The organism is Kitasatospora xanthocidica (genome assembly GCF_014656195.1).
GTDB lineage: Bacteria > Actinomycetota > Actinomycetes > Streptomycetales > Streptomycetaceae > Kitasatospora > Kitasatospora xanthocidica.
Genome location: NZ_BNBY01000039.1, coordinates 1 through 55015, shown reverse-complemented (window position 1 = coordinate 55015; position 55015 = coordinate 1). Strand labels below are relative to the sequence as shown.

At 75.6% G+C, this 55015-nt stretch carries 55 protein-coding genes and 1 pseudogene (1 of these 56 cut by a window edge); 27 read left to right on the top strand and 29 right to left on the bottom strand.

What is annotated here, in order from left to right; translation table 11 throughout:
- On the bottom strand, nt 1-633 hold the 5' portion of the coding sequence (locus tag IE332_RS36865) for a helix-turn-helix domain-containing protein (RefSeq protein ID WP_189925366.1). The gene continues 150 nt to the left of window position 1, outside the view; only the first 633 of its 783 coding nucleotides appear in the window; it begins with the start codon at nt 631-633; the stop codon falls past the left edge of the window.
- 243 nt (nt 634-876) lie between these two features.
- Between IE332_RS36865 and IE332_RS36860 the strand changes: the two genes are divergently transcribed.
- Together IE332_RS36860 and IE332_RS36855 are read left to right on the top strand one after the other, a co-directional pair.
- Nucleotides 877-1536, top strand: a complete 660-nt coding sequence (locus IE332_RS36860; protein ID WP_189925364.1) for a DUF4097 family beta strand repeat-containing protein — start codon at nt 877-879, stop codon at nt 1534-1536.
- Nucleotides 1537-1593: 57 nt separating this feature from the next.
- Nucleotides 1594-2403, top strand: a complete 810-nt coding sequence (locus tag IE332_RS36855) for an alpha/beta fold hydrolase (protein ID WP_189925362.1) — start codon at nt 1594-1596, stop codon at nt 2401-2403.
- A 21-nt stretch (nt 2404-2424) separates the two neighbouring features.
- On the opposite strand, the gene IE332_RS36850 is transcribed toward IE332_RS36855, so the two are convergent.
- Nucleotides 2425-3393 (bottom strand): hypothetical protein, encoded by a 969-nt coding sequence (locus IE332_RS36850; RefSeq protein WP_189925360.1) that lies wholly within the window; start codon nt 3391-3393, stop codon nt 2425-2427.
- Nucleotides 3394-3691: 298 nt separating this feature from the next.
- On the opposite strand from IE332_RS36850, the gene IE332_RS36845 reads away from it, so the two are divergent.
- Both IE332_RS36845 and IE332_RS36840 read left to right on the top strand, forming a co-directional pair.
- Nucleotides 3692-4945, top strand: a complete 1254-nt coding sequence (locus IE332_RS36845; protein ID WP_189925358.1) for an RNA-guided endonuclease InsQ/TnpB family protein — start codon at nt 3692-3694, stop codon at nt 4943-4945.
- A 207-nt stretch (nt 4946-5152) separates the two neighbouring features.
- A complete protein-coding gene (locus IE332_RS36840; RefSeq protein WP_189925356.1) occupies nt 5153-5464 on the top strand; it encodes a hypothetical protein in 312 nt (103 codons plus the stop codon).
- Nucleotides 5465-5647: 183 nt separating this feature from the next.
- On the opposite strand, the gene IE332_RS36835 is transcribed toward IE332_RS36840, so the two are convergent.
- The 4 genes from IE332_RS36835 to IE332_RS36820 all read right to left on the bottom strand — a co-directional run bounded on the left by IE332_RS36835 (nt 5648) and on the right by IE332_RS36820 (nt 9983).
- The gene (locus IE332_RS36835) at nt 5648-6805 is read right to left on the bottom strand and encodes an acyltransferase family protein (RefSeq protein ID WP_189925354.1); all 1158 of its coding nucleotides are present in this window, start codon (nt 6803-6805) and stop codon (nt 5648-5650) included.
- A gap of 84 nt (nt 6806-6889) precedes the next feature.
- Nucleotides 6890-7696, bottom strand: coding sequence for an HAD family hydrolase (locus tag IE332_RS36830; protein WP_189925352.1), 807 nt, complete (start codon nt 7694-7696; stop codon nt 6890-6892).
- A 211-nt stretch (nt 7697-7907) separates the two neighbouring features.
- Entirely contained in the window at nt 7908-9548 is a 1641-nt protein-coding gene (gene pgm / locus IE332_RS36825; RefSeq protein WP_189925351.1) for a phosphoglucomutase (alpha-D-glucose-1,6-bisphosphate-dependent), read from the bottom strand.
- A gap of 135 nt (nt 9549-9683) precedes the next feature.
- Nucleotides 9684-9983: a YciI family protein gene (locus tag IE332_RS36820; RefSeq protein ID WP_189925350.1), complete on the bottom strand. Its 300-nt coding sequence runs from the start codon at nt 9981-9983 to the stop codon at nt 9684-9686.
- A gap of 292 nt (nt 9984-10275) precedes the next feature.
- On the opposite strand from IE332_RS36820, the gene IE332_RS36815 reads away from it, so the two are divergent.
- The gene (locus IE332_RS36815) at nt 10276-10614 is read left to right on the top strand and encodes a hypothetical protein (protein ID WP_189925349.1); all 339 of its coding nucleotides are present in this window, start codon (nt 10276-10278) and stop codon (nt 10612-10614) included.
- Between the two features lie 133 nt (nt 10615-10747).
- Here IE332_RS36815 and IE332_RS36810 read toward each other — a convergent pair whose 3' ends face one another.
- Nucleotides 10748-12262 (bottom strand): multicopper oxidase family protein, encoded by a 1515-nt coding sequence (locus tag IE332_RS36810; RefSeq protein ID WP_189925348.1) that lies wholly within the window; start codon nt 12260-12262, stop codon nt 10748-10750.
- Nucleotides 12263-12597: 335 nt separating this feature from the next.
- Here IE332_RS36810 and IE332_RS36805 point away from each other — a divergent pair, with 335 nt between their 5' ends.
- From IE332_RS36805 to IE332_RS36785, 5 genes are all read left to right on the top strand, one after another.
- Nucleotides 12598-14115, top strand: coding sequence for a pyridoxal phosphate-dependent decarboxylase family protein (locus tag IE332_RS36805; protein ID WP_189925347.1), 1518 nt, complete (start codon nt 12598-12600; stop codon nt 14113-14115).
- Complete coding sequence (locus IE332_RS36800) at nt 14112-14786, top strand: hypothetical protein (protein WP_189925346.1); 675 nt, start codon at nt 14112-14114, stop codon at nt 14784-14786. The genes IE332_RS36805 and IE332_RS36800 overlap by 4 nt, the downstream gene beginning before the upstream one ends.
- Nucleotides 14783-15448, top strand: coding sequence for a DUF6875 domain-containing protein (locus tag IE332_RS36795; RefSeq protein WP_189925345.1), 666 nt, complete (start codon nt 14783-14785; stop codon nt 15446-15448). The genes IE332_RS36800 and IE332_RS36795 overlap by 4 nt, the downstream gene beginning before the upstream one ends.
- Before the next feature lie 82 nt (nt 15449-15530).
- Complete coding sequence (locus IE332_RS36790; protein ID WP_229929205.1) at nt 15531-15779, top strand: hypothetical protein; 249 nt, start codon at nt 15531-15533, stop codon at nt 15777-15779.
- Between the two features lie 98 nt (nt 15780-15877).
- Entirely contained in the window at nt 15878-16069 is a 192-nt protein-coding gene (locus IE332_RS36785; protein WP_189925344.1) for a hypothetical protein, read from the top strand.
- Between the two features lie 39 nt (nt 16070-16108).
- On the opposite strand, the gene IE332_RS36780 is transcribed toward IE332_RS36785, so the two are convergent.
- Nucleotides 16109-16600, bottom strand: coding sequence for a cupin domain-containing protein (locus IE332_RS36780; RefSeq protein ID WP_189925343.1), 492 nt, complete (start codon nt 16598-16600; stop codon nt 16109-16111).
- 132 nt (nt 16601-16732) lie between these two features.
- On the opposite strand from IE332_RS36780, the gene IE332_RS36775 reads away from it, so the two are divergent.
- Together IE332_RS36775 and IE332_RS36770 are read left to right on the top strand one after the other, a co-directional pair.
- A complete protein-coding gene (locus IE332_RS36775) occupies nt 16733-17365 on the top strand; it encodes a TetR/AcrR family transcriptional regulator (RefSeq protein ID WP_189925342.1) in 633 nt (210 codons plus the stop codon).
- 210 nt (nt 17366-17575) lie between these two features.
- On the top strand, nt 17576-18850 hold the full coding sequence (locus IE332_RS36770; protein WP_189925340.1) for an acyltransferase family protein: 1275 nt from the start codon (nt 17576-17578) through the stop codon (nt 18848-18850).
- Between the two features lie 95 nt (nt 18851-18945).
- Here IE332_RS36770 and IE332_RS36765 read toward each other — a convergent pair whose 3' ends face one another.
- Nucleotides 18946-19131 carry a hypothetical protein gene (locus IE332_RS36765; RefSeq protein WP_189925338.1) on the bottom strand — a complete coding sequence of 62 codons (186 nt, stop codon included), beginning with the start codon at nt 19129-19131 and terminating at the stop codon, nt 18946-18948.
- A 208-nt stretch (nt 19132-19339) separates the two neighbouring features.
- Here IE332_RS36765 and IE332_RS36760 point away from each other — a divergent pair, with 208 nt between their 5' ends.
- On the top strand, nt 19340-20059 hold the full coding sequence (locus IE332_RS36760; RefSeq protein ID WP_189925336.1) for a hypothetical protein: 720 nt from the start codon (nt 19340-19342) through the stop codon (nt 20057-20059).
- Between the two features lie 308 nt (nt 20060-20367).
- Here IE332_RS36760 and IE332_RS36755 read toward each other — a convergent pair whose 3' ends face one another.
- Nucleotides 20368-21306, bottom strand: a complete 939-nt coding sequence (locus IE332_RS36755) for a GlxA family transcriptional regulator (protein ID WP_189925333.1) — start codon at nt 21304-21306, stop codon at nt 20368-20370.
- On the opposite strand from IE332_RS36755, the pseudogene IE332_RS36750 reads away from it, so the two are divergent.
- Nucleotides 21292-21549: pseudogene (locus IE332_RS36750) on the top strand (cupin domain-containing protein); the annotation flags it as partial. The gene IE332_RS36755 and the pseudogene IE332_RS36750 sit on opposite strands and share 15 nt — an antisense overlap.
- Nucleotides 21550-21583: 34 nt before the next feature.
- Here the strand turns inward: IE332_RS36750 and IE332_RS36745 are convergent.
- Both IE332_RS36745 and IE332_RS36740 read right to left on the bottom strand, forming a co-directional pair.
- On the bottom strand, nt 21584-22378 hold the full coding sequence (locus tag IE332_RS36745; protein ID WP_189925331.1) for an MBL fold metallo-hydrolase: 795 nt from the start codon (nt 22376-22378) through the stop codon (nt 21584-21586).
- A gap of 130 nt (nt 22379-22508) precedes the next feature.
- Entirely contained in the window at nt 22509-23948 is a 1440-nt protein-coding gene (locus IE332_RS36740) for an amidase (RefSeq protein WP_189925329.1), read from the bottom strand.
- A 181-nt stretch (nt 23949-24129) separates the two neighbouring features.
- Here IE332_RS36740 and IE332_RS36735 point away from each other — a divergent pair, with 181 nt between their 5' ends.
- Nucleotides 24130-24900 (top strand): helix-turn-helix domain-containing protein, encoded by a 771-nt coding sequence (locus IE332_RS36735; protein WP_229929204.1) that lies wholly within the window; start codon nt 24130-24132, stop codon nt 24898-24900.
- Nucleotides 24901-24984: 84 nt separating this feature from the next.
- On the top strand, nt 24985-25725 hold the full coding sequence (locus tag IE332_RS36730; protein WP_189925325.1) for a class I SAM-dependent methyltransferase: 741 nt from the start codon (nt 24985-24987) through the stop codon (nt 25723-25725).
- Nucleotides 25726-25909: 184 nt separating this feature from the next.
- Here IE332_RS36730 and IE332_RS36725 read toward each other — a convergent pair whose 3' ends face one another.
- The 12 genes from IE332_RS36725 to IE332_RS36670 form a co-directional block, all read right to left on the bottom strand.
- Entirely contained in the window at nt 25910-26833 is a 924-nt protein-coding gene (locus IE332_RS36725; protein WP_189925323.1) for an alpha/beta fold hydrolase, read from the bottom strand.
- Entirely contained in the window at nt 26830-27540 is a 711-nt protein-coding gene (locus IE332_RS36720) for an indole-3-glycerol-phosphate synthase (protein WP_189925321.1), read from the bottom strand. Before IE332_RS36720 ends, IE332_RS36725 begins: the two co-directional genes overlap by 4 nt.
- Nucleotides 27537-28268 carry a phosphoribosylanthranilate isomerase gene (locus tag IE332_RS36715; RefSeq protein WP_189925318.1) on the bottom strand — a complete coding sequence of 244 codons (732 nt, stop codon included), beginning with the start codon at nt 28266-28268 and terminating at the stop codon, nt 27537-27539. Before IE332_RS36715 ends, IE332_RS36720 begins: the two co-directional genes overlap by 4 nt.
- A complete protein-coding gene (locus tag IE332_RS36710; protein ID WP_189925316.1) occupies nt 28265-29410 on the bottom strand; it encodes an acyl-CoA dehydrogenase family protein in 1146 nt (381 codons plus the stop codon). Before IE332_RS36710 ends, IE332_RS36715 begins: the two co-directional genes overlap by 4 nt.
- Before the next feature lie 116 nt (nt 29411-29526).
- Nucleotides 29527-29901: an ectoine synthase gene (locus IE332_RS36705; protein WP_189925314.1), complete on the bottom strand. Its 375-nt coding sequence runs from the start codon at nt 29899-29901 to the stop codon at nt 29527-29529.
- On the bottom strand, nt 29895-30833 hold the full coding sequence (trpA, locus tag IE332_RS36700) for a tryptophan synthase subunit alpha (protein WP_189925312.1): 939 nt from the start codon (nt 30831-30833) through the stop codon (nt 29895-29897). The genes IE332_RS36705 and trpA overlap by 7 nt, the downstream gene beginning before the upstream one ends.
- Nucleotides 30826-31857 (bottom strand): hypothetical protein, encoded by a 1032-nt coding sequence (locus tag IE332_RS36695; protein ID WP_189925310.1) that lies wholly within the window; start codon nt 31855-31857, stop codon nt 30826-30828. The genes trpA and IE332_RS36695 overlap by 8 nt, the downstream gene beginning before the upstream one ends.
- A gap of 4 nt (nt 31858-31861) precedes the next feature.
- Nucleotides 31862-32131: an acyl carrier protein gene (locus tag IE332_RS36690; protein WP_189925308.1), complete on the bottom strand. Its 270-nt coding sequence runs from the start codon at nt 32129-32131 to the stop codon at nt 31862-31864.
- A 51-nt stretch (nt 32132-32182) separates the two neighbouring features.
- Nucleotides 32183-33724 carry an AMP-binding protein gene (locus tag IE332_RS36685; RefSeq protein WP_189925306.1) on the bottom strand — a complete coding sequence of 514 codons (1542 nt, stop codon included), beginning with the start codon at nt 33722-33724 and terminating at the stop codon, nt 32183-32185.
- A gap of 5 nt (nt 33725-33729) precedes the next feature.
- On the bottom strand, nt 33730-34620 hold the full coding sequence (locus tag IE332_RS42105; protein WP_189925304.1) for a MaoC family dehydratase: 891 nt from the start codon (nt 34618-34620) through the stop codon (nt 33730-33732).
- Nucleotides 34617-35852, bottom strand: coding sequence for a beta-ketoacyl-[acyl-carrier-protein] synthase family protein (locus IE332_RS36675; RefSeq protein ID WP_189925301.1), 1236 nt, complete (start codon nt 35850-35852; stop codon nt 34617-34619). The genes IE332_RS42105 and IE332_RS36675 overlap by 4 nt, the downstream gene beginning before the upstream one ends.
- A gap of 35 nt (nt 35853-35887) precedes the next feature.
- On the bottom strand, nt 35888-37099 hold the full coding sequence (locus IE332_RS36670; RefSeq protein ID WP_229929203.1) for an aminotransferase class I/II-fold pyridoxal phosphate-dependent enzyme: 1212 nt from the start codon (nt 37097-37099) through the stop codon (nt 35888-35890).
- 605 nt (nt 37100-37704) lie between these two features.
- On the opposite strand from IE332_RS36670, the gene IE332_RS36665 reads away from it, so the two are divergent.
- Together IE332_RS36665 and IE332_RS36660 are read left to right on the top strand one after the other, a co-directional pair.
- A complete protein-coding gene (locus tag IE332_RS36665) occupies nt 37705-38577 on the top strand; it encodes an AfsR/SARP family transcriptional regulator (RefSeq protein WP_189925299.1) in 873 nt (290 codons plus the stop codon).
- 699 nt (nt 38578-39276) lie between these two features.
- Nucleotides 39277-39576, top strand: coding sequence for an ArsR/SmtB family transcription factor (locus IE332_RS36660; protein WP_373313941.1), 300 nt, complete (start codon nt 39277-39279; stop codon nt 39574-39576).
- A 7-nt stretch (nt 39577-39583) separates the two neighbouring features.
- Here the strand turns inward: IE332_RS36660 and IE332_RS36655 are convergent, their stop codons facing one another.
- Entirely contained in the window at nt 39584-40615 is a 1032-nt protein-coding gene (locus tag IE332_RS36655) for a zinc-dependent alcohol dehydrogenase family protein (RefSeq protein ID WP_189925297.1), read from the bottom strand.
- A gap of 354 nt (nt 40616-40969) precedes the next feature.
- Here IE332_RS36655 and IE332_RS36650 point away from each other — a divergent pair, with 354 nt between their 5' ends.
- Together IE332_RS36650 and IE332_RS36645 are read left to right on the top strand one after the other, a co-directional pair.
- The gene (locus tag IE332_RS36650) at nt 40970-41947 is read left to right on the top strand and encodes a phosphotransferase family protein (RefSeq protein WP_189925295.1); all 978 of its coding nucleotides are present in this window, start codon (nt 40970-40972) and stop codon (nt 41945-41947) included.
- A gap of 113 nt (nt 41948-42060) precedes the next feature.
- Nucleotides 42061-42612 (top strand): YciI family protein, encoded by a 552-nt coding sequence (locus IE332_RS36645; RefSeq protein WP_189925293.1) that lies wholly within the window; start codon nt 42061-42063, stop codon nt 42610-42612.
- A gap of 152 nt (nt 42613-42764) precedes the next feature.
- On the opposite strand, the gene IE332_RS36640 is transcribed toward IE332_RS36645, so the two are convergent.
- Complete coding sequence (locus IE332_RS36640; RefSeq protein WP_189925291.1) at nt 42765-43496, bottom strand: dienelactone hydrolase family protein; 732 nt, start codon at nt 43494-43496, stop codon at nt 42765-42767.
- A 324-nt stretch (nt 43497-43820) separates the two neighbouring features.
- Here IE332_RS36640 and IE332_RS36635 point away from each other — a divergent pair, with 324 nt between their 5' ends.
- The gene (locus IE332_RS36635; RefSeq protein ID WP_189925289.1) at nt 43821-44453 is read left to right on the top strand and encodes an AAA family ATPase; all 633 of its coding nucleotides are present in this window, start codon (nt 43821-43823) and stop codon (nt 44451-44453) included.
- Between the two features lie 61 nt (nt 44454-44514).
- On the opposite strand, the gene IE332_RS36630 is transcribed toward IE332_RS36635, so the two are convergent.
- Nucleotides 44515-45255 carry an MBL fold metallo-hydrolase gene (locus tag IE332_RS36630; RefSeq protein ID WP_189925287.1) on the bottom strand — a complete coding sequence of 247 codons (741 nt, stop codon included), beginning with the start codon at nt 45253-45255 and terminating at the stop codon, nt 44515-44517.
- A gap of 210 nt (nt 45256-45465) precedes the next feature.
- On the opposite strand from IE332_RS36630, the gene IE332_RS36625 reads away from it, so the two are divergent.
- Nucleotides 45466-46113: an RNA polymerase sigma factor gene (locus tag IE332_RS36625; RefSeq protein WP_229929202.1), complete on the top strand. Its 648-nt coding sequence runs from the start codon at nt 45466-45468 to the stop codon at nt 46111-46113.
- Between the two features lie 373 nt (nt 46114-46486).
- Here the strand turns inward: IE332_RS36625 and IE332_RS36620 are convergent, their stop codons facing one another.
- Complete coding sequence (locus IE332_RS36620) at nt 46487-47161, bottom strand: TetR family transcriptional regulator (RefSeq protein WP_189925283.1); 675 nt, start codon at nt 47159-47161, stop codon at nt 46487-46489.
- Between the two features lie 96 nt (nt 47162-47257).
- Here IE332_RS36620 and IE332_RS36615 point away from each other — a divergent pair, with 96 nt between their 5' ends.
- The 5 genes from IE332_RS36615 (at nt 47258) to IE332_RS36595 (ending at nt 52666) form a co-directional block, all read left to right on the top strand.
- Nucleotides 47258-48238, top strand: coding sequence for an oxidoreductase (locus IE332_RS36615; protein WP_189925378.1), 981 nt, complete (start codon nt 47258-47260; stop codon nt 48236-48238).
- A 647-nt stretch (nt 48239-48885) separates the two neighbouring features.
- Nucleotides 48886-49395, top strand: a complete 510-nt coding sequence (locus tag IE332_RS36610; RefSeq protein WP_189925281.1) for a GNAT family N-acetyltransferase — start codon at nt 48886-48888, stop codon at nt 49393-49395.
- 1237 nt (nt 49396-50632) lie between these two features.
- Nucleotides 50633-50884 carry a hypothetical protein gene (locus tag IE332_RS36605; RefSeq protein ID WP_189925279.1) on the top strand — a complete coding sequence of 84 codons (252 nt, stop codon included), beginning with the start codon at nt 50633-50635 and terminating at the stop codon, nt 50882-50884.
- A 139-nt stretch (nt 50885-51023) separates the two neighbouring features.
- Nucleotides 51024-51524, top strand: coding sequence for a thiol peroxidase (tpx, locus tag IE332_RS36600; protein ID WP_189925276.1), 501 nt, complete (start codon nt 51024-51026; stop codon nt 51522-51524).
- Between the two features lie 317 nt (nt 51525-51841).
- Entirely contained in the window at nt 51842-52666 is an 825-nt protein-coding gene (locus IE332_RS36595) for a hypothetical protein (RefSeq protein WP_189925274.1), read from the top strand.
- 1244 nt (nt 52667-53910) lie between these two features.
- Here the strand turns inward: IE332_RS36595 and IE332_RS36590 are convergent.
- Nucleotides 53911-54543 (bottom strand): hypothetical protein, encoded by a 633-nt coding sequence (locus tag IE332_RS36590; RefSeq protein ID WP_308437656.1) that lies wholly within the window; start codon nt 54541-54543, stop codon nt 53911-53913.
- Between the last annotated feature and the right edge of the window lie 472 nt (nt 54544-55015).

Sequence of the window (55015 nt, the reverse complement as noted above, 5' to 3'; positions counted from 1 at the left end):
GGCGACGTTCTCCAGACGGTGGGCGGCTGGGGTGTCGGCGCCGAGGACGGCGACGCCCTGGCGCGCGGTGGCGACGAGCTGGTCGTTGGCGCGGGCGCTGGCGATGGTCGCCTGGTAGAAGAGCTCGTCGTCGACGAAGTAGCGGTCGCGGCGGCGTTCGTCGCGTTCGCGGCGCACCAGGCTCTGGCTCTCCAGGAAGGCGATGGCCTTGGAGATGGAGGCCGGGCTGACGTCGAGGCGCTGGGCGAGCTGGGCGGCGGTGAGGCTGCCGGCGTCGGTGGTGAACAGGCAGGTCAGTACCCGGGCCGTCATCTTGGGCAGGCCCGAGCCCATCAGGACGGTGGTGAGGGTCTCCTCGTAGTCGGCCACGGCCTCGCTGTCGCGTCCGTGCGCCCGGGGGGCGGCCTGCGGGCCGTGGGGGGCGGCGGGCTTGCGCCGGTGGGCGCGGCGTTCGGTGGCGCGGTGGGCCAGGTCGGCGCGGTAGGAGGTGGGGCCGCCGTTGCGCATCACCTCGCGGGTGACGGTGGAGGTCGGGCGGTCCAGGCGCCGGGCGATCTCGGCGTAGGGGAGGCTGTCGGCCAGTCCCAGCGCGATCTGCTGGCGTTCCTGCTGGGTGAGTCGGCCTCCCGGCATCGGGTCTCCTCGGCGGTGCTCGTGACGGTCCTTGATCCCTGACGCGCCCACCATAGCGTTCACCTCCAAGCCATTGCAATGAGCAGACCCCCTGACGTTGCATTACCATCCAGGACCGTTGCAACAGTTTCCCGCATCTCACCTGCGAATATGGGAATCTGACGCAACGAGCATGTTGCCGCTCCCTTGAAAGCAACGTAGCGTTTCCGGTGTCAGAAACAACGTCGAGCACCGGAGAACACGATGCACACCTTCACCACCCCCGCCGCGGTCACCGCCGTCCTCGACATCCCCGCCGGACGCGTCCGGCTGATCGCCGGCGACCGCGCCGACACCACCGTCGAGGTCCGCCCCGCCGACCCCGCCAAGACCCGCGACGTGCGCAGCGCCGAGCAGATCACCGTCGACTACAGCGAGGGCCTGCTGCGGATCCGCACCACCGAGAGCGCCGGGATCTTCGGCCCCGGCTCGGTGGAGGTCACCGTCCAGCTGCCGGCCGGCTCCCGCGTCGAGGCCAAGGCCGAGGCCTGCGAACTGCGCGCCGTCGGCCGCCTCGGCGACCTCGCCTTCGACGGCGCCCACCGGCGGATCGAGATCGACGAGGCCGACGGCGTGCGCCTGACCGCCGTCGACGGCGACGTGGAGATCGGCCGGCTCAACGGCCCCGCCGAGATCGCCACCGCCCGCGGCGACATCCGCATCGCCCGGGCCCACGGCGGCGTCCTCACCCTCGCCACCCAGTCCGGGAACATCACCGTCGACGCCGCCCCCGGCGTCTCCGCCGCGCTGGACGCCGCCACCGGTCACGGCCGCATCGTCAACGCCCTGCGCAACGACGGCACCACCGCCCTCGACATCCGCGCCACCACCCCGCACGGCGACATCACCGCCCGCAGCCTCTGACCCTCGGCCCGCCCCGTCCATCCGTCCGTCCGTCCGTCCCGCAGGAGAGGCCCCGCCATGAGCATCAACGTCCAGCCGTCCCGGTGGAGCGGCCTGGTGCCGGTCGACGACACCGCCCTCGCCGTCACCGACACCGGCGGCCCCGGCACCCCCGTGGTGTACCTCAACGGCCAGTTCGCCACCCAGGGCTACTGGCGGCGCGTCATCGCCGAACTGGGCACCGGCTACCGGCACATCACCTACGACGAGCGCGCCCGCGGCCGCACCTCCCACCGCTCCGCCGACTACTCCTTCGAGGCCGCCGTCCGGGACGTCGACGCCGTCCTGTCCGCCCGGGGCGTCGAGCGGGCCCTGGCCGTCGGCTGGTCCTACGGGGCGTTCGTCGGCGCGCACTGGGCCCACCGCAACCCCCGGCGCGCCCTGGGCGCGGTCCTGGTCGACGGCGCCCAGCCCTACGACTGGCTCGACGAGGCCATGGAGCAGCGCATCCGCAAGCAGTTCCGCCTCTGGAGCCCGCTGCTGACGCTGCTGCGCCCCACCGGGCTGACGCCCCGGATGAACGCCGGGGAGCTGGCCGAGTGCAACATCGAGCTCGGCCGCGTCGCCCGCGAGCGCGACCTGGCGCCCGTCCTGGACGGCATCACCGTCCCGACCCGGTACGTGGTCGCCTCGGGGACCTCGCTGGGCAGCCGCGGCGACGAGCAGGAGCGGATCCGCGCGAGCCTGGGCGCGGTCGCGGCCCGCAACCCGCACATCGAGATCAGCGCGAAGGTCGCGAGCAACCACGGCGCCGTCCTGAAGAAGGACTTCCGCGCCGTCGCCGCGGCCGTGCGCGAGGTCACCCCGGCCGGCCGGTCGGACACCTGACGGACCGCCACCCGGTTGAGATTACTGGGGGTTGCCGTTGGCGGCCAGGCGGGCGCCCATCTGCTCGTGGGCCCGCCGGGAGTGGGCGTTGGCCGGGTCGTGGACGAGCCGCAGGTAGTCGTAGAGGACCTGCACGCACCGGTCCCGGGTGGGGTAGGAGGCGTCGGCGGCCAGGTCCAGGCGGTCGGTGACCTCCATCAGCCGGCCGTCGTCCGCGGCGTAGACCGGGTGCCAGCGGAGCTCGACCGCCGGGTCGAGGGCCATCACCACCCGCAGCTGCGGCACCTCCTGCGCGATGAGGACGCTGTCGGGGTCGTACGCCCGCAGGAAGATGTGCACGGGGCCGTGGGCGCGGCTGACGAAGGCCTTGGACAGGACGTTCCACATCGGTGTCTTGAGCAGCCAGTCCGTGGTCAGGGTCAGCCGGTCGACCACCCCGCCGAAGGCCGTGGCCTCCAGCGGGGTGTGGCCCTTGGCGCGGGCGTAGTCGCTGACCTCCCGGCCGCCCGACCACAGGGCCAGCGTCGGCGTGTCGATCTCCAGGTGGTCGCCGACGACCTTCACCAGCTCCTGGTACCAGGTGTTGGACGCGCGGTGGTCGCGCTGTTCCTGACGCCCGGTGAACGTCGCCATGGCCTCGTCGTTGAGCCGGCCCTGCTCGGCGATGCCGCCGAGGACGAGCTGCCAGGCGACGTCCGTGACGGCGTCGGGGAAGCCCGCCCGGGCCATCAGGTCACGGAAGTCGCCCCACTCGCCGTGTCCGGTGGGATCGGCGGCGTCGCGCCGCGCCCGCTCCCTGGCCCCGGGGTCCGCCAGGCGCTGCAGCCGGCGCGTCACCGCCGCGTTGCCCACCGTCCGCTGCAGGACGGCGAGTTCGCCCGGCCCCGGCGCCCTCCCCGCGGCCGTCCGCGGCCCGGTGGCCGGGGTGGTGTGCCGTCGCGGCACCGCCTCGGCGCCCGGTGCCACCGGGTGTGCCACGCTCCTGCGCACGCCTGCCCCTCCCCTGCCGCCGCCCGGGCTCCCCCGGCCCCCAGGCTAGGCCCCCGCCGCCGCTCCCGCGAGGCCCCACAGGGCAGCCCGAGGGCAGAACCCCGGTGCGGGCCCTGACGCGGGTGCGAAGCGGCCGCGCAGCGCAGGCGGCCGTCTGATATCACCTTTGATCTCCCAGGATGCCCCGGCCTTCAGGCCGGGGAGGAATGGGGGCTTGGCTTGGGGCCGCGTAGCGGCGGAGTGATCTCCGGGTGTTCTGGTGTGGGCCGTTGTCAGTGCCTGTCGTTAGGTTGATTTCGTGCACCTGAGGTACTCGTATCGCATCTATCCGACGGTGGGTCAGCGCGCTTCGCTGGCCCGGACGTTCGGTTGTGCACGGGTGGTGTACAACGACGCTCTCGCGGCACGGAAGGAAGCCCGCAAGGGTGGCTTTCCGTATCCCAAGTCCACGGATCTTCAGAAGCTGGTGATCACCGGGGCGAAGAAGACCGCGGAGCGGGCGTGGCTGGCCTCGGTCGGGGTGGATCCGTTGATCCAGTCCCTGCGGGATCTGGACACGGCGTACCGGAACTTCTTCGACTCGGTGTCCGGCAAACGCCAGGGGCGCCCGGTCGGTCTTCCCCGGTTCAAGTCCCGTAAGGACAGTCGGCAGTCGCTGCGGTTCACCCGCAACGGGTTCCGTGTCCGTCCCAACGGCAAGCTGTACCTGGCGAAGATCGGCGACGTGCGGGTGAAGTGGTCGCGGGCACTGCCCGCGGACCCGTCGTCCGTGACGATCGTGCTGGACCCGTCCGGCCGGTACCACGCGAGCTTCGTCGTCGATGTCGAGCCGGAGGTGCTGCCCGAGGTCGATGCCGAGGTCGGCATCGACCTCGGGCTGACCACCTACGCCGTTCTCTCGGACGGCAGCGTGATCGACAATCCGCGCTTCCTGCGCAAGGCGGAGAAGAAGCTCAAGGCCGCGCAGCGGGAGCTGTCCCGCAAGGCCAAGGGAAGCAAGAACCGGGCCAAGGCCCGGCGCAAGGTCGCCAGGGCGCACGCCAAGGTGGCCGACACCCGCATGGACTGGCTGCACAAACAGACCACCAAGATCATCCGCGAAACCCAAGCGGTGTACCTGGAGGACCTGAACGTGCGCGGCCTCGCCCGTGGCCGACTCGCCAAGCCCGTCCACGACGCCGGATGGTCCACCTTCCGGCGACTCCTCGAAGAGAAAGCGGCCCGGTACGGGCGCACGGTCGGGATCGTGTCCCGCGCGTTCCCGTCCTCCCAGCTCTGCTCGGCGTGCGGGCACCGTGACGGGCCCAAGCCCCTCGCGGTGCGCGAGTGGGCGTGCAACGAGTGCGGTGTGCGGCATGATCGTGACCTCAATGCTGCTCGGAACATCCTGGCCGCCGGGCAGGCGGACAGGCTAAACGCCCCTGGAGGGCCGGCAAGACCCGGCGTGGCGATCCCACGCCAGGCACGGCCCGTCGAACGGGGAACCCACCTCAGCGACCCGCCACGCACGGATGTCCGTGCCGCGGGCGCGGGAGGAATCCCCGTCCGCTAGGACGGGGAGGATGTCAACACCGTCTCCACCTGCCTGATCGACCACCTCCCGCAGGACGGCGACCACTTCGCCACCGCCGAGAACGCCCTGGCCGCCTGCGCCGGGCTGCCCGTCCCCCGGGAGGCGAGGCTGCTGGCCGTCGAGGTACCCGCCAGCCCGGCCGCCGCCCTGGCCTCCGAGATCCACCGGGCCAGCAGCTACGAACCGGTGCTCCTGCCCCGCCTGGAACACGTCGGCCCGGCGCCGCGCCTGCCCGGCGGAGCCCACCCGCTCGGGTGGGAGGTCCTCGGCTACGACCTGGGCGCGCTGTGCGACTGGCTGTGCCACGACCTGTACCGCGACGCGGTGCGCGAACTCGGCGTCGCCACCGACGGGCACGGCCTGCTCCCGGACGCCGCCACCGCCCACCGCGTCGCCGCGTGGGCCCAGGCCCGTGACGACACCGCCCCCGCCCTCTGGTTCCCGGCCCGCCTGACCGCCTGGGACCTCCCGCCCGCCGCCGGCCCCGTCGGCGGCTGAGCACACGCGCACGGCGGGCACCCGGCAGGGCCCGCCGGCCGGGCGCCCGCCGGCCGTTCCCGAGCGGGCTTGAAGGTGGCGATGCCCGTAGCCCGGCCCACCCGGGCCGCCGCCGGGCCGTCCTCCTTGACGGCCCCGCCGCGGGCCGGATCCGGCCCTGACCGCAGCCGGCCCGCCAGCGCGTCAGCCCGCGCCCGCCCGCTGCCCCGTACCGCGCCGGGTGCCCGGGCGGCCCAGCCGGCGCACCGCCGGGCGCTCCACCACCGTGTACGTCAGCGCCCCCGCCCCCAGGGTCACCGCGAAGGCCGCGAGGGTGAGCGCGACCGCGACCGGGGCGGGATAGGTGCGGTCGCCCAGGAGCAGGGGGCGGCCGTGGAAGAGCACGACGCCCTGGCAGAGGTAGAAGCCGAAGGAGACGGCGCCGAGCCACTGCCCCAACGGGTGTGCGGGGGCGGTGCGGTGCAGGTCGCGGTGGGCGGCGGCGCACACCAGCAGGGCGAGCGGCACCAGCATCGGCAGGGTGAAGTCGTAGGGCGACGGGACGGCGAGGGTGAGCGCGTAGGCGGGCGGGAGCAGCAGGACGGCCGGGAGGAGGCCGGGGCGCGGGGCGCGGCCGGAGGCGACGGCGCGGGCGAGGAGCATGCCGAGGGCGAACTCCGGCAGCCGGGCGGGCGGGAAGAGGTATCCGAACCACAACTGGTCCAGGGAAACCGGCAGTTGGGGGATCCGGGGCCGGTCGGGCAGCAGCGCGGCGTTGGCGGCGGCGACGGCCGCCGCGGCCAGCAGGGCGACGGCGGCGGCGGGCCCGACGCCCCGGTCGGGCAGGCGGCGCAGGGCGCGGTGCAGGAGCGGGAAGAGCAGGTAGAACAGCAGCTCGCAGCAGAGCGACCAACTGGGGATGTTCATCCCGGAGTTGACGTCGGGGTCGGGCGATTCGGCGTGCACGAGCAGGAGGTTGGGGAGCCAGACCCGTACGGGTGCGGCTTGGGCGAACAGCAGGAGGGCGGCCGTCCACACCACCAGGTGGGTGGGGTAGATCCGGGCCAGGCGCCGGCGCCAGAAGGTGCCCGGTGTCTCGCCGTCGCGTGCGGACCAGGTCAGGACGAAGCCGCTGAGGACGAAGAAGAAGGAGACTCCGGCGTACCCGGCCTTGGAGGTGGCGTGCGCGAGGGCGGTGGCGAGGGGCCGGTCGGCGAAGAAGGTGAGGGGGGTCCGCGGGTCCAGCGGGTCGACGGTGAGGAAGGCGTGGAAGAGGAAGACGGCGAGGGCGGCGGCGAAGCGCAGGGCGGTGAGGGTGGGCAGGGGGACCCCGGGCCTGCCGGTATGACATTGTGCACGCATGATCTGACTCTAAGTCACCGCGCATGCGGGGCCGGTGGCGTGGGAAGTCGGCCGGTCCGACTTCCCACTCCACGGCGTGGACGGTCAGCCCCCGACCGGCCCCGCGACCGCACCCCCGACCGGCCCCGCGACCGCGCTCGCGACCGGTGCGGCGACCGCGCTCGCGACCGGTGCGGCGCCCAGGGCCGCGGGCAGGTCGGCAAGGGAGTGCAGCACGCCGATCCGCTCCCCCACCGGCGTCCCGGTGGCGGCGCGGTCGAGCCAGAAGGCCCGCAGGCCGGCGTCGCGGGCGCCGAGCGCGTCCAGGTCGTACTTGTCACCCACGTAGGCGACCTCGTGCGGGGCCAGGCCCAGCCGCTCGCAGCCGGCCCGGAAGATGCCCGGGGCGGGCTTGGCCTCGCCGTGCTCGTCGGAGCAGACCAGCACCGCGTCGCCGAAGTACCCCAGCAGGCCGACGGCTTCGAGCTTGGCGCGCTGGTGGCCGGTGGAGGAGTTGGAGACGATCCCCAGCCGGTGGGTGGGCGCGAGCGCGGCCAGCACCGGCGCGGCGTCGGGGAACGCGGCCCGGACGCGGTCGCGGTGCGCCGCGTACCCGGCGAACCAGGCCCCCGCCTCCTCGTCCGACAGCAGCTCGGCGCCGCCCTCCCCCAGCCGCGCCAGGAAACGGCGGACCCGCTCCTCCTGCTGCCCCCGGAAGGTCAGCTCCCCGGCCAGGAACCGCGCGTAACTCCCCTCCATCACCTCCCGCCACACCGCCACCGCCGCCCCGGGCGACCCGAACCGCCCCAGCAGCCCCGACTCCCCCAGGTGGGCGAGGATCCCGGCCTCCTCCGACCCCGAGTAGTCGAACAACGTGTCGTCGACATCGAAGAGCACACCCCTGATGGACACGTCCCGCCCCTTTCCTCCACCGCCGCACCCCGGCCCGCCCGGGGCCGCACGAAGCCGCGTCAAGCCGTACGGACCCTACGCGAGCTCCGGGGCGGCCGGGGCGGCGGCCGCGGCGAGGAGGGCGTCGAGGAGGCCGGGGAAGCGGGTGTCGAGGTCGGCGCGGCGCAGGCGGACGAAGCGGTTGCGCCCGGCGACCCGGGCGGCGGCCGGTTCAGCTGCCGAGGACCTCGCCGACCAGGGCGCGGGCCTCGTCCTGGACCCGGGCGAGGTGCTCGGGGCCGTGGAAGGACTCGGCGTAGATCTTGTACACGTCCTCGGTGCCGGAGGGGCGGGCGGCGAACCAGGCGTTGTCGGTGCACACCTTGATGCCGCCGATGGCGGCGCCGTTGCCGGGGGCGTTGGCGAGGACGGCGGTGATCTTCTCCCCGGCGAGTTCGCCGGCGCCGACCCGCTCGGGGGACAGCCGGGCCAGGCGGGCCTTCTGCTCGCGGTCGGCGGGGGCGTCGACGCGGGCGTAGGCGGGGGCGCCGTGGCGCTTCGTCAGGTCGCGGTAGCGGGCGCTGGGGGTTTCGCCGGTGACCGCGGTGATCTCGGAGGCGAGCAGGGCCAGCAGGATGCCGTCCTTGTCGGTGGTCCACACCCCGCCGTCGCGGCGCAGGAAGGAGGCGCCGGCGCTCTCCTCGCCGCCGAAGCCGATCGAGCCCTCCAGCAGGCCGTCGACGAACCACTTGAAGCCGACCGGGACCTCGACCAGGGTGCGGCCCAGGTCGGCGGCGACCCGGTCGAGCATCGAGGAGGAGACCAGGGTCTTGCCGACGCCGGCGTCGGCGGGCCAGTCGGCGCGGTGGCGGTAGAGGTAGTCGACGGCCACCGCCAGGTAGTGGTTGGGGTTCATCAGCCCGCCGTCGGGGGTGACGATGCCGTGCCGGTCGGCGTCGGCGTCGTTGCCGGTGGCGATGGCGTACTCGTCCTTGCGGCCGATCAGGGAGGCCATCGCGGACGGCGAGGAGCAGTCCATGCGGATCTTCCCGTCCCAGTCCAGCGTCATGAACCGCCAGGTCGGGTCGGTGAGCGGGTTGACGACCGTCAGGTCCAGGCGGTGGGCCTCGGCGATGCGCCCCCAGTAGGCCACCGACGCCCCGCCCAGCGGGTCCGCGCCGATGCGCAGGCCCGCCGCCCGCACCGCGTCCAGGTCCAGGACGGAGGGCAGGTCCTCGACGTAGGCGCCCAGGAAGTCGTGGCGGGCGGTGGTCGCCGCGGCCACGGCCCTGGCGTACGGGACCTTCTTCACCCCGCGCAGGCCCTCACGGATCAGCTCGTTGGCGCGGTCCTGGATCCACCCGGTGGCCTCCGACCCGGCCGGGCCGCCGCTGGGCGGGTTGTACTTGAAGCCGCCGTCACGCGGCGGGTTGTGCGAGGGGGTGACCACGATGCCGTCGGCGAGCGCGCGGGGGCTGCGCCGGTTGTGCGCCAGGATCGCGTGCGAGACCGCCGGGGTGGGGGTGTAGCCGTCGGCGGCGTCGATCAGCACGTGCACGCCGTTGGCCGCCAGCACCTCCAGGGCCGTCACCCGGGCCGGCTCGGACAGGGCGTGGGTGTCCGCGCCCAGGAACAGCGGCCCGGCCACGCCCTGTTCGGCGCGGTACTCGCAGATCGCCTGCGTGGTCGCGGCGATGTGGTCCTCGTTGAACGCCGCGTCCAGCGAGGAGCCCCGGTGCCCCGAGGTCCCGAACGCCACCCGCTGGGCGGGCTCCTGCGGGTCCGGGTGCAGCGCGTAGTACGCCGTCACCAGCCGCGCCACGTCCACCAGGTCACCGGGCTGCGCCTGCTGCCCTGCCCGTGCGTGTGCCATCAGTCTTCTCCCGCCGCTTCCGACTCGTGTCCGGTTCCGCGTACCAACGCCTACTCACCGATCGTAGCCAGAACGCGACGGTGCCCCGAACCGCGACGGGCGGTCCGGGGCACGGGGGTCGAACTTTCCCGGGGTTCAGCCGGGCAGCTGCTGGCGGTAGCCGTCCAGGGCGGGCGCGGTGGTGGTCGCCAGGAACTCGGTGACCCGGTACGCGCACAGCCCGGCGACCGCGAACGGGTCGGTGGCCACCAGCGCCTCGATCGCGGCCCGGTCCTCGCCCACCGCCAGGATCACCCCGCCCTCACGCGGCACCTTGCGCCCCGAGGCGAGGAAGGTCCCGGCCGCGTAGTGCGTCTCCAGCCACGCGACGTGCTGCGGCAGCGCCGCGTCGATCCGCTCCAGCTCGGCGGTGTAGCTCAACTCCAGTACGAACATGCCGCCCAGGCTAACCGTGCCACCGCGGGGTCCTCACGCCGGTGGGCCGTTTTCCGGGGCCCGGAAGGTTGTCGACCCCCATCCTGCCAGGTCAGGCAACACTTCGGTAGGACGCAGCGCACCCTGTTTTCGCCTTGCCGCGCGGTGGGCGCGGGCCGCAGACTCGAGCGACATCCCCCCCCTTCCACGGTTCTGACGTGCCGGTGCCCCTGTTGCGGGCGGCCGGTGCGTGCTGCCGTCGTGCCCGGGGGCGGGGTGAGGTGAAGCGCAACGACGAAGGGGGACGCGGGAGATGAACGTGCACGGGGATCTGGTGCTGAAGGCGCGGGTTCGGCTGCTGAGCCACAACGAGCGGGTGCTGCACGGCGAGGAGGGCCTGTGGGTGTACCGGACGCTGTTCACCGTCACCCCGCACGTGTACGCCTACAAGCTGGCGCTGGTGCTGCGGGAGGCGGCCGAGGGCCCGCGGGTGGCCCACCTGCCCGGGGCGCGGGAGGCGCTGCTGGCGGAGGCGCGGGCGGCGGCGGCCCGGATCCCGGCGGGCGCGCCGCAGTACCAGGCGCGGATGTGGGAGTACTCGGTGGCGGATCTGCGGCTGACGGAGCAGCAGGCGGGGCGTACGGAGCGGTAGTGCGGGGCCGGGGCGGTGGGTGGCCGGGGGACGGCCGCGGTACGGCGGTCCCCCGGTGACGGCTGATCGGGGCGTTCCCGTGGCTCCCCGGGGGCCCGGGCCCCCGGGGAGCCGCGGGACCGGCCGGGCCCCGTCAGGCGATCTCCATCTGGGCCATCATCCCCATCGCCGAGTGGTCCAGCAGGTGGCAGTGGTAGGGGTAGCGGCCGCGGTAGGAGTCGAAGGTGGCGTGCAGGCGCACGCTCTCGCCGGGCAGCAGGCGCACGGTGTCCTTGAGGCCGGACTCCTCGGGGCCGGGGGCCTTGCCGTTGCGTTCGAGGACGCGGAACTGCACCAGGTGCAGGTGGAAGTTGTGCGGGACGTCGGTGTTGGCGTTGACGACCGTCCAGATCTCCGAGGTGCCGAAGGCGACGGCGGCGTCGACGCGCGCCGGGTCGTACGTCCTGCCGTCGATCAGGCCGCGCGGGGCGGCGCCGCCGGTGCCTTCCTCGACTTTGAGGACGACGGTGCGTTCGCGGGCGGCCGGGCCGGGTGCGGGCAGGGTGCGCAGGCGGTCGGGGACGCTGCTGGGGTCGGCGGCGGCGCGGGTGATGTCGAAGCGCATGACCTGGCCGACGTGTTCGGGCGGTCCCGGCGGCAGGGAGTTGGTGAGGACGACGGTGGAGCCGACCGGGTAGCGGGAGAAGTCGATGACGACGTCGGCGCGCTCGCCGGGTGACAGGTCGACGGTGTCGGTGGTGTGGGGGCGTTCCAGCAGGCCGCCGTCGGAGCCGATCTGGGTGATCGGGCCGCCGTCGGCCAGGCGCAGGGAGAAGAAGCGCAGGTTGGAGGAGTTGAGCAGGCGCAGCCGGTAGCGGCGGGCGGCGACCTCGACCTTGGGCCAGGGGCGGCCGTTGGCGAGGATGGTGGTGCGGTTGAAGGGGTCGTCCATGCGGTAGACGAGGGTGCCGGAGGCGTCGAAGCGGGCGTCGCGCAGGGCGATGGGCAGGTCGTAGCGGCCCGAGGGCAGGGGCAGGGCGCGTTCGGTCTCGTCGGTGAGCAGGTAGGTGCCGGCCAGGCCGCGGTAGACGTGCTCGGATTCCATGTGGTGGGCGTGGTCGTGGAACCACAGGCTCGCGTGGGGCTGGTCGTTGGGGTAGGTGTAGGTGCGGGTGGCGCCGGCGCCGAGGAGGTTCATGGGGCCGCCGTCGCTGGCCACGGGCACCTTGGAGCCGTGCAGGTGGACGGAGACGGCGTCGTCCAGCAGGTTGGTCTGGCGTACGATCACCGGCCGCCCGGAGCGGGCGCGGATGACCGGGCCGGGGAAGGCGCCGTTGTAGGTGAGGACTTCGGTGCGGTGGCCGGGCACGATGCGGGCGAAGGAGCGGAGCATGGTGACGGCGTAGGTGTCGGCGCCGCCGTCGGTGGAGACGGGGCTGAGCACCGGGGGCACCGGCAGGGTGGTGGTGAACTTCTCGACCAGGGCGGGGCCGGTGTCGGGGCCCGGGTCGGGGGCGTCGGCGCCCGGGTGGGTGTGGTCGGGGGCCGTGTCCTGGACGGCGGCGGCGGGGGCGGCCGCGGGGGCGGCGGGGCGCAGGGTGGTGCGCATGAGCAGGACGCCTCCTGCGGTGGCCGCGGCGGCGCCGATCATCCTGCGTCTGCTCACCATCGCGTGTTCCTCCCGGGTGCCGCTCCCCCGGGTGCCCCGCGGGTGCGGGGCGGCCTGGTCCGGGGCCTGGTCCGGGGGTGATTGCAGCAGCGCCGCCTTGCGCGCCGCTTGGGTCCGGCTTGGGCGGGCGGCGGGGGCGGTGCGGGTGGCGGTGGCGGGTTCGGGGGCCGCGGGGTGGGGCGGGTGGCGGGCCCGGTGGCGGTGAGCTGGGCGTGTTGCGGGCGCGTTGCGCGGCGCCTGGACGGTGGCTCGGGACGTAGTCGAGGAACGCTCGTGATCCGAGGCGGTCCCGGGCCCGGTGGGCTCGCGGAGGACTCGAAGGGGAGGGCCCAAGCGTGGACCTGCGGTACTGGCTGCCGAGGGCGGCCGAGGTGGCCGAGCGGTGGGGTGAGCGGTTCGGGTCGTTCGCCGCGCACCCCTCGCACCGGGTGGACGAGGCGGAGTTCGCCGCCGCGTTCGAGCGCTTCGCCAAGCGGCTGGAGCACAACTACCCGTTCTTCCACCCGCGGTACGCCGGGCAGATGGTCAAGCCGCCGCATCCGGCGGCGCTGGTGGGCTATCTGACGGCGATGCGGTTCAACCCCAACAACCACGCCTACGAGGGCGGTCCGGCGACCAACGACATGGAACGCGAGTGCGTGGCCGCGCTGGCCGCCATGTTCGGGCTGCCCGCGCACGTGGGCCATCTGACCAGCAGCGGCACCATCGCCAACCTGGAGGCGCTGTACGTGGCGCGCCAGAGCCATCCGGGCCGGGGGGTGGCCTACAGCGCGCAGGCGCACTACACCCACAGCCGGATGTGCCACGTGCTGGGGGTGGAGGGGCACGCGGTGGCGGCCGACGCCGAGGGGCGGATGGATCCGGGGGCGCTGGAGGAACTGCTGCGCACCGGGCGGGTGGGCACGGTGGTCGTCACCTGCGGCACCACCGGGCCGGGCGCGGTGGACCCGGTGCACGAGGTGCTGGCGCTGGCGCGCCGGTACGGGGCGCGGGTGCACGTGGACGCCGCCTACGGCGGGTTCTTCGCGCTGCTGGCCGGTGACGACGGGCGGGCCGCGGAGCTGGGCATCGACCCGCTGCCGTGGCGGGCGATCGCCGGCTGCGACTCGGTGACCGTCGACCCGCACAAGCACGGCCTGCAGCCCTACGGCTGCGGGGCGGTGCTGTTCGCCGACCCGGCGATCGGCCGCCACTTCGCCCACGACTCCCCGTACACCTACTTCACCGACGCCGAACTGCACCTGGGCGAGATCAGCCTGGAGTGCTCGCGCGCCGGCGCCTCGGCGGCCGCGCTGTGGCTGACCCTGCAACTGCTGCCGCTGACCGCCGACGGGCTGGGCGCGGGGCTGGCCACCGGCCGGCGCACCGCCCTGGCCTGGGCGGACCTGATCGAGGCCAGTGACGAACTGACGCTGCACCAGCGCCCGCAACTGGACATCGTCACCTACTTCCCGACCCCCGGCGGCGGGCGGCCCGCGCTGTCGGCGGTCGACGCCGCCAGCGACCGGGTGCTGCGCGCCGGGATGGCCGACGAGCGGGACCCGGTGTACCTGAGCGTGCTGCGCGTGGACGCCGGCGACTTCGCCCGCCGCCACCCGGGGGTACGGGTGGACGCGGACGGGGCGCGGGTGCTGCGCAGCGTGCTGATCAAGCCGGAGGCGCAGGCGTGGCTGCCGCGGCTGCACGCGCGGGTGGCGGCGCTGGCGGCGGAGGCCGTCGCGGCGGCTGCCGCACCGGCCGGGCCGTGCGCCTCGCCTTCGTCCGACGTACCGACCGCCGTACCGACCGCCGTACCGAGCTCCCCCTCGTCCGCACCCTCGTCCGTCCCCTCGCCCGAGGAGAGTGTCCGTTGACCACCGCCACCGCCCTGACCGCCGGCCCGGGCACCGCCGTACGCGTCGCCGTACGCCGGGCCCGCCCCGACGAGGCGCCGGCCCTGGCCCGGCTGCTCGCCGACGCCTTCGCCGACGACCCGCTGATGCTCTGGGCCTTCCCCGACCCCGACCACCGCGCGCGGGTGCTGCCCGCCTTCTTCCGCGTCCACCTCGAACAGTGCCTGGCCCACGACGGCGTCGTGGTCGCCCACGAGGACACCGCGTACGGGCGGCTGCTGGGGGCGCTGCTGTTCCTGCCGCCGGGCGTGTGGGAGGACCCGGGCCGCGCCGACGGCGCCGCCACCCGCGCCCTGACGGAGGCCATCGACGCCGGCCGGCACGGCGAGTCCGCGCGCCGGCTGGCCGCCATCACCCACCTGCAGCAGCGCCGCCACCCGCGCCACCGCCCCCACCACTACCTGGCGTTCACCGGGGTGCGCCCCGACGCCCGCAGCGCCGGCGCCGCCCAGGCGATGCTGAGCGCCGTCGTCGCGGAGGTCGACGCCGCCGGGCAGGCCGCCTACGCCGAGACCAGCTCGACGGGCGGCGCCCACCTGTGCGTCACCCACGGCTTCACCCGCTTCGGCGAGACCATCGCCCTGCCCGGCGGCGGACCCCGCCTGGTCCCGATGTGGCGGGGGCCCCGATGACCGCGCCCGCACCCGCCGCCGTCGCCCTGCGCGTGTTCAGCGCCGAGCGCATCGACGCCGGCGACGCCGCCGCCCACCCCGAGGCCGTCGAGGTCCTCCACTGGGCCCGCCGCTTCCTCACCTCCGCCCACCCCGACCTGGGGCGCAGCGGTCCGGTCTGCCCGTACACCCAGCCCTCGCTGCGCCGGGGCCTGTTCCACATCGCGGTGGCCGAGCGTGACGGCGGTGACGGGGACCTGCCCGCGCTGGTGGGTGAACTGCGGTCCCGCTACGACGCGTTGCTGGCCGAGCTGGCCGAGGAGTCGGACCGTGAGCTGCTGACGGTGCTGCTGGTGCTGCCCGGGCTGGACCGCGCCGACTCCACGGCGCTGGACGAGGCGCAGCGCAAGGCCAAGGACGAGTTCGTCGAACAGGGCCTGATGATCGGCCAGTTCCACCCGGTGTGCGAGGAGCCGGGCCTGTGGAACCGTTCGTTCCGTCCGCTGCGGGCGCCGGTGCCGCTGCTGGCGGTGCGCAAGCTGCTGGTCTTCGACCTGCCGTTCCTCACCGGTGACGAGACCCATCTGAACCACTACCTGGCCCGGTTCGCCCCCGAGGTCCCGGCCCGCATCCGCGACCAGCTGGTCACCAGCGTGCGCGCGCACCAGCGGGCCGCCGCCTGATCCGCCCCTCCCCCTGCGCCTGCCGTGTTCGGGGCTTGCTGCAGGATGGGGGTCGACGGCGTGCCCCCTGGAAGAAGTTCTCGTGGTCGACCCCCGGCTCAGAGCCGCGCTGGTGCGCCTGCGCGCCGTGAGGTCGCGGCGGCCGGCCGGTGCGGATCCCGGCGACTTCGCCGACTGGCGGGACGCCATGGCCGATGCGCTGGACGGCCTTGCCGGTGTGCTCCTCTTCGAGGACGACCGGGTCAGGGCGAGAGCGGAGGCGGACGCGGCGCGGGCTCAGGCCGAGGAGGTCCGACGGCGCGGCGAGGTCACTTCCCCGGATACGGCCTGACCACGTGGGCGGGAGTCGGCCATGACCGCCGGCGGGTGGCCGGGGCCGTCCGCCCCTGGTCCCGGTGGACCTGACCTGAGCTGCGGCGATCAGGATCCGTGATCGCCGCCGGAGCGTTCCGGGTCCGGGTGCGGGCGGCCCTGACCGGGTGGACTGTTCCCGCGGCCGGGGAAGCCGGCCGCGGGAGGTCCGGTAAGGAGCCGAGGATGCCGATCGTCACCGTTCAGCAGGGCCCGCGCGAGGCCGGGCCCAAGCGCGAGCTGGTCGAGAAGGTCACCGCGGACCGGTAGCCGGGCACACCCGGTCCCGCCCTGCCCCGCCCCCTGGTTCTAGCCGTCCTGGCCGGGCATGGCCATCGTCGTGGGGACGTAGCGCATGCCGTACGCGGCGCCGACCTCGTTGACCTTGGCGGTGTCCATCCGGCCGTCGGCGGTGCGCAGGGCGGGGCCGGCGGCGAAGACGTCCTCCAGGTAGCGGTCCCAGCCGCCGGGGGTGGAGACCTGGAGGCAGCGGGCCGGGGGCTGGGAGGCGTTGCGCATGGCGTGCGGGACGCCGTGCGGCAGCAGGGCGCACATGCCGGCCTCCAGGCGGTGGGTGCGGCCGTCGTAGTCGATCTCCATGGCGCCGTCGAGCACGTAGACGAACTCGTCCATCAGTTCGTGGACGTGGAGCGGGACGTCGATGTCGAGCCGGTTGACCAGGATCGCGGCCCGGCCCTCGGTGTCGGCGGTGGTCGCCTTGACGCCGAAGCCGGGCGGCAGCGGGACGCCGGTGGGCCGGTTCTCGGCGGGCTGGAGGATGAAGAACCGTTCGCTGCTCATGGAGTTGTCCCCTCGTCGGGTTCGGCCGCGGGCGCGGCGCGTCGCGGGCGGGCGCCGTGTCGCGCCCGCACCGTATACTGCTTCCGGAAACGGATTCCCTTTCCGTTTTGATGCTAGGAAGGAGCCGATGCGATGTCAACGCGATCCACCGAAGGCGGGACCCCGGGCGGTGCCGCGGGCAGCGGCGCGGGCGGCGCCCCGGGCGGTGAGCGGCGCCCGCGCGCCGACGTGGCCCGCAACCGGGCCCGGCTGCTGGCCGCGGCCCGCGACCTGTTCGCCGAGCGCGGCGAACAGGTCGGGCTCCCGGACGTGGCGCGGGCCGCCGGGGTGGGCATGGGCACCGTCTACCGCCACTTCCCCACCCTGGCGGACCTGGTGGAGGCCGCGGCCGAGGACCGCTTCGCCGGGATCCTCGCCCACGCCCGCGCGCTGGCCGACGGCGGCGGCCAGGACCCCGTCCTGGACTACCTGCGCCACGTCGGCGAGGTCCTGGAGGCCGACCGCGGCCTGTCCGCCGCGATCGAGGCCCTGCGCGGCACCCCCGGCTCCGCCCCGCTGGGCCGCACCCGCGCCGAACTCGAGGAAGCGGTCGGGGTGCTGGTCGACCGCTCCCGCCGCCTCGGCACGCTGCGCCCGGACGCCACCGTCGCCGACGTCCACCTCCTGGCCGGCGCGATCTCGGCCACCGTCCGCACCGGCAGCGGCCCCTGGCGCCGCCTCCTCGACCTCACCGTCCAGGGCCTGCGCCCCCGCCCGGACGCCTGAGAGACCCGGCCGACCGCGGCGCGGCCACCGGGCCCCCGTCAACGCCGCCACCCCCGCCACCCCGGCGGGTGGCCGGGACGTCCGCACACCGGCGCCGCCCGCGGCCACCCACCCGGGCCCGGCCAGGGCCCCGACCAGGCAGTCTTCGGAAAGTGCCGCTCCGACCGGCCGGTATCGTTCTCGCTCGTCATACAAGATTCAGGAGAGCCGATGCCCAACCGAAGACCCGCGACCAGAGGCCTGTGGCGATCACGCGGCACCGTGGCCGAGCTGTTCTCCGGGCGCGACAACAGCCTGGGGTTCATCCGCCTGGTGATGGCGTCCAGCGTGATCGTCTCCCACGCCGGGCCCATCGCCTTCGGCACGGAGAGCATGTTCAACGCCGCGTTCCACGGGCAGACGAACCTCGGCAACCTCTCGGTGTACGGCTTCTTCGTGCTCTCGGGCGTCCTCGTCACCCGCAGCGGGGCCCGCCTCGGCGTCGGCCGCTTCCTGTGGCACCGGGCCCTGCGGCTGCTGCCGGGCCTGTGGGCCTGCCTGCTGGTGACCGGTTTCGTGATCGCGCCGCTGATGTACCACCGGCTGCACGGCGGGCTCGCGGGCTTCTGGCACGACCGGGCGACACCGCTCGGCTTCCTCCGGCACAACCTGCTGGCCGGCCAGTACCAGAGCGAAATCGGCGGCGTGATGACGGGCGGGGCCAAGGCCGGCCGCATCCTGGTGCCGGAGTTCAACGGCTCCCTGTGGTCGCTGCGCTACGAGATGCTCTGCTACGCGGGCGTGGCCCTGCTCGCCTGGTCGGGCGTGCTGCGGCGGGCGCGCAGGGTGGTCCTGGTGATCACGGCCTGGTTCGCCCTGATCGAACTCGGCGACGCCCTCGGCAGCCGCTACCTCGACCCGGCCGCCGTCGTACGGCCGCTGATCAGGATCCCGCACATGGGAGGGGTCAGCCCGAGCCTCCTGATCCCGCTGATCATCGCCTTCGGCCTCGGCGCCCTGATCGAGCTCTACCGGGACCGGATCCGGGTCAACGACCTCTGGGGAGCACTGGCGGGCGCCGTCTTCGTCACCACCCTGTTCCAGGGCTGGTTCTTCGTGATCGGCCTGCCGGCCTTCGCCTACCTGCTGCTGTGGCTGGCGATCCGCCTGCCCAGGCCGTTCCGGAGGATCGGGGCCAGGCACGACATCTCCTACGGGCTCTACATCTACGGCTTCCCGGTCGAACAGCTCCTGCTGGTCCTGGGCGCCGCGAAGTACGGCCAGATCGGCTACCGGGTCCTGGCCGTCGGGCTCAGCGCGGCACTGGCCGCGCTCTCCTGGCACCTGATCGAACGCCCGGCCCTGAAGGTCAAGGACATCAGGATCCCGCCGCGCCGCGACCGCCCCGCCCCGGCACCCGCCGCACGGCCCGAGGCCGTCGTCCTCCCCGGGCAGCGGCAGGAACGGCCGCAGCCCGACACGGGCCGCCAGCGGGTGCCCGGCTAGGGACCCGCCGAAAACCGTACCGACGTGGCAGGGGCCGTCCCGCTGGGGACGGCCCCTGCCGCGTCGAGCGGCCGCGGCGCCCCGGCGGGGAGCCGTCAGGCCCGGTAGGCGAACCGGCCGAGGCAGTGCAGGCGGGTGGTGTGCGGGCCGGTGACCACGGTGGGGACGAAGACGCAGATCGCGGCGTCGGCCGACCCGGCCGGCCCCGCACCGGAAGCCGGCCCCGCCGACGTCCCGCCGCGCCCACCGGCCGCGCCGGCCTTGGCGAGTTCCTCACCCATGGGCCACACCCGCTCCGTGGCCCCGGCGCCGCGCGCGTCCCGCCGCCCGGCCGTGGCGGTGCGGGAGGGGGGAAGGACCGCTGCCCGGCTCACTCTGGCGCCGCCGGACGATCTCTGACAGCATCTCAGCCGACGTGAACGAAACGTGTACCCATCGTTCACCTCTCCCGCACAAATTCCGAGTCGCCGAGAAGATCTGAGGCCTGCCATGAAGACCTTACGGACCCACACCTCGCACCTGGTGACGGTCGTGCTGCTGCTCCTGGGCATGATGACCGCCGCGAGCGCGCAGGCGCAGGCGGCCCCGCAGCGGGTCACCGGCAGCACGACCATCTGCTCCTTCTCCCCGATCCCGGCCGGCTGGGTCGTCACCAGCTCGTACAGCAGCTGGGGCTGTCCCGGCTCCGGCGTCTCGTACACGATCACCGACACGGCCGGGCAGACCAACCTCGCCATCTGCTCCTTCTCCCCCAAGCCGGCCGGGTGGGTGGTGACCAGCTCGTACAGCACCAGCAACTGCGCGGGCAGCGGCGTCGCCTACGGCTTCCACAACGTGGCCAACGACCTCAACGTCGGCGCGTGCTCGATGACCCCGATCCCGGCGGGATGGGTGATCAGCAGCTCGTACAGCAGCAGCAACTGCGCGGGCACCGGCGTCGCCTACACCCTGCACAACACCGTCAACGACACCAGCGCCGGCGCGTGCTCCATGACCCCGATCCCCACCGGGTGGGTCGTCACCAGCTCGTACAGCAGCAGCAACTGCGCCGGCACCGGCGTCGCCTACACCCTCTTCAAGATCACCACGCAGACCTCCGCCGTCGTCTGCTCCTTCTCCCCGCTGCCCGCCGGCTGGGTGGTCAGCAGCTACTACTCCAGCAGCAACTGCTACGGCAGCGGCGTCGCCTACTCCATCCGCAAGGCCTGACGCCGGACGGCCTGACGGCGGACGGCCTGACGCCGGACGGCGTGACGGCGGGGCTGCTCGGCCGCCCGGGGGCGCGTCCCCTCCCCCGGCCACCGGGCGGCCCCGCCGCACAGGCCCCGCCACACACGCCCCGCCCCGCCGCACGCGCCACGCCACGGCCGGCGCTGTCGGTGCGGCCTGCTTCGATGGCCTCCCGGAAACGACGACACCCTTCGGAGGAGACCTCGTGGGCACGTGGGGCAGCGGGAACTTCGAGAACGACACGGCCCTGGACCACCTGTCGACCGTCATCGACCGCCCCGCCGCCGTCAGGGCGTCCCCGGGCCGAAGCGGCGCCGGTAGGCGGTCGGGGTGATGCCGGTCGTGCGGCGCATCAGGGCGCGCAGGTTGGCGGCGGTGCCCAGGCCGCTGTGGCGGGCGACGGCCTCCATGCGGTTCTCGCCGCGTTCGATCAGCCGGCAGGCCAGGGCGAGGCGTTCGCCGGTGAGCCAGGCCGGCGGGGTGCATCCCAGCTGGGCGCGGAAGCGCCGGTGCAAGGTGGCGGGGCTGACGGCCGCCCGGCGGGCGAGGTCGGGGACGGTGAGGGGTGTGTCGAGCCGTTCCTGGGCCCAGGCGAGGACGGGGGCCAGGGATTCGTCGGGGGTGTCGGGCATCGGGCGTTCCACGAACTGGCGCTGGCCGCCGTCGCGGTGGGCGGCGAAGACGAGCCGGCGGCTGACGGTGTTGGCGACCTCGGCGCCGTGGTCGCGGCGCACCACGTGCAGCCCGAGGTCGAGGGCGGCGGCGCTGCCGGCGGCGGTGAGGATGTCGCCGTCGTCGACGAACAGCACGTCCGTCTCGAGGCGGACGGCGGGGAAGCGGGCGCGGAAGGAGTGCGCCCACTGCCAGTGCGCGGTGGCCCGGCGCCCGTCGAGGACGCCGGCCTCGGCCAGGGTGAAGGCCCCGCTGCAGAAGCCGATCAGGCGGGCGCCGCACGCGTGGGCGCGCCGGACCGCCTCCAGCACCTCGCGGCGCCGGGGCACCCCGGGGTCGGGCCGGTTGGGGACGATCAGGGTGTCCGCGGCCTCGGCGGCCGCCAGGCCCTCCACCCCGGTGAGGGTGAAGAAGCCGTCGCGCATCAGGGTGCGCGGCTGGGGCGCGCACAGCCTGAAGTCGTAGAGCTCACTCCCGAGTTCCGGTCTGGGCAGGCCGAAGACCTCGGTGGCGCAGCCGAGTTCGAAGGGGTTGGAGTTCTCGTCCACGATCACGACGACCCGGTGGAGGTCCGCCGGGCGGGCGTGTGTCTGCGGGAGCCGGCCGGCGAGCGCACGGTCGTGCTGCCGCGCGGCGCGGTGTTCACGGTGCCGCGCGGCACCGAGCACAAGCCCTGCGCCCCCTCCGGCGCCGCGGTCCTCCTGTTCGAGCCCTCCGGCACGTTGAGCGTGGGCGAGCGCCACGACGAGCTCCCCGGCCACGTGGACGCCACGACCGGGCACGCCCTGGGCACCTGAGGGCCGGCCGGCCCGGTGAAGGGAGGAAGCCGCGCTACACCGCGACGAAGCGCCGGCCGCCGTCGCCGGCCAGGACGCGGCCGAAGCGCATGCCGGGGAAGTGGGCGGCGACCAGCAGGTCGCCGGTGTCGGCGGCCTCGTCCGCGATGCGGTTGCGCACCGCGGAGGCGGCCGCCGGGTCGACGTCCCAGATCACCTCCCAGTCGCGCTCGCCGAACTGCACCACCGAGTGGGCCACGTCCCCCAGCAGCAGGGCGCGGCGCCCGCCGGAGGAGAGCACGTACGCCGTGGTGCCGGGGGTGTGGCCGGGCAGGTGGAGGGCGTCCACGCCGGGGGCGAGGGTGAAGTCGGCGTCGAACAGCTCCAGTTGTCCTTCGACGGGGGTGAGTTTGGCGACGGCTTCGGGGGTGGCGCCCGCCCCGGTGACGAAGTGCTGCCAGTCGGCGCGGTGGGCGCGGTAGGTGGCGCGGGGGAAGACCGGCCGGCCCTCGACGGAGGCCCAGCCGACGTGGTCGAAGTGCAGGTGGGTGAAGACCACGTCGGTCACCTCCCCGGGCGTCACCCCGTGGGCGGCGAGCGAGTCCACCAGCGCGCCGCCGCAGTACCTGCCGTCGTCGAACGGCCCGACCCCGGCGTCGACCAGCACGGTGCGGGTGCCGCCGCGCACCAGGAAGCCGCCCAGCGGCAGGGCCAGGGTGCCGTCGGCCGCCAGGTGGTGGGCGTGGCAGGCCCACGGGTCGTCCACGCCGGGGCGGGTGAGGATCTCGGCGGCGACCTCGGTGCCGACCCCGTCCGCGACCGCCAGGACCTCGATGTCGCCGATCTTCACGCCGTACCCTCCCGGTGTCCGTCCACGTCACGGTGCCCGCGCCGCAGGAGTCCTCCGTGGGCGGGCCACCGGCTGCAACCCGTCGGCACCGCCCGGTCATTCCCGCACCACGCGAAGGCCCGGCGGGCCGTCAGGCGAGGGGCGGGCGGCGGCCGGTCCAGGGGTGGGCGAGTTCGAGGGTGCGGGAGACCTGGAGGAGGAGGTCCTCGCGCCAGGGGGCGGCGACGAGCTGGACGCCGACGGGCAGGCCGGTGGCCTCGTCGTGGTGCAGCGGCAGGGAGACCGCGGGCTGGCCGGTGACGTTGAACACCGAGGTGAACACCCCCATCGGGTAGCTGTTGCGCAGGGCCGCCGACGGGTCGTCCTCGGTGCCCGCCCGCCAGGCGCCGATCAGCGGCGGCAGGCACGCCATCGTGGGCGTGACCAGGAGGTCGAAGCCGGCGAGGAAGCCCTCGACGATGCGCCGCGACAGGTGCTGGGTGCGCTTGACCGCCTCCGCGTAGGCCCAGGAGTCGACCGCACGCGCCGCGGCGCGCAGCGCCCGGTTGTGCGGCTCGACGCGCTCGGGGTCCGCGAGCGGGACCCCGGCGGCGCCGGTGTTCCAGATCGTGGTGAACGCCGCGACCAGTTCCTCGGTGCGCGGCAGCGCCAGGGCCGTGTCGACGATGTGGTGGCCGGCCGCTTCGAGGGTGCGCAGCGTGCGGGTGACGGCCGCGGCGCAGGCCGGGTCCACGTCGACGCCGTCGACCGGGGAGCGGGTGAGCGCGCCGATGCGCAGCCCGGTGGGCGCGTGGGCGGCGAGCGCGGCGGTGAAGGGGCGGTGCGGGCCGGGCGGGGACCACCAGGCGCCGGGGTCGTGGCGGGCCAGGACGTCGAGGACGGCGGCGGTGTCGGCCACGGTGCGGGTGAGGACGCCGCTGGTGCCCAGGCCCTCCACGCTGACGGTGGCGCCGGTGATCAGGCCGCGGGTGGGTTTGAGTCCGACGAGGCCGTTGCAGGAGGCCGGGATGCGGATGGAGCCGCCGCCGTCCTCGGCGTGGGCCAGGGGGGCCATCGCGGCGGCGACGGCTGCGCCCGCTCCGCTGGAGGAGCCGCCGGGTGTGCGCTGCGGGTCCCAGGGGTTGCGGGAGATGCCCAGGGCGGGGCTCTCGGTGAAGGGCAGGGCGCCGAATTCGGAGGTGGTGGTCTTGCCGAGCAGGACGAACCCGGCGGCGGTGAAGCGGCGTACGACCGGGTCGCTGGAGGCGGCCGGGGTGCGGGAGGTGGCGAGGGAGCCGTGGGTGGTGGGCCATCCGGCGACGTCGAGGAGGTCCTTGACGGGTAGGGGGACGCCGAGGAACGGCGGCAGGCCGTCGGGCTCGTCGCAGCGTGCCAGGGTGTCGGCCGCGGCGCGGGCGGCTTCGCGCACGTCCTCGTCGGCCCGGTGGCAGAAGGCGTTCAGGGCGGGGTCGAGGTGGTCGACGCGGGTGAGGTAGAGGTCGGCGGCCTCGGCGGGGCTGAGCTCCTTGCGGCGGATGGCGGCGGCGAGGCCGACGGCGGAGGTGTACGGGTCGATCGGCGGGTGTGTCACGAACGGTCCTTCCCGGTGCCGGCGTTGGTGTGCCGTCAGCGTCGCGGCGGTGGGGGCGTCGTGTCTTGGACGAATGTCGCGTAGCCTTTGCGGTGTGCGAGCCGTCGGGTCCTCTCGTGCCGCCGCCGCGCTGTGGGACATCTCGACTCCCGTGCGGCCGGGCCTTGTTCGCGGGGTCGCCATGGCCGGTTTCCGTGCCCGCGGCGCGGACCCGGTGGAGCTGGGGGTGGTCCCGTACCCGGCCGTGACCGTGGTGGTCGACCTCGGCGGCGACACGCTCGCCGTCGACGACGCCGGCGGTGTCCGGCACGGGGGCGCTGTGGTCGTCGGCCTGGCGCCCGGCGCGGTGCGCGGCGGCGGCCGTGACGTGGAGGTGCTGCAGGTGCGGCTGTCGCCGCCGGTGGCGCACGCGGTGTTCGGCGACCCGGCTCACCTGGCCGCGGCGGTGGTGCCGTTGGAGGAGCTGTGGGGGCGTGAGGCGGCGCGGACGCGGGAGCGGCTGCGGGCCTGCGGGTGCCGGCAGGAGCGGTTCGCGATCGCGGCGGCCGTGCTGGGGCGGCGGCTGGAGGCGGGCCGGCCGGTGGATCCCGAAGTGGCGTACGCGTGGCGGCGGCTGGTGCGCGGCCGGGGGGCGGTGCGGATCGAGGAACTGGCGGCGCAGACCGGGTGGAGCCGCAAGCGCCTGTGGTCCCGCTTCCACGCCCAGATCGGCCTCGGCCCCAAGCACGCGGCCCGGCTGGTGCGCTTCGACCACGCCGTCCACCGCCTCGCGGCGGGCCACAGCGCCACCCGGGTGGCGGCCGAGAGCGGCTACAGCGACCAGTCCCACCTCCACCGCGACGTCATGGCCTTCGCCGGCGTGACCCCCACGGCCGTCGCGCTCGCCCCCTGGCTGGCGGTCGACTCCGTCGCCTGGAACGCCCCCGGGCCCGGGCGGACACCGCACACCTGAGACAACCGTCGGCGCCGGGGGTGGCCGGCTGTGCGGGAACATTCGTCCAAGACGCCCGCCAGCGGCCCTGGCCACACTGCGGGCATGGACCGGACTCGACGTGACACCCCCCTGCCGCGCCCGCGCGGGCCGCGGTACGGCATCGACGCGCCCGCCTTCCCGGCGGCCACCGCCGCCGCCGGACTGGCCTGCTGCCTGGCCGCCGTACGCCGCGCTCCCCTGCGGCCCGCACGCGCCGCGCTGGCCGCCGCCGGCGCGGCGCTGCTCGCCCACAGCGGCGTCTACCTGCACACCACTCTGCGCGGCAAACTGCGCCTGTGGGCGCGGGAACTGGACCGGGCCGGCCTGGCCGGCGACGAGGACCTGCTGGACCTGGGCTGCGGGCGCGGCATGGTGCTGATCGAGGCGGCGCGGCGGCTGCCGTCGGGCCGCGCGGTCGGCGTGGACCTGTGGACCGCGGACCAGAGCGGCAACACCCGCGCCGCCGCGCTCGCCAACGCCGCCGCGGCCGGGGTGGGCGACCGGGTGCAGGTGCGCACCGGTGACATGAGGGCGCTGCCGTTCCCGGACGCCTCCTTCGACGTCGTGACGAGCGCGCTGGCGATCCACAACATCCCCTCGCCCCGGGACCGGTACCGCGCGCTGGACGAGGCGTTACGCGTCCTGCGCCCCGGCGGGCGGCTGCTGATCGCCGACCTGCGCCCGATGGCCCGCAGGTACGCCGCCCACCTGGGCCGGGGCGAGCTGCGCGATCTGGGCCCCGCCTACTGGTACGGGGGCCCGTACCTGGCCGTCACCCTGCTGGAGGCCGTCAAGGACGGGTAGGGCCCGGGGCGTGGGGCGGTGCGGGCCCGGGCCCGCACCGACGGGATCACAGGGTGGAACAGGACATCGGCCCGGGCGCGCGGGCGCCCGCGTTCGAGATCGCCCCGTAGGCCCCGGGTGCGCACGGCAGGAAGGCCCCGCCGGGTGGCGGGGCCTTTCGCGCGCCCGGGGCCGGGGCGGCGGGTCAGACGGCGGCCAGCACCGGCGCCGCCGCGCCGGCCTGGGCCTGGGCCTGGGCGCCGGGGTGGGCGGCGCGGGTGCGGCAGTCGTCGGTGAAGGCGAGGGCGCGCAGGTGGTAGGGGCGGGCGGCGTGCCCGAGGGAGAGGTTGTGGCCGGCGCCGTGGGCGGTGACCAGGTGGGCCAGGCCCTCGGGGAAGGCGGCGGTCAGCGCGGCGCGGGAGGCCGGGTCCAGGCGCCACCAGTGTTCGTGTTCGGCGATCGTCAGGCGTACCGGGACGCGTACCCGGGCGGCGAGGGCGGCGTAGCGGGCGGGCCAGGTGGCGAGTTCGCGTCCTTCGAGGGCGGGGACGGGGGTGAGCAGGGCGCGGGCGGCGTGGAAGGTGCCGGGCGGGTAGAGGGAGAGGGGGCCCCAGTTGAGGCGGCCGCCGCCGGCGAGGTCGTCGGGGCGGTCCCAGGCGCCGGGGGCGTAGTGCTGGGCGAGGCCGTTGATGTCGGCGCCGAGCAGGGGCAGGCGGGGGTTGTCGGGCCAGTGGGCGGCGAGGTGGAGGGCGATCTTGCCGCCGAAGGAGTGGGCGAGGAGCTGGACGCCGGCGCCGGTGGGGTGGGCGCGGGCGTAGTCGGTGAGGGCGGCGTGCAGGGTGGCGGCCTGGTCGGCGATGAGGCGGCCGGCGGGCAGGCGGTGGGCGGAGGCGCCGTGGCCGGGGCGGTCGATCGCCAGGACGGTGTAGCCGAGGTCGGCGGCGAGGGTGAGCAGGCTGGTGTCGGGGTGGGCGGGGCCGGCGAAGTAGGCGGCGCGCATGCCGCGGCCGTGGATGGCGAGGACGACGGCCTTGGGTTCGCCGTGTTCGGGTTCGGCGACCAGGGCGGACAGGGGGATGCCGTCGGCGTCCAGGACGAGGGAGCGGGTGCGCAGCGGGTCGGTGGTCATGCGGCGACTCCGGTGCGGGCGGCGTCGAGGGTGGTGAGCCAGGTGGGGATGTCGTCGGTGCGCATGAGGGCGGTGCCGACGAGGAGTCCGGCGTAGCCGGCGTCCAGGAGGCGGGCGGCGGTGTGCGGGTCGGTGATGGCGGAGGCGGAGACGGGGGCGGGGCAGCCGGTGGCGCGGACGGCGGGCAGCAGGCGCAGGCTGCGCTCCAGGTCGCCGCTGTCGCGTTCGCGGGTGCGGATGTCCTTGTTGTTGACGGCGATGACGCAGCTCTCGGGGTGGGGCAGGTGGTCGAGTTCGCGTTCGTGGGTGATCTCGACGAAGGGGGTCAGGCCCAGGGAGAGGGCGCAGGTGACGAGGCGGGTGAGGGAGGTGGCGGGCAGGAGGGCGGCGGTGAGCAGGACGGCGGAGGCGCCCATGGCGTGGGCGGCTTCGAGCTGGGCGGGGCGGGTGAGGAAGTCCTTCTGGAGGACGGGCAGGGTGGTGGCGGCGGTGACGTCGCGCAGCAGGCGGGTGGTGCCGCCGAACCAGCGGCCGGTGACGACGGACAGGCAGGGGGCGCCGGCCTGTTCGTAGCGGGTGACGAGGTCGGTGACGGTGCGTCCGGCGAGGAGGTCGCCGCCGTGGGGGTCGCGGAGTTTGACTTCCATGACCAGGGGGCGGCGGGCGCCCAGGAGGGCGTTGGCGAAGCCGGTGGTGGTGTCGCTCATGCGGTGGCCTCCTGGAGGCGCGGGTGCCAGGCGCGGGTGAGGGCGGTGACGGCGTCGTGGGTGAAGTGGCCGGTGCGGTCGCGGGCGGCGGTGTCGATGTCGGCGCCGGCGTAGAGGGGGTGGTCGGTGACGGTGCGGTAGGTGTCGCGGTTGGCGGTGTTGAGGCCGCCGGCGAGGAGGAAGGGGGTGTTGAGGCGGGGCAGCAGGGCGTGGACGTGGGCGGGGTCCAGGCTCTGGCCGGTGGAGCCGACGCGGCCGTCGTCGGTGACGGTGTCCAGGAGGAACAGGTCGGTGCCGGCGCGTTCGAAGGCTTTGGTGAAGGCGCGTTCGAGGCAGCGTCCGCGGGAGAGGTGGAGGACTTTGACGAGGACGGCGTAGGGCAGGCGCTCGCGCAGGTCGGCGACGAGGGCGGGGCTCTGGTAGGCGTGGAGCTGGATCCAGCGGATGCCGGTGGAGCGGGCGAGGCGGGCGAGGCGGTCGGGGTCGTCGAGGAAGGTGACGAGGACGGGTTCCAGGCCCAGGCGGATGGCGGTGGCGGCGAGGTCGGCGAGGTGGTCGGCCTCGAGGTCGGCGGGGCCGTCGGGGACGCCGTGCCACAGGCCGACGAGGGTGGGGCCGGTGTCGGCGAGCAGGGCGAGGTCGGCGCGGCTGCGGGCGCCGCAGACTTTGAGGTGGCCGGGGCGTACGGGGGCGGGCGGTGTGGCGGCCAGGGTGGCGGGGGCGGTCATTTGCCGAGTCCCAGCATGGCGGCGATGCGGTTGTACTGGATCTCGTTGCTGCCGGAGTAGATGGTGCCGGCGACGGCGTTGCGCACGTCCTTCTCCAGTCCGTATTCGGACATGTAGCCGTTGCCGCCGAAGACCTGGACGGCGGCCAGGGAGGTGGCGAGGTTGGACTCGCTGGTGAGGAGTTTGGCGATGGCCATGTCGACGGTGACGTTGTCGCCGGCCTCCAGGCGCTGGGCGGTGTCGTAGAGCCACTTGCGGGCGGTCTCGAGGCGGATCTTGGTGTCGACGATCTTGTTGGCGACGGACTGGTAGGAGCCGATGGGCTTGCCGAAGGACATGCGGGTCTTGGCGTAGTCCAGGCAGCGGGCCAGGCGGTGCTGCATCTCGCCGGTGTTGACGATGAAGGAGTAGAGGATCTCGCGTTTCATGACGTGGTCGAGGACCATGAAGCCGCCGCCGACGCGGCCCAGGACGCGGTCCTTGGGGACGCGGACGCCGTCGAGGAAGAGTTCGGACAGCGGGGAGGTGCGCAGGCCCATCTTCTTGATGGGGTTGCCGGTGGTCAGGCCGGGTGTGTCGGCGTCCAGGAGGAAGGCGGTGACGCCGAGCGCGCCGCCCTGGGGGTGGGTGCGGGCGTAGACGACGATGACGTCGGCGACGGGGCCGTTGGAGACGAAGGTCTTGGCGCCGGTGAGGACGAAGTCGTCGCCGTCGCGGACGGCGCGGGTGCGCATCTGCATGGCGTCGGAGCCGCTGTCGGTCTCGGTGATGGCGTGGGCGCCGATGGCGTCGCCGGAGGCGATGCGGGGCAGGTAGGCCTCTTTGAGGGCGGGTGAGCCGAAGGCCTGCAGGGGGACGCCGGTGGAGGCGATGGAGGTGGTGACGGAGAAGTTGAGGCCGCCGTCGCGGCAGGTCTGTCCGAGGCCTTCGAGGACGTACATGGTGGTGAGCAGGGACTGGCCCAGGCCGCCGTAGCGTTCGTCGAAGGGCAGGGAGAGGATGCCGGTCTTCTGGATCAGGCGCCACTTGTCGTGGGAGAAGGCGGCCTGTTCGTCGCCTTCGATGTGGCCGGCGCTCAGGTCGTCGCCGAAGCGGGCCAGGCCCTCGCGCAGGGCCGTCTGGTCGGCGTTCCAGCGGATCACGGTAAAGCCGCCTTCCTCCCGGGCCCGCCGGTGGCGGGGCCCGGGGTGGCAGGGCCGGCGACGGGTGGGTCGCCGGCGCTCGTCTGAACAGAAGGTCTCGCCTGGGCCGGGAGGGCTTAGTAGGCGGAGGAGGAGTGGGCGTCGAGCTGGTGGACCTCGTCGCCGCGCAGGGCCGGGGAGAAGACGCAGACCAGGCGCAGGTCCTCGTCGGGGGAGGCGACGAGGTAGTGGGCGTCGTGCTGGTCGAGGGCGTACATGCGGCCGGGGGTGATGGGGTGGGAGTTGCCGTCCATGTCGATGACCTCGCCGGAGCCGGCGATGCAGTAGCAGGCCTCGAGGTGGTTGCGGTACTCCAGGCGGGACTTGGTGCCGGCGTTGACGACGGTGTCGGTGAGGCTGTAGCCGAGGCCGTCGCTTGCGAGCAGGAAGCGGCGGGACAGGCCGTTGCCCCACTGGACGGTCTTCACGTCGGCGATGTCGCGGATCAGCATGCCGGTTGTTCCTCTCGGGTGGTGGTGCTGGCGGTTGTGGGGGTGGCGGTGCCGGTGGTGCGGGGGGTGGTGCTGGCGGTGCTGGGGGTGGTGCGGGGGGTGGTGCCGGTGGTGCGTCCGCCGGGGGCGTCCGGGTGCGGGGGACGGTGGGGGCGGAGGTCGGTGAGGAAGGCGCTCAGCTCGGTGACGGGGTCGAGGCCTTCGGTGTGGGCGTGTTCGATGCGGGCGACGGCGGCGGAGCCGACGATCGCGGCGTGGGCGCCGCTGTCGGCGACGGCGGCCAGGTCGGCGGCGGTCCTGACGCCGAAGCCGACGGCGACGGGCGTGGCGGGGGCGGCCCGGCGCAGGGCGGTGACGGTGTCGGCCAGGGCCCGGTGGCCGTGGGCGGGGGTGGTGCCGGAGCGGCCGTAGTGGGCGACCAGGTAGACGTAGGCGCCGGCGGCGCCCTGGGCGGCGGCGGTGAGGACCTCGGGGGCGGAGGCGGGGTAGCAGGTGGTGACCTGCGGCAGGCCCTGGGTGCGCAGCGCGTGGTGCCAGGCGGGGCGCAGGCGCGGGGGCAGGGCGTGGATGAGCAGGGCGGCGGCTCCGGCGTCGGCGACGGCCCGCGCGGTGGCGGCGGGGTCGCGGTGGCGCAGGCTGTGGCTCCAGTCGGCGAGCAGGACGACCTTGAGGCGCTTCAGGTGCGGGGTGAGGCCGGCGAGCTGGGCCAGGACGGTGTCCAGGGTGGTGCCGTGGGCGAGGGCGCGGGCGGCGGAGCGGCGGATGAGGGCGCCGTCGGTGGGCGAGTTGGGGAAGGGGACGGCGAGTTCGAGGACGTCGACGCCCGATGCGTCGAGCATGTGGGCGAGGTCGGTGAGGCGGCCGGCGGGGTCGCCGGCGTTGAGGAACACGGCCAGGCCCAGCTCGCCTGGGGGGAAGAGGGGTTCAGACACCGGCGGTCTCCCGGGGGCGGGCGCGCAGGCGTTCGGCCAGTGCGCGGGGGGCGCCGTCGGCGAGGGCGTCCAGGGCGGCGGCGTGGGCGGCGTGCCAGCGGGTGTGGCGGCCGGCGGCGAGGGCGAGGGCGGCGGCGTTGAGGGCGATGGTGTGGGTGGCGGTGTCGCCGGCCTGTCCGGCGAGGGCGCGCAGGAAGTGGCCGGTGAGGTCGTCGGGGTGGGGGGCGAGGTCGTCGATGCCGCCGTCGGCGGGGGCGACGGAGCCGGCGGGCAGGTGGATGGCGCCGTCGGGGGTGTGGAGGGTGTTGTCGGCGAAGGGCAGGAGCTCGTCGGCGCCGGCGCTGTTGTGGGCCAGCCACACGGTGCGGCCGCTCACGCGCGGGGCGAGGTGGCGCAGGGCGTCCAGCGGGGCGGCGGCGGAGGCGCCGGTGAGCTGGGCGGTGACGGGGACGGTGGCGAGCAGGGGGCCGAGGGTGTTGAGGAAGGCGCCGAAGGGTTTGAGGGTGAGCGGGTAGAGGACGCGGGCCAGGCGGGTGAGGGCCGGCGGGTAGACGTGGGGGCCGGCGAAGGCGATGCCGTGGCGGGCGAGGTGGTCGGCGGTGGCGGTGTGGCTGGAGGTGAGGGTGATGCCCAGGCGTTCGAGGAGGTCGATGGAGCCGGCGGCGCTGGTGTAGGCGCGGGAGCCGGTCTTGACGACGGGTACGCCCATGGCGGCGGCGGTCAGGGCGGCGGCGGTGGAGAGGTTGAAGGTGGCGGGGCCGCCGCCGGTGCCGACGATGTTGACGCTGGCGGGGTGGGCGGGGCCGGGGTGGGGGCTGCGTTCGGTGAGGGAGGTGGTGAGGGCGGCGAGGGTGGTGTGGTCGGGCAGGCGGGTGGTGAGGGAGGCCAGCAGGGCCGCGGCCTGGGCCCGGTCGCTGTCGCGGGCCGGGCCCAGGGTGCGCTGCTCCAGCTGGTCCCACCACGAGCGCCAGGCCTCCAGGGGGACCGGGCGGCCGGCGAGGAGTGCGGTGAGGGCCGGGTGCATGGGGTCAGCCGCCGACCGTGGCGCCGGCCTGGGCGCGGCGTTCGGTGATGAAGGCGTCGATGGCGGCGACGGAGCGGAAGTTGTTGGGGTCCAGGTCGGTGTCGTCGACGGGCAGCGCGAAGTGGTCCTCGACCCAGGCGATGAGCTTGAGGACGCCGAGGCTGTCGATGACGCCGTCGGAGAGCAGGTCGTGGTCGTCGGCGAGCTGCTCGGGGGTGACGTCGGGCAGGAACTCGTCGATGAGGAACCGCTTGATCCGGGTGATGTTGCTCATGGCGGCAACTCCCTTGCGTTAGTGGGCTGTTGGTTTTGTCGTAAGGGTGGTTCAGGGGGTGGGCAGGACGGCTTTGCGGTCGACCTTGCCGGTGGGGGTCTTGGCGAGCGGCTCGTCGTGGATGGCGAGTTTCTCGGGGACGGCGGCCCGGGGCAGGTTGCGGGCCAGGTGCTCGCGCAGGGTGAGGGTGTTGAGGGCGGAGCCGGGGGCGCGCTGGACGGCGGCGTGCAGGCGCTTGCCGGTCAGCGGGTCGGGGGCGGCGGCGACGGCGGCTTCGCGGACCTCGGGGTGGGTGAGCAGGACGCGTTCGACCTCGGCGGTGTTGACGGCGACGCCGCGGACCTTGACCTGGAAGTCGGAGCGGCCGGTGAGGTGGAGCAGGCCCCGTTCGTCGCGGGTGACGAGGTCGCCGGTGCGGAACCAGCGCCGTCCGTGGCCGGCGCCCTCGGGCTGGGTGGTGAAACGCCCGGTGTCGCGGGAGCGGTCGAGGTAGCCGGCGGCCTGGAAGGGGGTGGAGACGTAGAGTTCGCCGCTGCCCGGGCCGTGGACCAGGGTGCCGTCGGCGGCGGCGAGGAGGGTGCGCACCCCGGGCAGCGGGGTGCCGATGGGCACGGGCAGGGCGGCGGCGTCCAGGCGGTCCAGGCGGTGCAGGAAGCTGTCGTTGGTCTCGGTGCAGCCGTAGATGTTGTAGAGCGCGGCGTTCGGCAGCAGGGCGGGCAGGGCCGCCAGGGTGCGGGCGTCGATGGCGTCGCCGGTGAACGCGGCGTGCTCGACGCTGTCCAGCGCGCCGGCGCCCGCGCTCTGGGTGAGCAGGGCCCAGGCCAGCGGGACGGCCTGCATCACGTGCGGGCGGTGGCGGGTGAGCTGGGTGAGCAGGTGGCGGGCGTTGAGGGCGTGGGCGGGGTCGATGAGCAGGCAGGTGCCGCCGGCGGCGAGGGTGGCCCACACGTCGAGCAGGGCGAGGTCGAAGTTCAGCGGGGCGTAGCTGGCGACGACGCGGCCGGGGCCGAGGTCGAAGGTGTCGTGGGCCCAGGCGGTGAAGCGGTCGACGGCGCTCTGCCCGAGGGGGACGATCTTGGGCAGGTCGGTGGAGCCGGAGGTGGTGAGCATGAAGGAGGTGCCGGCCGCCAGGGTGGGCACCGGCGCGGCCTGGGCCGGGGCCGGCAGCGCGGGGGCGTCCTGGCCGAGGGGGGCGAGCACGCGGCGGGCCCCGGCCTGGGCGAACAGGGCGGCCAGCAGCGCCGGGGCGAGCTGCGGGGAGGGCAGCAGGAACGGGCGGCGCTCGGTCAGGCAGGCCAGCACCAGGGCGATCGCCTCGGGGGACTTGACGGCGAGCACGCCCACCGGCTCCCCCGGCGCCAGGTCCAGGGCCGCGAGTCTTCTGCGCTCGGCCTCGGCGAGGTGGGCGAGTTCGCCGTAGGAGAGGGTGCGCTCGTGCCACAGCAGGGCGGGCGCGTCGGGCCGGGTGCGGGCGTGGGCGGTGAACGCGTCGGGCAGCGCCAGCGGCGCCGGGTCCGTCCCGTCGGCGCTCTGTCCGGTCGCCGGGGCCGTCCCGGTGGCGCTCTGTCCGGGCGCGGGGCTGCGGGTGGTCATCGGTGTCACTCCCCCGCCGCCGTGATCCGCGCCCAGCCGGCCTTGACGGCGGTGCCCGCGTCGGTGGCGATGGTGAAGCGCACCACGGTGCCCGCGTCGTAGGGCTGCAGGGTCAGGCGCAGCGGGGTGCCGGGGCGGGTGGGGGCGGCGAAGCGGGCGCCGAGGGCGCTGACGCGGGCGGGGTCGCCGCCGGCGTGGCGGTCGGTGATCTCCTCGGCGGCCAGGGCGACCAGGTGCATGCCGTGGGCGATGGCGGAGGGGAAGCCGGCGGCGCGGGCGGCGTCGTCGTCGAGGTGGATGGGGTTGAGGTCGCCGGAGGCTTGCGCGTAGGCGGTGGTGTCGGCGGGGGTGAGGGTGTGGGTGTAGGTGAGCGGTTCGGTGTCGGGGGTGGTGCCGGGGTGGGCGGCGGGGGCGAGGGTGCCGTAGGCCTCGGTGCGGGTGGCGCCGACCAGCAGGGCGGAGGTGGCCAGGTCGGCGACCAGGACGCCGGTGGCGGGGTCGGTGAGGCGGGTGGCCAGGGCCAGGCGGGTGCCGCGGGCCTCGCGGCGCACCGCGGCGACGTCGACGGTGATGTCGAGGTCGCCGGGGGTGAGGGGGGTGTGGGTGTGGATCTCCTGGGCGAGGTGGACCACGCCGGTGAAGCCGTCGTCGCCGGCGGTCAGGGCGGTGACGGTGTGCTGGGCCAGGGTGTGGGCGGCGACGAAGGGGTGCGCGGGGCTCGCGCCGCCCGGGGCGCCGGCGGTGAGGCCGGTGCGGGCGGCGGCGCGGTAGGCGGCCAGGGCGGCGGCGGTGACGGTGAGTCTGGTGCGCCGGCGGAACGGGGAGGTCCCGGCCGCCGTCGCGGGTGTGGTCGTGGGCGCCGTCGCGGGTGTGGTCGTGGGTGTGGTCGTGGTCATATCGGGGTCACCACCAGGGTCGAGTTGTGGCCGCCGAAGCCGAACGAGTTGGACAGGGCCGCGCCGGACCGTACGGGGCGGGCGGCGGTGTGGACGACGTCGAGGTCCAGGCCCTCTTCGGTCTTCTCGTGGTTGGCGGTGGGAGGGACGGTGCGGGTGTTCATGGCCTCGATGGCGGCGATCAGCTCGACGGCTCCGGCGGCGCCGATCAGGTGGCCGATGACGCCCTTGGTGGAGGTGACGGGCACGCCGTGGGGGCCGAACACCGTGCGCAGGGCGGCGGCTTCGGCGCGGTCGTTGTGCACGGTGGAGGTGCCGTGGGCGTTGACGTGGGCGATGTCGCCCGGGGCCAGGCCCGCGTCGGCCAGCGCCGCGCGCATCGCGGCGACGGCGCCGGCGCCGTCGGGGCGCGGGTTGGACAGGTGGTAGGCGTCCGAGCTGGAGCCGTACCCGGCGAGCAGCGCGTAGGGGGTGCGGGCGCGGGCGCGGGCGTCGTCCAGGCGTTCCAGGACGAGGAAGGCGGCGCCCTCGCCCATCACGAAGCCGTCGCGTTCGGTGTCGAAGGGGCGTGAGGCGCGGGCGGGTTCGTCGTTGCGCAGGGAGTGCGCGCCGAGGTTGCCGAACGCGGCGAGGGTGACCGGGGTCAGGGTGGCCTCGCAGCCGCCGGCGATCACCACGTCCGCGCGTCCGCTCTCCAGCAGCAGCGCGGCGTGGCCGATCGCGTCCGCGCTGGAGGCGCAGGTGGTGGCGATGGTCAGCGCCGGTCCGCTCCAGCCCAGGCGCATGGCGATCTGGGCGGCGGCGGCGTTGGGCATGGTGACCAGCGGCATCAGCGGGGAGACCCGCAGCGGGCCGTGCCCGGTGTAGAGCGCGGACTCGCGGTCGCTGGTGGTGCGTCCGCCGACCGCGTTGCCGACCACGATCGCGCTGCGCCCGGGCTCGGGTTCGGGGCGGCCGGCGTCGTGGTGGGCGGCGAGGGCGGCGAGGGTGCCGTAGAGGGCGAAGGGGTCCAGGCGGCGGGCGTCCTTGGCGGGCACCGGGCCGTCCTGGGGCAGGTCGCTGACGCGGCAGCCCAGGCGCACCTTGTGGCGGGCCAGCGCCGGGTCGGTGAGGGCGGTGGCGGTGGAGCGCCCGGAGGCGACGGTGTGCCAGAACTCGCGGACGGTGTGGCCGGCGGGGCTGACCACGCCGAGGCCGGTGACGGCGATCGGCGGGCGGTGGGGCGGGGCCATGGCTTCCTCTCCTCTCCGGGCGGGGGCGGCGGTTCTCAGATCAGGCCGGTCTGGGCGGCGGCGGTCAGGAACGCGTCGGCGGCGAAGTCGATGTCGGCCGCGGTGTGGCGGGCGGTGACCGCGATGCGCAGCCGGGCCAGGTCGTTGGGCACGGCGGGGGTGACGACGGGCAGGCCGATGACGCCGGCCTTGCGGCAGGCGGTGGCGTAGTCGTAGGCGGCGTCGTCGGAGCCGGCGATGACGGGCAGCACGGCGGTGGTGGAGTCCATGGTGGAGATGCCGGCGTCGTTGAGGCGCTTGCGCAGGCGTTCGGCCTGGACCTGGGTGTGGGTGACGCGCTCGGGCTCGCGGCGCAGGATCCGCAGGGACTCCAGGGCGGCGCCGGTCTGGGCGGGGCCCAGGGCGGCGGAGAACAGGAACGGGCGGGCGGCGTAGCGCAGGTGGCCGATGAGGTCGTGGCTGCCGGCGATCCAGCCGCCCATGGAGGGGATGGCCTTGGAGAGGGTGCCGAGTTTGACGTCGACGCGGACCTTGTGGTCGAAGTGCTCCTCGATGCCGCCGCCGGTCTTGCCGATGACGCCCAGGGCGTGGGCCTCGTCGACCATGAGCAGGGCGTCGTAGCGGTCGCAGACCTCGCGCAGTTCGGGCAGCGGGGCGATGTCGCCGTCCATGGAGTAGACGCTGTCGACGATGACCAGGCGCACGCCGGTGGGGGAGGCGGCCTTGAGGCGGCGCTCCAGGTGCTCGACGTCGTTGTGGCGGAAGCGGGTGACGGTGGCGCCCGAGAGGCGGCAGCCGTCGACGATGGAGGCGTGGTCGTACTTGTCGATCAGGACGGTGTCGCCCTGGCCGACCAGGGCGCCGACGGTGCCGACGTTGGCGGCGTAGCCGGAGCCGAAGACCAGGGCGCGCTCGCGGTGGGCGAAGCGGGCGACCTCGGCCTCCAGTTCCTCGTGCAGCGGGATGGTGCCGGCCAGGGCGCGCACGCCGTGGTTGCCGGTGCCGTAGACGTCGACGGCGGCCTTGGCGGCGGCCACCACCCGCTCGTCGCCGGCCAGGCCGAGGTAGCTGTAGCCGGACATCATGAGCAGGCGCTCGCCGTCGAGGTCGCAGTAGGCGCTGTCGCGTTCCATGGTGTAGGCGACGAAGCTGTTGCGCCGGGAGGGGTCGGACTCCAGTGCGGCCACCCGGGCGTTCGTTGCGGCGAGCTTCGGCTCCAGGCGGTCCCATGCTCCGGTGGCGTTCACGGGCGTTTCTCCTTCACGGCTTCACGGCTTCGGCGGGCTTCACGGGGTTTCACGGTTTTCGCGGGGTCTGCGGGTCTGCGCGGGGTGTTTCGCGGGGTCTGCGGTGCGTGGTGTTGCGGGTCCCGGTTCGTTTCCGGTTTCCGTCCGGTTCACGGCCGCACCGAAAGGGGCTGTTTTCCGGTACGGCGCGGCGCCGGGCGGGGTGCGGGGGTGGTTCGGGGCGGCTTCGGGCGGCCTTTCTCGAAGCCTTCACGCGGGGTGCTCAAGGATGGCTACATTTCTACGGCAGGATGCGCAAGGCGTCCGCAATAGCCGCTTTCCCGGCCTGCGGGAACGCTCTGACGTGCGGAAACCTTGCGTCCACGACGTATCGACCGGCCGGCGGGTATGTTTTCCCGGCCGGTGTTGACATCGCGCATCGCGGCGAATGTATGGTCAAAATCCGCCGAAACCGAACGGCTGGTCGACGGCGAATGCGTTCCGTTTCGGATTTCCCATGCCGACGGCCCGCACGGGCCGTCACTTCCGCTTTGGCTCAAGGGGGTTGGAGCAACGTTGAACGGCTTCAGGGAAGACAGTCCGTCCGGCAGATCGGGGGCGCGGCGATGCTGATCCGCCTCACCGGTCTGGTGGCGATCGAGCACGAGGACGGGTGCCCGCAGCACCTGTCCAGCGCCCAGGCCCAGGTGGCGTTCGCCCGCCTGGTACTGGAGCGCTCCAGCGGCACCAGCCGCGACCAGCTGGCCGACACCGTCTGGCCCGACGGGCTGCCCGACACCTGGGCCTCGGCGCTGCGCAGCGTGGTGAGCCGGGTGCGGGCCTTCGTCACCGACCCCGGCCAGGGCCCCGGCGCCACCCCGCTGATCTCCCAGGGCGGGCGCTACGTCCTGCGGCTGCCCGCGGACGCGGCGGTGGACCTGGAGGCCGCCGCCTCGGCCGTCGGCGAGGCCGGCGAGGCGCTGGCGGCGGGCGGCCACGCGGTCGCCCAGCAGCTGGCCGCCGGCGCGCTGGCCAACCTGCGCGGGGCGTTCCTGCCCGACCACGAGGGCGAATGGGCCCAGGGCGTGCGCGAACACGTGGAGGAACTGCGCATGGGCGCCCTGGAGACCGCGAGCCTGGCGGCCTCCGCGCTCGGCGAGGAGCACCACGCGCTGCGCTGGGCCGACGAGGCGGTGCGCCGCGCCCCGTTCCGCGAGAGCGCCTACCGCTGCCGCATGGCGGCCCTGGCCGCCTCCGGCAACCGCGCCGAGGCGCTGCGCTGCTACCAGCAGCTGCGCCAGGTGCTGGCCGAGGAACTGGGCATCGACCCGGCCGCCGAGACCCAGGAGCTCTACCTCGCCCTGCTGCGCACCCCCACCCCCGCGCCGCCCGCCCCGGCGGCGGTACGGGCGGTGGACCCGGTGCTGATGGGCATCTTCGAACCGCTGGCCCTCACCCGCCTGCCCCGCCCGGTGCCCACCCCGGTCCGCGCGGCCTGACCCGCGCCCCCGGCCCGCCGTCCCCGCGCCCCCGCCCGCCGGGGGGCGCGGGGACGGCGGGGTGCGGGCGGGGCGTCCGCCGGTACCGCGCACCGCCGTACGGCGCGCACCCGCCCCGTACGGCGCGCGGTGCCCGGGGCGCAACCACCCGCCCGGCCCGCCCCGCCGGGCACACCCGGCCACGCCCCCTCACCCCTCTCCCCCGCGCCACCGCCGGCCTGGCGTCCGTCCGCTGTCGGCCCCGCCGGCACCGGCCCGCGCACCGCGCCCGCCCGGCCTGCCGGGGGCGCGGGGTGCGGGTGGGGCGCCCTCCGGTACCGCGCCCGCCCCGCCACGGGCACGCCCTTCCCCGCGCCACCGCCCGCCCGGCCCGCCGGGCACACCCGGCCACGCCCCCTCACCCCTCTCCCCCGCGCCACCGCCGGCCTGGCGTCCGTCCGCTGTCGGCCCCGCCGGCACCGGCCCCGCGGGCGGCCCCGCCGGCCCTTCCCGGGCCTTCCCGGTCCCCGGACGTGTTGCGGGGGTGTTGCGGTGGGCGTGGCAGATGGGCTGGGCGTAGTAGCGTCTGGGCGTGAAGTCGCGCGCACGGCGCGGCTTTTGACCGTGGGACGGACGGGGGTCGAGCGTTGGGAAGGGGTGGTGGGTGTGGGACGGGCACGCGTCGTGGCGCGGATGATCGTGCACCCTGGTGTGGAGGACGTGAGTGTCCAGCAGGTGCTGGAGGCGCTCTCTGATCCGGCCCGCAGGTCGGTGGTGCGCACATTGGCGCACTCGCCGGCCGATCTCAGTTGCGGCTCCTTCGACCTGCCGGTCGGGCGTTCGACCTCCAGCCACCACTTCAGCGTGCTGCGCGAGGCGGGGCTGCTGCGCCAGTACTACGTGGGCACGACCAAGATGAACACGCTGCGCGCCGAGGAGCTGGAGCGCCGCTTCCCGGGCCTGCTGTCGGCGGTGGTGGCCGCCGCCGACGCGGAGGCCCTGGACACCGCGCCCTCGTGACGACGGCTCAGCCGCCCGCGCTGTCGTCCGCGGCTTCGTCCGCGTCGTCGTCCACGGTGACGACGATCTTGCCGGTCTGGGTGCCGGCCTCCAGGTAGCGGTGGGCCTCGGCGACGGTGTCCAGGCCCGCGAAGACGCGGTCGACGGCGGGGGTGAAGGTGCCGTCGGCCAGGCCCGCGGTGACGAAGGCGCGGGCGCGGCGCAGCCGTTCGTCGTCGCGGGTCACCTCGTGCATCGAGTAGAAGCGGCTGGTGACGGGGGCGAAGGTGTCCTGGCCGGGCAGGGGGGTGTCGCGCGGGTCCAGGCGGCCGTAGACGATCAGGCGTCCGCCGGGGGCGATGGTGCGGGCGAGGGTGAGGACGCCGGGTCCGGCGACGGGGTCGAAGACGGTGCGTACGCCGCGCCCGCCGGTGGCGTCGTGGACGCGGGCGAGGAGGTCCTCCTCGCCGGTGACGATCACCTCGGCGGCGCCGGCGTCCAGCAGGGCGGGCGCCTTGGCGCGGGTGCGGGTGGTGGCGACGGGCACCGCGCCCAGGCGCCGGGCGGTGCGGATCGCGGCGAGTCCGACCCCGGAGGCGGCGGCGGTGAGCAGCACGTGGTCGCCGGGGCGCAGGTGGCCGTCCTCGGCGAGGGCGCCGTAGGCGGTGAGGTAGGACATCCACACGGCGGCGCCCTGGACGGGGGTGAGGCCGCGGGGGCGGTGGACGGTGGCGCGGGCGGGCACGAGGACGTGGGTGCCGTAGACGCCGTAGTCGTTGAGGTCGAAGGCGGGCACGGTGTCCACGTGGTCGCCGGCGGCGAAGCCGGTGACGCCCTCGCCGACGGCCTCCACGGTGCCGGAGGCCTCGTAGCCGAGGGTGGCGGGGAGTTCGGGCTCCTCGAGGTAGGTGCCGGCGCGGAAGAGCGCCTCGGCGCGGTTGAGGCCGATGGCGGCGACGCGCAGGCGCAGTTCGCCGGGCCCGGGTTCGGGCAGGGGGGTGTCGCGGACGGTCAGGACCTCCGGTCCCCCGGTGGTCTCGAAGACGACGGTCCTGGGCATGGCGCGGCTCCCCTGCTCGGTGCTCGGTACGCGTGCTCGGTGCTCGGTGCTCGGTGGCGTGCTCGGCGTGCGGCACGCGGTGCCGGTGTGCGGGCGGCGGTGCGGTCGCGTTCCCAGCCAAGCGGGCCGGGCCCGCCCTGTCAAACTTCGACGGCCATCGGAATAGTGGTCTTCGGACGCCGGTTGCACGGGAGTTGACCCCTCGTCACCGCCCCGGGCCCCGCCCCGTTGCCCCGCCCCGTTGCCCCGCCCCGTTGCCCCGGCCCGTTGCCCCGGCCCGTTGCCCCGCCCCGTTGCCCCGCCCCGTCGCCCCGGCCCGGGCGGGCGCCGGGGCGGCGCGTAGGCTCTCGTTCCATGATCGGAGACGACGGCCGCCCGGACGACGACCAGGGCTGGGAGGCCACCCTGCGCTGGGCCCGCGGCGCGCTCGCCCCCGGTGAGCGGATCACCGCGGTGACGGCGCTCAAGGGCGGCTGGACCTCGCGGATGCGCCGCCTGGAGGTGACGCGCCCCGGCGGCGCGGACCCGTACGCGCTGGTGCTGCGCTCCTTCGTCAAGCCGTTCTACCGCCGCCACGCCCCGGCCATGCTGGCCCGCGAGGCCGGCGTGCTGCGCCTGCTGGAGGCCGGCGCCGTCCCGGCCGCGCGGCTGCGCGCGCTCGACGAGCACGGCGCGGCCTGCGACCACCCGTCGCTGGTGATGACCCACCTGCCCGGCGGCGTGCGCCTGGCCGAGGACGGCGACACGTCCCGACGCGCGGACCTGCTGGCCGCCCAGCTCGCCGCCGTCCACGCCCTGGAGGTCGGCGAGCAGGAGCGCCCGCGCGCCTGGCAGGCGTGGACGGCCCCCGACCTGGTGCGCGTGCCCGAGCACACCGCGCGCCCCGGCCTGTGGGCGCGGGCGGTGGAGGCGATCGACCGGCAGGCGCCCGCGCACCGCCCGTGCTTCCTGCACCGCGACTTCCACCCCGGCAACGTGCTGTTCACCGGCGCCGGCGACACCCTCGCGGTCAGCGGGGTCGTCGACTGGGTGGAGACCTCCTGGGGCCCGGCCGACCTGGACGTCGCCCACTGCTCCACCGCCCTGGCCCTGCTCCACGGCCCCGCCGCCGGCCTCGCCTTCGCCGACCGCTACCGGGCGGCCGGCGGCGCCGCGCTCGCCGAGGACGGCGAGCACCTCTACTGGCGGCTGCTGGACGCCCTCGCCTACGCCCCCGACGCGCAGAAGGTCGCCGTCCCCTGGCGCGAACTGGGCCGCACCGACCTGACCCCGGCCCTGCTGACCACCCGCCTGGAGGACTACCTGCAGGCCCTGTTCGACCGCTACGCCTGAGCGCCGGCCCGCCCTGACCCGACCCGGCCCACCCCGCCTCGCCTCGCCGAAGTCCCCGGCCCGCTCCGCCAATTCGCTCGACCCGGCCACGTCCGCGAGGAGACCCTACGGGCATGGAGTTCTTCTGCTACCACCGCGACCGGCCCGACTCCCTGGCACTGCGCCGTGAACTGCTGGAGGAGCACTGGTCCTACATGGACCGGTACGCGAAGGAGATGACCGCCCGGGGCCCGACCCTCACCGGCCACGGCGGCGCCCCCACCGGCAGCGTGCACATCCTCGACCTGCCCGATCCCGCCGCCGCCCGCGCGTTCGCCTTCGACGAACCCGGCTACCAGGCCGGCGTCTACCGGGACGTGCTGCTGCGACGGTGGCACAACCTGCTGGGGCGCACCATGTGGGACTTCCCCGGCGGCCCAAGCGGCGGCAACCGCTACCTCGTGCTGGGCCTGGGCACCGGACAGGCCGCCGACCTCGCCGTGCCGCCCGGCACGGGCGACCTCATCGCCTACGGGCCGCTGCTGTCCGACGACGGCACCGCCTGGCTCGGTACGGCCGCGCTGCTGCGCGCGCCGGACCCGGACACGGCGGGAGCCGTCCTGACCCGGGACCGGTACGCCACCGTCGAGGTGCACGACTGGCAGTTCGGCGGCCGGCCGTCCTGACCCGCGCCGCGTGCCGCGCCGCGTGCAGCGGGGCGGTCCCGGGCGGCGGGACGAGGCAGCCGTGCGCCGCCTCCCGCGTGAAACGGCCGCCCGGCCCCCGCGGACCCCTGCCCGGCCGGCAGGGGGCCCGCGGGGGCCGGGCGGCCCCGGTCCTACGTCAGGTGGCGGGCGAAGAAGCGGTCCCCGTCCTCCACTTCGAACCACGGGGTGCCGGTGTGCCCGCCCGTGTTGGCGTGCAGTGTCTTCTCCGTGCTGGCGAAGGCGTCGAACAGGTCCAGGGCGCGCCCGCGGGGGTTGCCCTCGTCGTCCCACTGCAGCAGGAACAGCAGCGGGACGCCGACCTGCCGGGCCCGCTCGCGCTGGGCGCGGGGCACGTAGCCCCCGGCGAAGAAGCCGGCGGCCGCGATGCGCGGCTCGGTCGCCGCCAGCTCGATGCCGACGGCCGTCCACCCGGAGTAGCCGACCGGGCCGGCGATCCCGGGCAGGGCGAGGAGGGCGTCCAGGACGGTCCGCCATTCCGGGGCCGCCCGGTCGACCAGCGGGCCGATGAACGACTCGAGGATCTCCTCCGTCTCGGCGGCCGGCCGGCCCTCCCCCATCGCCCGGCGCAGCTCGGCGCGGGAGCGGTCGTCGGCGGCGCAGCGGGGCCGGTCGCCGTGCCCGGGGGCGTCGATGGCGGCCACCGCGTAGCCGTGGGCGGCGCAGTACCGGGCCCGGGCCACCAGTCGGGGCTCTCGCCTGTGCAGGCCGCCGTTGTGGGCCGTCAGGATCAGCGGCAGGGGTGCGGCGGATTCGGGCGTCCACAGGGTGCCGGGGATCTCGCCGAGGGTGAACTCGCGGGCGAGGACGCCGTCGTCGAGGCGCTGCTCGGAGGTGAAGCGCATGGTCGTGCCTTTCGGGAGTGCGCGTGATCGGCGCTCCCGGACGACCTATCGCCCGGCCGTGACCCCGTGGGGGAGCACCCGTGTCTGTATCGCGTTCACGGGTACCACCTCCTCGTTCTCTCGCACGGCCTCCGGCACCGTAGCAGCGGCCGCCACGGTCCGCCAACAGGTTTTCCGGCGCGCGCCCCGCCCCCGCGAACACCCCCTCGCGGCCGCCCCGGAACGCCCCTCGCCGCTGCCCCGGAACGCCCCTCGCCGTACGGGAAGCGGGGCCCGCCGGGTCTCGCGTACGGCGCGCGCCGAAGCTGCGGGTAGGGTCCGGGCATGCTCCTGTGGATCAACGGGCCGTTCGGCGGCGGCAAGACCCAGACCGCGCACGAGCTCCTGCGGCGGCTGCCCGGCAGCGTCCTGTGCGACCCCGAACACGTCGGGTTCGGGCTGCACCGCATGACCCCGCCCGCCCTGCGCGGGGACTTCCAGGACCTCCCGGCCTGGCGCCAGGGCGTCTACGAGGTCCTGGACCTGGCCCTCACCGGGCACGCGGGCCCGGTGATCGTGCCGATGACGGTCGTGGAAGCGCCGTACTTCCGCGAGACCGTCGGCCGGCTGCGCGAACGCGGCCACGACGTACGGCACTTCACCCTGCTCGCCACCCGGGAAACGGTGCTGCGGCGCCTGCGCGAACGCGGCTTCGGACACGCCGTCCGCCTGGTCGCCGGCAAGGACGCCCCGCTGCGCCGGGAGAGCTTCGCCCTCTCCCGGCTCGACCTGTGCCTGGAACGCCTGCGCGAGGAGGAGTTCGCCCAGCACGTGTGGACCGACCGTCTCACCGTCGCGCAGGTCGCCGACCACATCGCCGCCGCCTGCGCCCTGACCCTCGCCCCGAACACCGACGGCCCGCTGCGCGGCCGGCTGCGCCGGGCCTGGACCGGCGCCCGCCACATCCGCTTCGACTGACCCCCGCCCCCGGCCCCCCTGTGACCGGGCCCAGGGCCCAGGGCCCGGGGCCCGGGGCCGGTCACAGGTCCAGCCGCAGGTCCTCCTCGGCGGCCAGGACCTCGCCCCCGTAGGCGCGGCGGGCCTCGGCCAGCGCCAGGGCGCGGTCGGTGCCGGGCCAGAAGTGGGTGAGCAGCAGGCGGGCGGCGCCGGCGCGGCGGGCCCAGTGGCCGGCCTGGGCGGCGCTGAGCAGGTGCGGGTCCCGGGGGGCGGTGCCGCACACGGTGGCGCCGGCGATGAACAGGTCGGCGCGGTCGGCGAGTTCGGCCAGGGCCGGGCCGGGGCCCGCGTCGCCGCTGTAGGCGAGGGCCAGGCCCGGGGCGCTGAGCCGCACCCCCGCGTGGGGCACGTGGTGCGGCAGGCCGGCGGTGTCCAGGCGCAGCGGGCCCAGGCGGTGGGTGGCGGGGGCGGCGGGCAGGGGGTGGACGTCGAAGACGTCGTGGAGGTCTTCGGTGGGTTCCATCGCCTGGACGCGTTCGACGACGCCCGCCGGGCAGTACAGGGGCAGGCGCGGCGGGCGCGGGGCGGCGAAGTAGCGGGCCCGGCACAGGGCGCTGAGGTCGGCGCAGTGGTCGGGGTGGGCGTGGGTGATGACGACGGCGTCCAGGCCGAGGGCGCCGGTGTGGTGGAGCAGGCGGGGGAAGGTGGCGTAGCCGAGGTCGAGGGCGAGGCGGTAGCCGTCGTGTTCGAGGAGGAAGCCGCTGGCGGCGCGGCCCGCTTCGGGGTAGGCGGCACTGGTTCCGAGCACTGTCAGTCGGCGCACCGGGTGATGCTCTCACGGAGGGGGAAGGGGGGTGAATCCTTTCTGGGCCGGGCCGCCTCCTATGGACGGGCCCCGCGCGGGCCCCGCGCGGGCCCGGTGGTGGGACGTTGTGGTGGGAGGTCGTCGTGGTGGTCGGTGTCGGTGTGGCCCTGGGCGCGGTGCTGGTGTGCGCCCGCGTGTCCGTGCTTCGGCGCCCGCGGGGCGGCGGGCGTGGCCGAGGACGGCGGGTGGCCCGGTGCGGACGTGGTCGCCGCGGCGCAGCGCGGTGACGCGCGGGCGCTGACCGGGCTGGTCACGGCCTCGCACCCGCATGTGCGGCGTTTCGCCCACTCGTTGTGCGCGAGCCGGGAGGACGCCGGGGACGCGGCGCAGGAGGCGCTGACCGTGCTGTACCGGCGGGTGGGCATGCTGCGGGCTTCCACGGCGCTGGCGTCGTGGCTGTTTCGCATCGTGCGCAACGAGTGCCTGCGCGGCGCCCGTTCGGTGCTGCGCCCGCACCCGGCGGGGCCCGGGGACGGCGGCGCCACGGGCGATGGGGACGGGGGTTTGGGCGGGGGTGCGGGCGGGGCGGCGGGTCTGGCGTCGGCGGAGGAGGAGGTGCTGCGGCGTCTGGAGGCGCGGCGGATCGCCGAGGCGCTCGCGGCGCTGCCGCCCGACCAGCGCCGTGTGCTGGTCCTGCGCGACGTGCGGGGCCGCAGCGGACGGGCGGTCGCCGAGGAACTGGGCATCGGGCAGGCCGCGATGAAGTCCCGGCTGCACCGCGCCCGCGCCGCCCTGGGGCACAGCCTGAGCACCGCCCCGGCCGGGGCCGGGGTGCCGGCCGGGGTGCCGGTCGCGGCGGGCGGGCGGGTGCGGTGAACGGGGACGGCGCTGCGGGCGGCGAGGACCGGCGAGGACCGGCGAGGACCGGCGAGGACCGGCGAGGACCGGCGACGGCGCGGGCGTACCCTCTCCGGCCCGTCACCCGGCGCGCGGCGCGGCCGGGTTCGGCGTGACGGTGTGGTGACTTTCGAGATCGGCATCGGCTGGAACAGCCCGCTGCCGAGGCGCACCGACGTCACGGTCCTCGACTGAGCACCGCGCCGGGACGTAGCCGGTGACGGCCGGCGCCACCCGCCCCGCGCCGGCCCCGGGCCCACCCCCCAGGGCCGCCGCGGGGCGCCACCGTTCGCTTCCGCGCGGGCCGGAGCGCGGGCGGGTCAGGGGCGTACGGAGTCAGCGGTGCGCGGAGTCAGGAGCGCGGGGCGCCGGTGCGTACGACGGCGTCCAGGGCCGGCGCGATGACGGCGAAGGACCGGTCGGTCAGAGCGGCGGCGTCCACCACCCCGCCGCCCCCGCCCCCGTCGCCGTGGCCGCCGTTCCCGTCCCCGTCGCCGTCGGCGCCGCTCCAGCGCTGCAGCACCGCGTGGAAGGCCGCCAGGGCCATGTCCGCGGCCAGCTGCGGGTAGAGCTCGGCCGCGGGGTCCAGGCCGAGGCGGGCGGCGAGTTCGGCGGCGAGCGCGTCGCGCCACTGCGCCTGGCGTTCCAGGAAGCGGGCGAGCAGGGCGGGGGTGGTCAGGATCAGCCGCACGACGCGGCGGGCGCGTTCCTCGTGGCCGGCGCAGGCGGCGACCGAGCACCAGACGGCGTGCCGCAGGGCCACCGAGGGCGGTTCGGCCGCGGGGCGGGCGGCCAGTTCCTCGCGCATGGCGGCGCCCAGCCCGGCCAGGAACCGGACGACCACGTCCTCCTTGGAGGCGAAGTAGCGGAAGAAGGTCCGCTTGGACACGCCCGCGGCCGCCGCGATCTCGTCGACGGTGACGGCCTCGAAGCCCCCGTCCGCCAGGAGTTCCAGGGCCGCCCGGGTCAGCTCGTCGGCGACGAGCTGGCGCTTGCGCTGGGCCAGGGTGGCGGCGGGGGTGGTCACCGGGCCATCCTAGCCCCGCGCCATTCATGTCACGACACGCCAGTCTTGACACTTGGTGACATCGAGGGCAGCGTGAGCCACATGACTCGCAGTCACATGACCCGCAGCGACTGGACCACCGACCGCATCCCGGACCAGAAGGGCCGGGTGTTCGTCGTCACCGGGGCCACCGGCGGACTCGGCCTCGCCACCGCCCACGCCCTCGCCGCCAAAGGCGCCCGCCTCGTCCTGGCCGTGCGCGACGAGACCCGGGGACGCCACGCCGCCGACCTCCTGAGCGCCCGCCACCCCGATGCCCCGCCACCGGCCGTACGCCCCCTGGACCTGGCCGACGGCGCCTCCGTGCGCGCGTTCGCCGCCCGCCTGCGCGAGCACGGCCCGCGCCCCGACGTCCTGGTCAACAACGCCGGCGTCCTCGCGCCCCCGCGCACCCTCACCCCGCACGGCCACGAACTCCAGCTCGCCGCCAACCACCTCGGCCACTTCGCCCTCACCGCCCTCCTCCTGGACCTCCTCGCCGACGGCGACGACCCCCGGGTGGTCACCGTCACCTCCGCCAACCACCGCCGCGCCCGCATCCACTTCGACGACCCCGCCGGCGCCCGCTCCTACTCCCCGATGGACCGCTACAACCAGTCCAAACTCGCCGGCGCCCTCTTCGGCCACGAACTCCACCGCCGCCTGACCCTGGCCGCCAGCCCCGTGCGCAGCGTCCTGGCCCACCCCGGCTACGCCGCCACCGGCCTGCAGCACGCCACCCCCGTCCCCGCGGTGCGGCTGCTGTTCGGCCGCCTCCTGCGCCCCCTGGCCCAGAGCCCCGAACGCGGCGCGCTGCCCCAGCTGTACGCGGCCACCGACCCGCGGGCCCTGGGCGGAGCGCTGTACGGCCCCGGCGGCCCCGGCGAACTGCGCGGCGCCCCCACCCGCGTCCCCCTCGCCCCGCGCGCCACCGACCCGGCCACCGCCCGGCGCCTGTGGGACCTGTCGGAAGACCTGACCGGCGTGCGCTTCACCCTCCCCCACCCCCACGAAGACCCCGACACCCGCCCGGCCCCGGCCCGCCCCCGCCAGCCCTGACACCCCCACACCGGCGGGAACGGGCACGAGAAGCCGGACCCGCCGACTTCCAGCTCCGCGCCGACCCCAGGCCCACGCGGATCCCGGCCCGTGCCCGGCCGAACCGGCCAGAGCCGCACGAGAAGCCGGACAGGCCGACCTCCGGCGCCGCGCCGGACCCGGACCCGGACCCGGACCCGGACCGAACTCCGGCACGGGCCGGGCCGCACCGGCGGGAACGGCACGAGAAGTCGGACCCGCCGACTTCCAGCTCCGCGCCGACCCCAGGCCCACGCGGATCCCGGCCCGTGCCCGGCCGAACCGGCCAGAGCCGCACGAGAAGCCGGACAGGCCGACCTCCGGCGCCGCGCCGACCCAGGACCGGCTCGGGGTCCGGGCACGAGACGTCGGACGGGCCGACTTCCGGTGCCGGGCCGGTGTCCTGTTCGCGATGCCTTCGACGCCGCCTTCGACGAACCCCGACCGGTCCGGGCCGTCGTCCGGCCGGTCTGGACCATGGCCAGGACGGTGGTCCGCCGGTCCGTAGCCGATCTTCCAGTCGGCACGGACCCCGCAGAATCCGTCCGTCACGCACCGAAGGCCCACGGCGCCGGCCCCGGCGGGAAAACCGGGTGCGGGCCCCGGGCCGGGGCTGCTACGACAGCCGTATGGACGATCTTGTGACGGAACGCCTCATCCTGTGCCCGCTCGACCCCGCGCTGGCCCGGCGCATCACGGCGAACGCCCCGCAGGCGGGCGACCGGTGGGAGGCCGGCTACCCGTCAGGAGCCGACGTGGCCGGTGCCCGCCGCTTCCTGGAGGTGTGCGGGCAGGACGGCGGGACGGGCCCGTTCGGCGCGTACGAGATCCGCCGGCGCTGCGACGGGCACGCGATCGGCGGGGCGGGCTTCCACGGCCCGGCCGATCCGCAGGGCGGCGTGAGCGTCGGGTACGGCCTGGTGCCCGCCGCGCGCGGCCACGGCTACGCCTCGGAGGCCCTGCGCGCCCTGCTCTCCCTGGCCCGCGAGCTCGGCGCCACCCGGGTACGCGGCGACACCGACCTCGCCAACACCGCCTCCCGCCACGTCATGGCGGCCTGCGGCATGCGCCCGGCCGGCCAGGACGAACGCCTCGCGTACTACGAGACCGTCTGGGACCACGGCACCACCACACCCTGACCCGCCGCCACCCCGGCCCGGGGCCTGCGCCGGGCACCGCCCGCACCGGCCCCGGGCGAGGCGCAGGTCCGCGTCCGGCGAACGAACAGACCTGCCTGCAGTGCCAGCGACAGCCGTTGCGGGCCGGTGACACACCGCCCGGGCGACCACCCTCGGCCGGAGGATCCCCACCGGCGGGCACCCGGGCAGCGGCCCCGCCGGGCCCGGACCGGTCACCAGTCGCGGCCCGGACGGGACGCGGACCGGGCCGGACACGGCGACTTCCCTCGGACTTCGGCCCGGGCCCGGCCGGGGAAGCGCCGACCCGTAGCGGACGCCAGCCCGCCGTTCCCGGGACACAGGACCGCGGCCCGGCTGCCCGACACCGGCAGCAGGTCGCGCCGTCACATCCCGCCCGTGGGCGGGCCCGCGGCGCCGCCGCGGGCCCGGACCGTACCCGGGCAGGCCTCGATGCGGGAGGCGACGCCGTCGGCAGACCCGCCCGCACGCCGCACCCCGTCGGGCGCGCGGGCCGGACACCGGGGACCCGTGCCTGCGGGGCGGGCCGCACGCCCCCGGCGGTCTCCCGGCGCAGGACCTCCCGCCGGGCACGGGGCGTCGCCGAGCGGCCCGACCGGCGTTCCCACCCGGTGCGCGCCACCCACGACGGACCACCCGCCCACCTCGTCGCCCTCGCCCTCGCCCTCGCCCTCGCCCTCGCCCTCGCCCTCGCCCACAGCTACGGCTCCACCACCGCCGGCCCGGGCGCCCGGATGAACGGCGGCACCGGCCCCGGCACCGTCCCCGGCCCCGGCCCCGGCCCCGGCAAAGCCTGCGACCCGCACATCGGCCCCGCACACGTCTGGGCCGGCGACGCCGAGAACGCCCCCGTCAGCCACCTGCCCGCCAAGAGCCGCGTCGCCACCGACCTCACCCCGGGCCCCCTCCTCGGCGACCCCCTCCACCAGACCTCCGGCCCCGGCGACGAGACCTGGTTCGACCAGGACCCCACCGGCGGGGAATCCGGCGCCAGCCGCTTCGCCGTCGCCGACGCCAAACCCCTGCCCTTCGACTCCCGCTCCGGCGACATGAACACCCCCGACCCGCACTCCCCCACCGGAGGGTCCGTCAACAACATCGGCCGGATCGCCGCCGGCCACCACGACCACGTCACCCGCCAGAACCACCGCCGACCAGCACAGACCACCCCCACCCCCGGCAGGCCGTCCAGGCCCTCGACGCCCTCCTCTACGAAGCTATGTCCGCCGTCCCCCGGCTGCGCCACCGCCGCGCCACCGCCACCCGCGAGCGCCACCTCACCACCAACGCCGCCCGGGCCCGCCGTCTTCGCCCGTACCCCGGCCGGCCACCACGTCGCCCTCCTGCCCCGCGCCGCCGGCACCACCGCCTTCCAGGCCACCCCCGCCCCCGAACCCGCCCCGAACCCGCCCTGCCCAACGGCACCCCCGACATCCCGGCCACCCGCCACGACCCCATCCGGTCCGCCTGACACCCCGCCCCGCCGGGCGGCACGCGGCCGGCGTGCGGCCGGTGTCCAGCCCGTGGCCGGCCGAGGGACGCGCCACCGGCGGGCAGTAGGATCAGCGGCGTTGCACACCCGTACACACACCGCTGCTAGGAGGCTTTTCATGGCTCAGGTCACGCTGAAGGGGAACCCGGTCGAGATCGGCGGCGCGCTGCCCGCCGCCGGCAGCCAGGCCCCCGCGTTCACGCTGGTCGGCGCCGGCCTCGCGGACGCCTCCCTCAAGGACTACGCGGGCACCCGCAAGGTCCTCAACATCTTCCCCAGCATCGACACCCCCACCTGCGCCACGTCGGTGCGCACCTTCAACGCCCAGGCCGGCGCGCTGGAGAACACCGTCGTGCTGTGCATCTCCGCCGACCTGCCGTTCGCGCAGGCCCGCTTCTGCGGCGCCGAGGGCCTGGACAACGTCAAGACCCTCTCCACCCTGCGCGGCCGCGACTTCCACGACAGCTACGGCGTCGCCATCAACTCCGGCCCGCTGGCCGGCCTGACCGCCCGCGCCGTGGTCGTCCTGGACGAGAACGACACCGTCCTGCACACCGAACTCGTCGCCGAGATCGCCGACGAGCCGAACTACGACGCCGCGCTCGCCGTCCTCGCCTGACCCACCCCGCGCACCCGCGCGCCGCACCGCGCGCACCCCGACGGCGGCCCCGCCCCGGCCCGCACCCCGCCCCTCCCGGCAGGCACGCGGCACCGGCGGCCGGGGCCGCCGCCCGCATCCCGGCCCCGCACCCCCGCCACCAGGACCCGGCCCCCGCCCCGCGAGCAGCCCGGCGATGGTTTCGTCGGGTCATACGGAGTCCAGGCACGGAGTCCGTGAGGGCGATCAGCAAGCCGTCACGGTCCGTGCGTGTCTGCGACCGGGACTCACGCGGACCCTCCCGGTTCCCGCACGAACGGGGGCGCTACCTTGCCACCATGTGCATCTCGACCAGTGAGGCCGCGTTCTCCGGCACGATCGTGTACTGCGGTCGGCAGCACCACCCCGTGCACGGCCTCATCCATGTCCTGGGCTACCAGAACACCGCCGTCAACCTCGCGAGCGGCCCGAACGCGCTGCTGCTGCACCTGCCCACCGAGCGGCTCACCCCCGGGCACTTCCTCTCCGCCGGACGCGGCGCCGACGTCCTGGAGCGCATGGTCGACGCCGTTCGCCCCATCGCCGTCGCGGTTGACGAGATCGCGTGGATGAGCGCGCAGCCCCAGGCCGTCCAGGTCTTCGAGCACGACGTCTACACGGTGCTCCTGGCCGACGACCCCACCGCGATCCCCGCCGCCCTGCGGCAGGTGCCGGCCCACCGGCGCCCGTCCCTCGACCCGGACCTCCTGCGCTTCTACGCCGACCACTTCCCCGACCACACCGTCGCCGTCTGCTGCTTCGACAACGCCGACGCGCAACGGGCCCAACCCCTGCTGCTGTGGTACCCGCCCCTCGACCCCGACCAGCTGACCGTGCCGGCGCTGGACAGCCACACCGGAGCGGCACCGGATCTCGACGCCCTCGTGCCCGTGGACCACTGGGTCCTGCTGTCCAGCGACGAGGCCCCCTGCGGCTGGGGCGAGAGCGTCGACTACCCCGAGGGCATGCGCCACAGCCTGCGCTCCTTCCTCCCCACCACCGTCATGGGCCAGTACTACGGCGGCGGAGAAGCCATGCCCAACGCAGACTTCACCATCAGCCACCTCGACCTGCTCGCCGGCGACCTCGACCGCATCGAGCGCCGCCGGCCGGCCCGCCGCTGATCCGCAGCGTGGCGGCGCTACCGGTCCGCGAGCCGACACCCGGTCACCGTGGCCGCCGGCCGGCCGCGGTCAGTCACCAGGAGCCGCTCGCGCGGCAGCGGTGGCCCCGCCCCGCCGGACATGCCGCGCCCGAGCGCCCTCAGGCCTTCGACCGGGCCGGACGGCCAGTCGGTGCCCATGCCGTGGACGACGGCGTCAAGACCGGGGGGCGGTCCGCGGCGAAGCCGGCCGGCCCGTCCGTCCGTCCGTCCGTCCGTCCGTCCGCGCGGACGGTGCGGGCAGGCCGAGGACACGGGCGAGGGCGGCGAGGCCCGCGCGCTCCGGCACCGCCCGGGGACGTGACACCGGCGAAGGCGACACCGGCGCCGGTCACCGGCGGCGGCCGAACGCGACGGCGGCGCCGCCGCGCCGGTGTGCCCGGCCGGGCGCCCGGCACCGCGCCCTGATCCGCCACAGTCCGCAGGACAGGACCCGACGGCCCCGCCCCACCGCGCCCCGGGCGCAGCAGAATCGAGGGGCCTGCGGTGCCGGGTGTCCGCGCCGGCGAGTTTCTGGCCCCACCGAAACGGTTTCGCCCGGCCCGTTTCCGGGTCGTGCGGGTGAGGGTGCGGGGCGGTGCCGGGACGGACCGGGCCGACGTGGCCCCGCCCCTGGCCGACGCCGTCGGGCGGCCTACGGCTTCGGCGCCGCGGCCGGTGCGGGCAGGCCGAGGACACGGGCGAGGGCGGCGAGGCCCGCACGCTCCGGCACCGCCCGGGGACGTGACACCGGCGAAGGCGACACCGGCGCCGGTCACCGGCGGCGGCCGAACGGGACGGCGTCGCCGCCGCGGTGCTCGCAGTCCCCGGCGCCGGCGCGGCGCGCCGATCGCGGCGCCGTCGCGACGGTGGGCCCGGCCGGGCGCCCGGCACCGCGCCCTGATCCGCCACAGTCCGCAGGACAGGGCCCGACTGCCCCGCCCCACCGCGCCCCGGGCGCAGCGGGAGCACGGAACTGCGGGATTGCGGTGCTGCGGGACGCGGGCGCCCCGGTGGGACCGGCCCTGCGAGGCAGCGGGCCGGGCCCGCACTCCCGCCGGCCCCTGGCCCCCCGGTGGCGCCCGGGTGTCCGCGCCGGCGAGTTTCTGGCCCCACCGAAACGGTTTCGCCCGGCCCGTTTCCGGGTCGTGCGGGTGAGGGTGCGGGGCGGTGCCGAGACGGACCGGGCCGACGTGGCCCCGCCCCTGGCCGACGCCGTCGGGCGGCCTACGGCTTCGGCGCCGCGGCCGGTGCGGGCAGGCCGAGGACGCGGGCGAGGGCGGCGGTGACCGGACCGGCGTGCTCGGGTATCCGCCGGCGGGCCCAGGCGGTGGCCAGCGCGAGGAAGTCGGTCAGGTCGCGCTCGGCGCCGGCGAGCAGGTGGCGCAGCCCGGTCACGGGCAGCTCGATCACCGGGCTGCCGCTGTGCTCGGCGTTGACGGTGAGCCGGACGGTGTCGCCGAAACGCTCGGCGACCGGTGACACGGGCTCGTGGCCGAACCCGAGCAGGCCGCCGCCGTCGGCGAACACGTGCCAGTCGCGCCAGTCCTCCAGCCCGTCGCAGCAGCCGGGCAGGAAGGCGACCCCCGTCGCGTGGTCGGTGACGCGCAGGCCGCCGGCCGCGTAGAGGTGGTCGAAGGTCAGCAGTCCGTACAGGAAGGACTGGAGCGGGTCGGCCGGCCGTGGCGGCCGGTCCCCGTCGGGGTCGATGTCGTTGCAGGCGGTGATGCGCATCACCGCCGTCCCGACCTCGGCGGGTGAGAGTGCGCCGTTCAGGGGCAGGAAGGCGAACGGCTCGGCCCCGGCGATAGGCCAGAGGTCGAAGTCCTCGGGGGTGTTGATCTCCAGGACGGGCTGCATCACGATCACCCGGCGCAGTGTTCCGCACCCTTGCCCGTACCGCCTCTGGATGACGCCGGGCATCCGGCCTCTTGCGACACCTGACCGGGAGGAGGGCCGGACACCTTCGGGCTCTCGCGTGACGACGAGGCCTGGAACTCACCCCGTCCTCCCGGGGCCGAGGACCACCGTCCTGGACAGCCGGGGCTCCCAGGGCGCCCGGGGCTCCCGCGGCGCCGTGACACCCCAGCCGCGAGGCGCTGCCCCGCCTCCCGTGCCCGGCGGGCCCGGGCGTCCTGACGGCCCGTCCCCGCCGCGGCGCTGCGTCCCCAGGCCTCGGGCGCCTGCCGCGGGCCCGGGCGTCCTGACGACCCGTCCCCGGCCGCGGTGGCCGCGGCCGCGTCCGCGGCCGGCGCCGCCGGGCGTCGGGTCAGCTGGTCGCGGTCGATGCGGACCATGTCGGCGAGCGCGTGGGCGTCGCCCTTGTCGCTCT

Excerpts from the sequence above, each read along its gene's own strand:
- IE332_RS36860 (WP_189925364.1), top strand. The coding sequence starts at position 877 with ATGCACACCTTCACCACCCCCGCCGCGGTCACCGCCGTCCTCGACATC.
- IE332_RS36855 (WP_189925362.1), top strand. The coding sequence starts at position 1,594 with ATGAGCATCAACGTCCAGCCGTCCCGGTGGAGCGGCCTGGTGCCGGTC.
- IE332_RS36835 (WP_189925354.1), bottom strand. The coding sequence starts at position 6,805 with ATGCGTGCACAATGTCATACCGGCAGGCCCGGGGTCCCCCTGCCCACC.
- pgm (WP_189925351.1), bottom strand. The coding sequence starts at position 9,548 with ATGGCACACGCACGGGCAGGGCAGCAGGCGCAGCCCGGTGACCTGGTG.
- IE332_RS36820 (WP_189925350.1), bottom strand. The coding sequence starts at position 9,983 with ATGTTCGTACTGGAGTTGAGCTACACCGCCGAGCTGGAGCGGATCGAC.
- IE332_RS36815 (WP_189925349.1), top strand. The coding sequence starts at position 10,276 with ATGAACGTGCACGGGGATCTGGTGCTGAAGGCGCGGGTTCGGCTGCTG.
- IE332_RS36810 (WP_189925348.1), bottom strand. The coding sequence starts at position 12,262 with ATGGTGAGCAGACGCAGGATGATCGGCGCCGCCGCGGCCACCGCAGGA.
- IE332_RS36795 (WP_189925345.1), top strand. The coding sequence starts at position 14,783 with ATGACCGCGCCCGCACCCGCCGCCGTCGCCCTGCGCGTGTTCAGCGCC.
- IE332_RS36780 (WP_189925343.1), bottom strand. The coding sequence starts at position 16,600 with ATGAGCAGCGAACGGTTCTTCATCCTCCAGCCCGCCGAGAACCGGCCC.
- IE332_RS36775 (WP_189925342.1), top strand. The coding sequence starts at position 16,733 with ATGTCAACGCGATCCACCGAAGGCGGGACCCCGGGCGGTGCCGCGGGC.
- IE332_RS36770 (WP_189925340.1), top strand. The coding sequence starts at position 17,576 with ATGCCCAACCGAAGACCCGCGACCAGAGGCCTGTGGCGATCACGCGGC.
- IE332_RS36765 (WP_189925338.1), bottom strand. The coding sequence starts at position 19,131 with ATGGGTGAGGAACTCGCCAAGGCCGGCGCGGCCGGTGGGCGCGGCGGG.
- IE332_RS36760 (WP_189925336.1), top strand. The coding sequence starts at position 19,340 with ATGAAGACCTTACGGACCCACACCTCGCACCTGGTGACGGTCGTGCTG.
- IE332_RS36735 (WP_229929204.1), top strand. The coding sequence starts at position 24,130 with ATGGCCGGTTTCCGTGCCCGCGGCGCGGACCCGGTGGAGCTGGGGGTG.
- IE332_RS36730 (WP_189925325.1), top strand. The coding sequence starts at position 24,985 with ATGGACCGGACTCGACGTGACACCCCCCTGCCGCGCCCGCGCGGGCCG.
- IE332_RS36725 (WP_189925323.1), bottom strand. The coding sequence starts at position 26,833 with ATGACCACCGACCCGCTGCGCACCCGCTCCCTCGTCCTGGACGCCGAC.
- IE332_RS36720 (WP_189925321.1), bottom strand. The coding sequence starts at position 27,540 with ATGAGCGACACCACCACCGGCTTCGCCAACGCCCTCCTGGGCGCCCGC.
- IE332_RS36715 (WP_189925318.1), bottom strand. The coding sequence starts at position 28,268 with ATGACCGCCCCCGCCACCCTGGCCGCCACACCGCCCGCCCCCGTACGC.
- IE332_RS36705 (WP_189925314.1), bottom strand. The coding sequence starts at position 29,901 with ATGCTGATCCGCGACATCGCCGACGTGAAGACCGTCCAGTGGGGCAAC.
- IE332_RS36695 (WP_189925310.1), bottom strand. The coding sequence starts at position 31,857 with ATGCACCCGGCCCTCACCGCACTCCTCGCCGGCCGCCCGGTCCCCCTG.
- IE332_RS36690 (WP_189925308.1), bottom strand. The coding sequence starts at position 32,131 with ATGAGCAACATCACCCGGATCAAGCGGTTCCTCATCGACGAGTTCCTG.
- IE332_RS36685 (WP_189925306.1), bottom strand. The coding sequence starts at position 33,724 with ATGACCACCCGCAGCCCCGCGCCCGGACAGAGCGCCACCGGGACGGCC.
- IE332_RS42105 (WP_189925304.1), bottom strand. The coding sequence starts at position 34,620 with ATGACCACGACCACACCCACGACCACACCCGCGACGGCGCCCACGACC.
- IE332_RS36675 (WP_189925301.1), bottom strand. The coding sequence starts at position 35,852 with ATGGCCCCGCCCCACCGCCCGCCGATCGCCGTCACCGGCCTCGGCGTG.
- IE332_RS36665 (WP_189925299.1), top strand. The coding sequence starts at position 37,705 with ATGCTGATCCGCCTCACCGGTCTGGTGGCGATCGAGCACGAGGACGGG.
- IE332_RS36655 (WP_189925297.1), bottom strand. The coding sequence starts at position 40,615 with ATGCCCAGGACCGTCGTCTTCGAGACCACCGGGGGACCGGAGGTCCTG.
- IE332_RS36650 (WP_189925295.1), top strand. The coding sequence starts at position 40,970 with ATGATCGGAGACGACGGCCGCCCGGACGACGACCAGGGCTGGGAGGCC.
- IE332_RS36645 (WP_189925293.1), top strand. The coding sequence starts at position 42,061 with ATGGAGTTCTTCTGCTACCACCGCGACCGGCCCGACTCCCTGGCACTG.
- IE332_RS36640 (WP_189925291.1), bottom strand. The coding sequence starts at position 43,496 with ATGCGCTTCACCTCCGAGCAGCGCCTCGACGACGGCGTCCTCGCCCGC.
- IE332_RS36635 (WP_189925289.1), top strand. The coding sequence starts at position 43,821 with ATGCTCCTGTGGATCAACGGGCCGTTCGGCGGCGGCAAGACCCAGACC.
- IE332_RS36615 (WP_189925378.1), top strand. The coding sequence starts at position 47,258 with ATGACCCGCAGCGACTGGACCACCGACCGCATCCCGGACCAGAAGGGC.
- IE332_RS36610 (WP_189925281.1), top strand. The coding sequence starts at position 48,886 with ATGGACGATCTTGTGACGGAACGCCTCATCCTGTGCCCGCTCGACCCC.
- IE332_RS36605 (WP_189925279.1), top strand. The coding sequence starts at position 50,633 with ATGTCCGCCGTCCCCCGGCTGCGCCACCGCCGCGCCACCGCCACCCGC.
- tpx (WP_189925276.1), top strand. The coding sequence starts at position 51,024 with ATGGCTCAGGTCACGCTGAAGGGGAACCCGGTCGAGATCGGCGGCGCG.
- IE332_RS36595 (WP_189925274.1), top strand. The coding sequence starts at position 51,842 with ATGTGCATCTCGACCAGTGAGGCCGCGTTCTCCGGCACGATCGTGTAC.
- IE332_RS36590 (WP_308437656.1), bottom strand. The coding sequence starts at position 54,543 with ATGCAGCCCGTCCTGGAGATCAACACCCCCGAGGACTTCGACCTCTGG.